Below are 56,497 nucleotides of genomic sequence, written 5' to 3'. Positions count from 1 at the left end.
AGGAGCTGTCGCCGCTGGAGGTCGCGCCGGGGCTCGGCCTCGTCTCGCTCATGTTCTTCCGCTACGAGGTCTGCGACATCGACTTCTACACCGAAGCCGCCGTCGGCATCGCCGTGAAGCCCGCCCGGCACGGCAGGCTCGGCTTCTTCGACCTCGTCACCGCGCTCAAGAACGACCACCTCGACACCTATGTGCTGTCCCTGCTGGTGAGCACGGAGATCGCCCAGGTCCGCGGCCACGACGGCTACGGCTTCCCCAAGTGGGTCACCGGACTCGACGTCGACATCGACGCCCACCGGAGCACGGCACGGGTGGCCGACGACAAGGGAGGCACCGATGTGTCCCTCTCGGCGCCCACCCCGGCCCAGTCGGTCCACCCGAGCGGTGCACGCGTCTCGGCCCTCACCTCGTACACGTCGATCGACGGTGCCTGGCACTCGACCCTGAGCCAGACCCATGTGCTCGCGGCCGGTACCGAGCGCCTCCCGCGCGAGGTCGACCTCCGGCTCGGGGAGGGGCGCGTCTCCGACGACCTGCGCTCGCTCAAGCCGATGAGGAACATCCAGCTCGACGTCATGACCGAGGGCCAGCTCGCCCTGCACATGCCGGTGCCCACCTCGGTCCCGGGCCGCAACTGAGGAATGAGGACTCCTGCCATGGTCACCACCGACCACACCCCCCTGACCACCCTCACCCCCGACCGGGCCCTGCCCGCCTCGCTGACCCCGGCCCGGATCGAGCGCCTGGCCACGGGCGTCACGGCCGCGCCGGGCGCCGCGACCGTCACCACCAGCGCCCCGTACACCGGAGCCCCGTTGGCGGAGCTGCCGGTCTCGACGCCCGAGGACGTCGAGGACGCCTTCGTACGGGCGCGGGCCGCCCAGAAGGCCTGGGCCGCCACGCCCCTGCGCGAGCGCAAGAAGATCATGCTGCGCTTCCACGACCTCGTCGTCGCCCGCCAGGACGAGGCGCTGGACCTGATGCAGGCCGAGAACGGCAAGACCCGCCGGGACGCCTTCCTGGAGGTGATGGACATCGCGATCACCTCCCGGTACTACGCGCGCAGCGCCGCCCGGTACCTGGAACCCAAGCGCCGCCGCGGTGCGATCCCGCTGCTCACCCACACCACCGAGCTGCACCACCCCAAGGGCGCCGTCGCGGTCATCTCACCGTGGAACTACCCCCTGAGCATGGCCGCCGGTGACGCCATCCCGGCGCTCATCGCGGGCAACGCCGTCGTGCAGAAGCCCGACACCCAGACCGCGCTCACCGCGCTGTGGGCGCTCGATCTGATGCAGGAGGCCGGTCTGCCGCGCGGTGTCTGGCAGATGGTGGTCGGCCGCGGCAGCTCCATCGGCGGCGCGCTGATGGACAACGCCGACTTCGTGATGTTCACCGGCTCCACCGCCAGCGGGCGCGGGATCGCCCGCGACGCCGGGGAGCGCCTCATCGGCGCCTCCCTCGAACTCGGCGGCAAGAACCCCATGATCGTCCTCGACGACGCGGACCTCGACCGGGCCGTGGAGGGCGCCGTAGCCGCCTGCTTCCCCTCGGCCGGCCAGCTCTGCGTGTCCGTCGAGCGCCTGTACGTGGCCGAGTCCCTGCACGAGCGCTTCCTCGCCGCCTTCGCCGCCCGTACCAAGGAGCTCAAGCTGGGCGCGGCGTACGACTACAGCGTCGATGTCGGCTCGCTGACCACCCCGTCCCAGCTGGAGACCGTGATCGCGCATGTCGAGGACGCCGTGGCCAAGGGCGCGACCGTCCTCGCGGGCGGGCGCGCGCGACCGGACCTGGGGCCGCTCTTCTACGAGCCGACCGTCCTCACCGATGTCACCCCGGACATGACGCTCTACGAGCACGAGACCTTCGGGCCCGTCGTCTCGGTCTACCCCGTCCGCGACGAGGAGGAGGCGATCGCCCGGGCCAACGCCACCGCGTACGGCCTCAACGCCAGCGTCTGGACCGGCGACGGGGCCCGGGGCCGGGCGGTCGCCGCCCGGGTGCACGCCGGCACCGTCAACGTCAACGAGGCCTTCGCCGCCGCCTGGGGGAGCGTCGACTCACCGATGGGCGGCATGGGCGACTCGGGGCTCGGCCGCCGGCACGGCGCCGACGGCATCCTCAAGTACACCGAGGCCCAGACCGTCGCCCAGCAGCGCGTCCAGGGGTTCACCGCGCCGCCGAGCATCTCGCCCGAGACCTGGGCGACCCTGCTGACCGGCGCGCTGAAGGTCCTGAAGGCGGCGGGCGTCCGCTGAGGGACCGGCTGCCCGGCGGTCGCGGTACCGGAGACGTCCTCGGGTGCCCGCCGCCGGGCCGGTCGGACGTCCCGCAGCCGAGTCGGCCTACGTGCCACCTGCGGGTACGTGACACGTCCGCCCACCCGAGCACATGAGCGAAGGCACCGCGTGGAGCGGTGCCTCTTCCTATGGCGTCTGCGCGGTTTCGTACGACCGGCATCCGCCGGGTTCCTGCCGCGGCGGGCCGGGCGGCCGGGGCCCCGGTGGCGGGGCGCCCGGCGGTGGCCCGGTCAGGCGGTGGCGCGGTCAGGCGGGCCGGTCGGCCGGGGCGGTGTCCCCCGCGGTGGGCAGCCAGGCGCGGTAGCGGCGCAGCGCCTTGCGCCGGCGGAACTGCTCGGTGAGCAGGGCGCGCGCCGGGTGGGTGCCCGGGCGGGGGTTGCTGCCGCGGCCGAGGCGGCGCAGCTGGTGGCGGACCAGGGCCATGCTCGCGGAGGAGGCGAGGGCCTTGTCCGACCAGGTCACCGGCCGCAGCTGCCGGTCGGCCTCCCGGCCCTCCCGCCACCGGGCGGGCAGATCCGGGGTGACGGCGAGGGCGGTGCCCATCCCGATCAGCGCCACTCCGCTGTCGAGCACCTTCCGCGCGGTCTCCCGGCGGGTGATGCCGCCGGTGAGCATCAGCGGCAGCGGGCTGGTCCCGGCCAGGCCCTTCGCCAGGTCCAGGAAGTAGGCCTCGCGTGCCTGCGTGCGGGCGTCGGCGGGGCGGCCGGTCATCGCGGGGCTCTCGTAGCTGCCGCCGGACAGTTCGACGAGGTCGACGCCGAGCGGTTCGAGCAGCGCGATCACCTGGCGCGCGTCGTCGGCGTCGAAGCCGCCGCGCTGGAAGTCGGCGGAGTTGATCTTCACCGCGACCGCGAAGGATGGTGAGACGGCGGCGCGGACGGCGCGGACGATGTCGAGCAGCATCCGGGCCCGGTTCTCCAGGGAGCCGCCCCACCGGTCCGTACGCGTGTTGACCAGCGGGGAGAGGAACTGCGAGAGCAGGTAGCCGTGCGCGGCGTGCACCTCGACGCCGTCGAAGCCCGCCTGTTCGGCCCGGGCCGCCGTGGTGGCGAAGCGGGTCACGGTGGCCTCGATCTGCTCGGGTGTCATCGCGAGGGGCCGCCCGAAGCGGCTGCTGTGCCTGCCCAGTTCGACGCCCTTGGCGGACGGGCCCCAGACGACGCCGGGCATATCGGCCTGGATCTGGCGGCCGGGGTGGTTGAGCTGCATCCACAGCTTCCCGCCGCCGGATTTTCCGGCCCGGGCCCACTCGGCGAAGGGCGCCAGCGGCGAGGCCTCGTCGAGGACGACCCCGGCGGGGCCGGTCAGCGCCTCGGCGTGCACCATGACATTGCCGGTGATCAGCAGTCCGGTGCCGCCGGCGGCCCAGCGCCGGTACAGCGTGAGCAGCTCCTTGCCGGGCAGCTGGCCGCCGCCGGCCAGGTTTTCCTCCATGGCCGCCTTGGCGGTCCGGTTGCCCAGCACCTGCCCGGAGCGCAGGGCGAGCGGGGAGAACAGTTCGTCGGTCATCCTGGTTTCCCTCTGCAGCGTGAATCGCCTACGATGTTTGCGCTGCACACATTAGAGGGGCAATGTAAGCGCCGTAAACATGAGGGAGTGTGACCTATGCCGCAAGCGGCGGCGTACCACCACGGCGATCTGGCGGCGGCCTGCCTCCAGGCCGCGCGGGAGCTCCTCGAGGAGGACGGCAGCGCCGCGCTGTCGCTGCGGGCGGTCGCCCGGCGGGCCGGGGTGTCGGCCACGGCCCCCTACCGGCACTACCCGGACCGCGAGTCGCTGGTCTCCGCGGTCGCCGCGCAGGGCTACCGCGAACTCGCCGAGGACCTCGCCGGTGCGCACCCCTCGCCCACCACTCCCGAGGACCTCATCGCGATCGCCGTCGCCTACGTACGCTTCGCCCTCGACCACCCGGCGCTCTTCCGGGCGATGTTCGCGGAGCCCTGCGATCCGAGCAGCGCGGACCGGGTGAGCGCGACCGCCGCCATCACGGAGTACGTCCGGGGCATCGTCCACGCCGTCTTCCCCGGGGCCGACGCGGTCGCCCTGTCGACCACCGTCTGGGCCCTCGTGCACGGGCTGGCGTTCCTGCACCTCGACGGCAAGCTCGACAGCTCCACCCCCGAGGCGGTCGCCGCCCAGGTCCGGGCCGCCGTCGAGTCCCTCTTCACGGTCGCCTCGGCGCTGCCCGCGGCGACCCGGTCCGCATAGGGCGACCCGTCCCGGAGGCTGATCAGTCGCGGCCGCCGGTGGCGAGGCCCGCGTACCGCGCGGCCAGGTCGAGCAGCCGGGGGACTCCCGCCTCCAGCGAGGGCCCGAAGGCGGTGTCCTCGGGCCGCTCCCCGCGCAGCCACCGGGTGTGGATGGCCTCGCAGAAGATCGCCGCCTTCCAGAGCGCGAGCGCCTGGTACCAGGGGAGCGGGGTGAGGTCGAGGCCCGTCCCCGCGCGGTAGCGCTCGATCAGCCCGGCCCGGGGCAGGTAGCCGGGCTCCCGGGTCACCGGGGTGAGCTCCAGCGGAGTGCGGGGGGTGCCCGGCTCGGCGTAGGTGGCGGTGAGGTAGCCCAGGTCCGCCAGGGGGTCGCCGAGGGTGGCCATCTCCCAGTCCAGGACGGCGAGGACCCGGGCGGGCGCCCGCGGGGCGAACATCAGATTGCCCATGCGGTAGTCGCCGTGCACCACCGCCGCCCGTCCGCCGGTCGGCAGATTCCGGCCGAGCCAGTTTGCGATCCGCTCCACCGCGGGCAGCGAGCGGGTGGTGTTGATCTCCCAGAGCCCGGTGAACCGCTCGACCTGGCGCGTGAGATAGCCCTCGGGGCGGCCGAAGGAGGCCAGTTCACCGCCGCTCACATCGATACGGTGCAGGGCGACGAGTGCGTCGACGACCGCCCGGCTGGTCGCCCCGCGCTGCTCGGCCGAGGAGAGGTGGGCCGGAACCGTGTCGGTGACGACCGTGCCGTCGAGATGGGACATCAGATAGAAGGGCACGCCGAGGACCGACTCGTCCTCGCAGACGCCGAGGATCTCCGGCACCGGCACCCCCCGCTCCCGCAGCAGCCGCTGGATACGGGCCTCGCGGACCATGTCGTGGGTCGACTTCGGCAGCGGCGGGCGGGGACCCCGGCGCAGTACGAAGGAGTCCCCACCGCGCCGGATCAGATAGGTGACGTTGGAGTGGCCCTCGCCGATGCGCTGCCAGGCGAGCGGTCCGCGCCCGAGGCCGTGCGCGTCGAGGAAGGCGGTGACCGCGTCGACGACCAGGAGGGGAGGGGCGCCGAGGCGCTCGGCCCGCTCCCGGTCGGCGACGACCTCCACTCCGTCCGGGACGGTGTGCATCAGGCGTCCCCCTTCCGGACGGCGGCCTCGCCCCGATACGGCTCGCCGGAGTCGACCGCGGCCTTTCTGCGGGCCGAGGCCCGGCGGGCGATGGCCCATTTGTGCGTCTCGTTGGATCCGTCGTAGATCCGGAACGGGCGCACCTCGTTGAGGTACTGGGCCAGCGGCAGCCCGTCCGAGACCCCGTCCCCGCCGCAGAGCTGGAGGGCGCGGTCGACGACCCGGAAGACCGCCTCCGAGCAGTGCACCTTCGCGACCGAGGACATCGCGGATCCCGCCTTGGGGTCCTCGGTGAGGAGCGCCGCGGTCTTGGTGATGATCGCGTCGGAGGTCTCGATGTCGATCACCGACTCGGCGAGGAGGTTCTGCGCCAGGCCGAGCGACTTCAGCGGGGCACCGAACAACTCCCGCCGCTCGGCCCGGTCCAGGGCGATGTCGAGCGAGCGCCGCGCCAGCCCCAGCCACCGCATGCAGTGGGTGAGCCGCGCCGGTCCGAGCCGCACCTGCGCGTGCCGGAAGCCGAGCCCCACCTCCCCGAGGACCGCCTCCTCGGGGACGAAGCAGTCCTCCAGGTGGAGATGCGGGTGCCCACCGTCGATGTACCGGTCCACCGTGTGGATCGCCTCGCCGACCCGGATCCCGGGGTTCGTCATCTCGACCAGGAACATGGTGGCCCCCGCCGGGGCTCCCTCCACCGCCTCGGTCCGCGCCATCACGATGCAGAAACCGGCGCCGACCGCACCGCTGATGAACCGCTTGTGCCCGTTGACGACCCAGCCGCCGCCGGTCCGCGTGGCGGTGGTCCGCAGCGCCGCCGGGTCGGAGCCGGCGCCCGGGTGCGGTTCGGTCATGCCGAAGCAGGAGCGGATCTCCCCGGCGGCCAGCGGGTGCAGATACCGCCGCTTCTGCTCCTCGGTCGCGATGAGGTGGAGCATGTGCATATTGCCCTCGTCGGGTGCCATGCAGTTGAGCGCGCTCGGCCCGATCGGCGAGTAACCGGCCTCCTGGAGGACCGGGGACCAGTGCTCCAGGGGCACCCCCTGTCCGCCGTACTCCTTCGGCACCTGCGGCGCGAAGACCCCGGCCGCCTTCGCCGCCGCCTGCAACCGCGCGCGGGTGGCCGGGTCGAGGCGCTCGCCGGGCGCCGGTTCCGCCTCGATGACCACCTCCCGTACGAACCGGCGCGTACGCCCGATCAACTCCCGTACCTGCGGCGGGAGATGAGGTGAGGTCATGGCCAAGGTCCTTTCGGGGCCGGGCGGTTCGCCGGGTCCGGGGTGCGGGTGGCTCGTCACGCGGCGCCGCCCGCGACCGCGCGGCCGACATCGGCGGTACCTACGGCGAACTCGCCCTGTGTGCAGTGCTGTTGACGCATCGTCAGCCCTCCGCGGCGGAGGAGGCGGGTCCGCCGCCACCGGCCTCGCGGAGTTCGGCGCGGCGGATCTTGCCGGTCTGGGTCTTGGGCAGCTCGGTGCGGAGGTGGACCTCGCGCGGGCACTTGTAGGCCGCGAGGCGTGCGCGCGAGAAGGCGATCAGCTCCTCGGCGGTGGCCCGGTGGCCCGCCTTCAGCGAGACATGGGCGACGACCGTCTCGCCGCGGTAGTCGTCCGGCACTCCCACCACGGCGGCCTCGTGCACCGCCGGGTGCTCGTACAGGGCGTCCTCGACCTCGCGCGGCCAGACCTTGTAACCGGAGACATTGATCTGGTCCTTGAGCCGGTCCACCAGGTAGACCCAGCCCTCCTCGTCGATGATCGCGCCGTCGCCGGTACGCAACCGGCCCTGGGGCATGGCCTCCTGGGTGGCCCCGGGCTGCTGCCAGTAGCCGGGTACCACCTGCGGGCCGCTCAGTTCGAGTTCGCCCTGCTGCCCGCCGGGCACCGGATCGCCGCTGGGGTCCACGACCCGCGCGGTGAGTCCCGGCAGGGGCAGGCCGATGGAGAGGGTGCCGCTCGGCCGGTGCACCGGGGCCCGCCGCCCCGGGGGCACCGTGATCACCGCGGAACTGGTCTCGGTCATCCCGTAGCCGTTGTGCAGGTAGACCCCGAACCGCTCCTGGAACCTCTCCACGGTCGCGGGCGGGATCGGGGCGCCCCCGGAGTAGAGGGCCTTCACCGAGGCGAAGTGCTCCGGCCCCGCGCCCGGCACCTCGTAGAGTGCGTGGTACGCCGTGATGGAGCCGATGGTGGAGGTGACCCCGTGCTCGGCGATGGCGTCGAGGGCGACCTCGGGACGGAACCGGCCCGCGAGGACGAGGGTGGTGTCGGTGAGCAGCGAGAGGCTCGCGTTGACCACCGCGCCGGTGATGTGGAACAGCGGGGCGAGGGCGAGCACCACGTCCCCCTCGGCGAGACCGGTCCAGGCCGCGTAGGTCCGCACCACGTGCAGGATGTTGCCGTGGGTGTTCATGGCACCCTTCGGCGGCCCGGTGGTGCCGGAGGTGTAGGTCAGGAGCGCGACCTCGTCGGCGGTCGGCCGCACCGGCTCCGGACGGGCGCCCGCGAACTCCTCGATCAGCGCCCGTAGATCGCCGTCCGGCGCGGGCGCGGGGCGCTGCCTCGTCGGGAAGACCCGCGGGTCGTCGCGCTCCTGGTGGTCCAGCGCCGAGGTGCTGATCAGCCAGCGGACCGTGCTCCCGGCGAGGGCGTCGCGGGTCTGCTCGGCCTCGGTGTCCGCGCAGACCAGGCCGGTCGCGCCGGAGTCGTCGACGAGGCGGCGCAGCTCCTGCCGCCGGTACATCGGGTTGATCCCCAGGGCGGTCGCGCCCAGCTTCCACAGGGCGAGCAGCACCAGCGCGTACTGGGGGATGTTCTGCAGACAGACGCCGACGCGGTCGCCGCGTCCGGTGCCCCGGGCCTGGAGCGCCGCCGCGAGGGCGTCGGAGGCGGCGTCCGCCTCCCGCGCCGACATGGCGCCGTCGAAGTAGCGCAGCGCGATACCGCCCGGATTCCTCGCCACCCGCGCCCGCCAGGCGTCCACCAGGGAGCCCTGGCCGATCCTCACCTCGGTTCCGTTCGGGAGCGGCGCGCCCCACGGCGGCTCCACGGGCACGGTCATCTCTCGTCCCTCCCACCCACATCCGTCCGCCCGGGTACTGACCGAGCGATCGCTCGGTCAGAGCGTGAAGGGAGGGCTGCCCCCTGTCAAGAGGTCTGCTCGCGGCGCGGACGGTACGACGCTGCATACTGGCGTGCCGAGGCGACGAGGACCCGGGGCAAGAGGAGCGCTGTGACCAAGGCCGACGCTGGGACGACCTGGAGGACGTACGCGGGCAGTGGGCTGCCGCCGATCCTGGAGACCGCCCTGGCCTGCTTCATGGAGCACGGCTACCACGGGACGACCATCCGGACGGTGGCCTCCCGCGCCGGGCTCTCCGTGCCGGGGCTGTACTACCACTACCCCTCGAAGCAGGCCCTGCTGGTCGCCGTCGTCTCCTACGCCATGGACGACCTCCGGCAGCGCAGCGAAGCCGCCTTGGAGGAGGCCGGGTCGGATGTGCAGCGGCGCCTCGACCTGCTCGTGGAGTGCCTCGTGCTCTTCCACGCGTACCGGCGGGACCTCGCCTTCATCGCGTACAGCGAGATCCGCAGCCTCGTCGGGGACGCCCGCGCCACCTACATCGGCGCCCGCGACCGCCAACAGCGCCTGATGGACGGCGTGTTGGCGGACGGGGTCGCGCGGAAGGTCTTCACCACCCCCTACCCGCGCGAGGTCAGCCGGGCGATCGTCACCATGTGCACCGGTGTCGCCCAGTGGTACCGCGCGGAGGGCGCGCTCACGCCGCACGAGCTGGCCGAGCGGTACCGCGCCATGACGCGGATGACGGTCGGCGCGCCGTGAGTGCCCTTCGGTGAGGTGATCCCGGGCCCGGTCGGCCCGGGGCCCGGTCGTCGGACGCCGCTCGATGTTGACACTGCTCACTCCTGCTCTGTAATGTGTGCGGTGTAAACATTGGACTCCGGGTGTAGCGGTCCCCGGCGGTCATCTGCCGCACCTCCCGGTGCCCGTGAGCACCCGTCCCGGACCTGCGCGGGAGTCCCTCAGCCCAGCCCTGAACGGAGCATCATGAAGGCAGTGTCGATCAAGGAACCCGGCGGCCCCGAGGTCCTGGAGTGGACCGAGGTCCCCGACCCCTCGCCCGCCGCCGGTGAAGTGGTGGTCGACGTGGTGGCCGGCGCGCTGAACCGGGCCGATGTCATGCAGCGGATGGGCCTCTACCCGGTGCCCGCGGGCGCTTCGCCGTACCCGGGCCTTGAGGTCTCCGGCCGGATCAGCGCCGTCGGCACCGGAGTGACCGGCTGGAGAATCGGCGACGAGGTCTGCGCGCTGCTCACCGGGGGAGGCTATGCGCAGAAGGTCGCGGTCCCCGCGGGGCAGTTGCTCACCGTGCCCCAGGGCATCGGCCTGGTGGAGGCGGCGGGCCTGCCGGAGGCGGTCGCCACGGTGTGGTCCAACATCGTCATGACCGCGGGCCTGAAGGAGGGCGAGACCTTCCTCGTGCACGGGGGGACCGGTGGCGTCGGCACCGCGGCGATCCAGATCGCCAAGGCGATCGGCGCCCGCGTCGTCACCACCGTCGGCAGCCCCGAAAAGGCCGAGCGCGCCCGCGAGTTGGGCGCCGACCTGGCCGTCGACCACCGCACCCAGGACTTCACCGAGCACGGCCCCTACGACGTGATCCTCGACGTGGTCGGCGGCTCGTACCTGGCAGGCAATGTCCGGTCCCTGGCCGCGGACGGCCGCCTGGTCGTCATCGGCCTCCAGGACGGGCTGGAGGGCCGACTCAACCTCGCCGACCTGGTGTTCAAGCGCCTCTCCGTGCACGGCACCACCCTGCGCACCCGGTCCGCGGCGCAGAAGGCCGCCATCGTGGCCGAGGTGCAGGAGAAGGTCTGGCCGCTGATCGAGAACGGCACCGTGAAGCTGGTCGTCGACCGGACCGTGCCCATGGCCGAGGCCGCCGAGGCCCACCGGCTCATGGACACCGGTCGGCACATCGGCAAGATCCTGCTGGTCAACGACTGATCCTTACGGTGGAACTCCCGGTCGGCCGCGCCGAGTTGAGTCGGGCCGGAGCCAAGTCCGGCCCGAGGCAGGTGCCCTGCGGCGCCCGGGCGCGCACCCGGGTACGGAAGCGCTCCCGACCGCGGCCCGCCCTGGTCGTGGAGCGCCTCCACGAACGGGACGGGCCGCGGTCGGACGTGCCCGTACCGCCACGGGGCGGCGTGGCCCGTGCCTCCTCGTCAGGTGCCCGGGGCCGATTCCGGTCGGCTGAGCAGGGCGAACGCGGCGATGGTGGCCGCGTCGGTGATCTCGCCCGCCCGGATCAGGGCCCACCACTCGTCCGGGTCGACCCAGCGCTGCCGCATGTCGGACTCGGTCGCCTCACGCTCGGGCTCGCCTGCTTCCAGGTCCTCGGCCAGGAACACATGGCAGCCCTGGCTGGCGTATCCGTACGCGACATGGAGCCGCCCGAGGCCGGTCATCCGGCCTGCCCGCAGCCCGGTCTCCTCGCGCAGTTCGGTGCGGGCCAGTTCGCTCGGGTCCGTGGGGGAGCGCCCGCCCGGCCAGGAGCCCTGGGGGAACTCCCAGAACCGGCCGCCGGCCGGGTAGCGGTACTGCTGCACCAGGTGGAGCCGGTCGCCCTGGCGGGGGATGACCAGGGCGTAGTCCGGCTTGTCCACCACTCCGTAGATGCCCTGGTGGCCGTTGCTGTGCCGGACGTCGTCCTCCCGTACGGTCATCCACGCGTTGCGGTAGACCTCGCGGGAGCGCAGCGGTTCGATCACCGGGCCACCGCCGGGAGGTCGTCGGCGCCCTCTTCGCCGCCGGGTCCGCGCGCCCCGCGGGACGCTCCGGAGACGGTGGGCAGCCGGGCGGAGCGGCCTCCGAGGGGCTCCTGGGCGTAGGACTGCGTGTGGATGGTGTCGGCTCCTTCGTGGTCGTGGTCGTGGTCGTGGTCGTGAGTCGGGGGTCGCGGGTCGCGGCCGTGGTGTGCGGGTTCCGGGGTTCCGGGTTTCCGCGAGGGTGATTCTCCGGCATCCGGGCGGGAGGCTGCGGACGGCTAAAGGTTCCTGCCGCCGCGGTCCCCGCTCGTCTTCGGTGTCCGCGCGTCCCCCAGTTCCTGCTGCAGGGTGACCGCGGCCTCCAGTTCCCGGGGTGTGACGTCGTTGACGAAGGTGACGCCGCCGATTCCGACCGGCAGCGGCAGCCGCTGCAGTCCGTCCCGGTGGCGCACGGTGTCCTGGAGGGCGTTCACCAGGACGTCCGGGTCGAGGATGGGGTGCCAGCTCGGCAGCTCCAGTGCGGCCATCACCGCGAAGATCCGGTCGCGTTGGGCCTCGGTGAGCAGGCCGCGGCGCCAGGCGATGACGGTGGTGAGCGCCATGTCCACGCAGACGGCCTCGCCGTGCAGCAGCTCGGGCAGGGCGCGCATCTCCACGGTGGGGCTGAAGGTGTGCCCGTAGTCGACGCAGCGTTCGAGCTCGGCCTCCCAGAGGTTGGGCTGCAGTTCGTCGAGCATTCCGTGGATCGCGGAGTGCAGCACCGACCGCGCGGCCCGGTCGCCCGCCGCCGTACTGCCCTGGAACTTCTCGTCGAGCAGGGTGGGTCCGTGCTCCTCCAGTGCCGCGAACAGGCTGAGGTCCTTGATCAGGGCGATCTTCAGGATCTCGGCGAGGCCGTTGCCGATGTGCCGCCGGTCCAGGGTGGCCAGGAACTGGCGGTCCAGGAGCGTGAGGTCCGCGGGCGTGTAGGTGCCGAGCCGGTTCTTGTGGCCGTTGAAGTTCACGCCGGTCTTGACGCCGACCCCGGCGTCCACCAGGCCGATGAGGGTGGTGGGAACCCGTACGAACGGCGCACCCCGGCGGTACAGGCTGGCGACCAGGCCGACGATGTCCATCAGTACGCCGCCGCCGATCACGATCAGCGGCTCCTTGCGGCGGGCTATGCCGAAGGCGTCGATCTCGTCGACGATGCGGGTCGCCGTCTCCAGGTTCTTGAGCGTCTCGTTCGCCTCGACCACCATGATCGAGCAGTCGACACCGTGGTAGTCGAAATAGGACCGGATGCGATTTCCGTACATTAAGTCGACATTGCTGTCCACCACGACGAAGCGGCGTGATCGCCCGGGGGTTCCCGCCCCCTGCTCCAGAAGGTCGGTGCACTCGGGGCGGAAGATTCCGTCCCGTAGCCGGACCTCGTAGCTGATCTGCTTCTGGGCGCGCAGCAGCCACCCCTGGGAGTGGTCCCTGAAGTAGAGGCCGGAGGAGGTGTCGGTCAGGCTCGTACCGGTCATTCTCTGTTGTCCTTCCGTGGGAAACCGGGTGGTGGTTCAGTCGGCTCGCAGGGACACCCGCAGCCGGCCGGTCGAGGTGTCGATGTCGACCCGGACGTCCCGCAGGTCGGTCACGTGGTCGAGCCCCTCGGCGGCCTCGCAGCGGGACGGGCCGACCACGACGGTTCTGGCGCCGGAGGCCCGGGCCGCGAGGATCCCCGCCTCGGCGTCCTCGAAGACGACGAGCGACTCGGGGGAGCGCCCCAGCCGACGGGCCGCCTGCAGATACCCCTCCGGGTTCGGCTTGCCCTGGGCGACGTCGTCCGCGCTGACGAGTACGGGCGGCAGGGGAAGCCCGGCGGCGCGCATCCTCGCCTCGGCCAGCCGGCGGCCCGCGGAGGTCACCAGGGCCCAGCCGGACTCCGGCAGCGAGGCGAGGAGTTCGGCGGCACCGGGGATGGCGGTGATCCCCCGGGTGTCCTCGACCTCCTCGGCGATCACACGCCGTGCTTCCGCTGCGGCGTCGACGTCCGCGGGGGCGAACCGCGCGACGGTCTCCTCCGTACGGCGGCCGTGCGAGACGGCGAGGATCTCTTCGGCGCGCACGCCGTGTCTGCGGGCGAAGCGGCGCCAGGTCCGCTCGACCACCGCGGTGGAGTCGACCAGCGTGCCGTCCATGTCGAAGAGCAGGGCCGAGGTGACGACGGCGACCGGCAGTGACGGAGTGCTCATTCTTCCTTCCCCGAGGTCGTGGCGAGTGAGGCGGTGCGCTGCCGCGCCCAGCGCAGATCGGCGAGCAGCCGGGCCCGATCGCCGTCGCGGTAGTCGTTCTCCAGGACCGCGGCCCGCACCGGCACCTGGTGTACGTGCAACGCACGGAGGGTGTCGTCGAGCCGTCCGGTGCCGCTGCCCAGGGGCGGGGTCGCGCCGGTGGTCGGCGGGCCGTCCTTGAGGTGGACCTGGTCGGCCAGGACGTCGTGCAGTTCGGCGACCAGCACCTCGGGGGACAGCCCGGCCGCGACCGGGTTGAACGTGTCGAGCACCACGCGGAAGGCGGGGGAGCCGACCCGCCGGACCAGCGCGCGAGCCTGCTCGCCGGTCAGGACGTTCTCGCTCGCCAGGAGGAGACCGCGGGCCCCGGCCTCTCCGGCGGCCCAGGCCAGCACCTCGGCGGTGCGTTCCAGGTCGGCCGGTGCCTCGATCGCGCTGCGGCGGAAGCTGGGCACGAAGGCCAGCGGCACAGCGAGCGCGGCGGCGGTGTCCAGGAGGCGTTCCAGGACCGGGCGCGCGGCCGGTGACATCAGGCCGACATCGTTGAGGTGGTTCCCGGCGACCGCGAGCAGCCGCACTCCGGTCGACTCCGCCTCGGCGCGCACCGCGTCGATCCGGCCGGGCCCGTCGAGCCACTCGCCGCGGCCGGGCCCGCCGAGGTCCAGTTGCAGACCGTCGGCTCCGACCGTCCGGGCCAGCCGCAGCGCCTCGGGCCCCGAGGCGGGCAGCCGCCATTCGGCGAGGGCCAATCGGCAGCTCATGAGCGCACCGACCGGGTCTGGGAGACCGGCGCCGAGCCGTAGGCCGACCACCACTGGCCGTCGCCGCCGACCACGAGGGAGTCGCCGTGGTACTTCTCCCCGGAGGTCACGGCCAACTCCCGGGCCAGCGTGCCGAAGTCGGAGGGCTTCATGTACGAGCTGAAGTCGAAGTCCTCGGGTCGCCGGTTGCGGATGCCCGGGCTGTCCACCATCCCGGCGGGCAGCACCTGCACGATGCGTACGGCCGCGCTGTCCTCCTCCTGGGCCACCGAGTCGAGGAGGGTCTTGGACGCCGCCTTCGTCGCGGCGTAACCGGACCTGCCCGGACCGGCGTTGAAGGCGACCTCGGAGGAGACACCCAGGAAGAGCCCGGGCGCGGCGGTACGCAGCGACGGCAGGCTCGCCGCCAGGGTGTGCCACAGGCCCGTGGTGTTGACGGCCAGTTGGTCCAGCCACTCCTGTTCGGCGACCTCGCTGAAGGGGGCGCGCCCGGCGCCGTAGTGGACGGAGGCGAAGCACACGGCCTTGAGGGGCCCGGAGGCGAGCTCGTACAGCCGCGGGTGTGCCTGCTCGGGCCGGGTGAGGTCCAGTGCCTCCCACCGCAGCGCTTCGGCGCCGGGGCCGGTGGGGCGGCTGCGGCTGCAGACGACCACCTCGGCGCCCGCGGCGGCCCAGGCGTCGGCGATGCCGCGGCCGATGCCCGTGGAGCCGCCGACGACGAGGGCGCGGTGGCCGGCGAGCGGGGTGTCTGTCGTCATGTCTGCTCCCTGTCGTTGACGCGCACGGCGAGCTTGACGAGGCGTCGGCCGTCGAAGAGGCGGTGCCCTGAGCCCGCCAGGCTCCGCATGAGGCGGGCCGCACCGGCGAGGTCCGTCTCGTGGGTGATGAGGTCCCGGTACTGCTCGGGGGCGCGGGCGAGTTCCGCGGCGGCGTCGAGCAGGTGCCGGTTGCCCACGCCCCGGTGCCCGAGCAGGCGCACGCCCGGTGCGGTGGTGGTGACGAGCGCCGGGTCGGGGATGCCCCCGCAGTTGGCCGCGCGGACGGCACCGAGGTCGAGACCGGGCAGCGAGGGGGTGGTCGCGCCCGGGGGCAGCCCGCCCACGATGTCCGCGGCGAGGTCCGGCCCCGCGGCGGCGAGCACGGCCTCCAGGGCGGCGAGGGTCGCGTTCCGGGGCGTGGCCAGCAGGGCCGCGACCGGGGCGTCCCACCGCCGGGCGGCCAACTCCTCGATCCCGAGCAGCAGTTCGGCCCGGTGCGGCCGCGCCTGGCTGAAGGCGCGGCCCTCGGGGGTGTGGTGCACCAGCGCGACCCGTACGTCCTCGCCGAGCCAGCGGGGGGCGGCACGGAGGGCGAGGTGCCCGATCGTGCCGTCTCCGATGACGAGCAGGGTGCGGGGGGCGAAGGCGCGCAGCTCGCTCAGCGCGTAGCGGACCACCGCGAGCGGCTCCAGGAGGGGGGCCAGGCCGACGTCCGTGGTCGCGGGGAGCGGCAGGACCATGCCGCCGGTGAGCGCGGAGGCGGGCAGCAGCGTGCGTTCCTGCAGCAGTCCGTCGACGTTGTGGCCCAGCAGGAAGCCCGGGTCCGTCGGATGCGTCGGGTTGACCGCCACCAGGGTGCCCGGGGCGCACCAGTCGGGCGCGCCCGCACCGGCGGCCACCACCCGGGCGATCCCCTCGTGGCCGATCACCGGCGAGGGGTCGTCGCGCAGGCCGCGCAGCATCTGGATGTCGGTGCCGCACAGGCCCGCGTACAGCGTCGCGATGCTCAACTCCCCGGGCCCGGGCGCCGTGGTGGGCCGCGGGCCGACGGACACGGTGGTGCTCGTGCGGATGATCGCGCGGTGCTCGGTCATGCCGCCTCCCCGGCCAGCGCGGCGAGTCCGGCGCCGACGAGGCCGTCCGCCTCGCCCGGTCCGCAGACGAGGATGCGCTCGCGCACCCAGCCGGGCTCCCGCTCGCTGGTCAGATAGAGACCGGCCCGGTCCAGGTGTCTCAGGAGCGCCTCGCGGTAGTGGTCGCCGAGACCGGTCGCGACCCCGCCGGTGAAGGCGACGAGGTCGATGCCCGGGTCGAGGCACAGCGCGGTGCGTACGACATCGGCCACCGGGCCGGTCGCCGCGTCGAGCAGCCGGTTCGCCACCGGATCGCCTTCGGCGAGCGCTTTCGCGAGCGCCGTCTCGAAGGTCGCTCCGGCCGCGAGCCCGGCGCCGAGCCGGGAGGCCTCCCACCGGTCGGGTGCGCGGTCCCGCACCACCTCGCCGAGCCGCCGGATGCCCGGACCGGAGGAGAACGCCGCCAGATGGCCCGGCTCGCCGCAGTCGCAGCGCAGTTCGACCGGAAGGCCGTCGAGGGCGACCGAGGCGGGCAGATGACCGATCTCGCCTTGCAGACCGCAGCCGTCGACCGGGATCCCACCGGTACGCCGGTCCATGGTGCGGCAGGCGATGCCGGTGCTGATGGTGGCGAGCAGGATCTTGCCCCGGTCGTGCGCGGTCGGCGAGTCCGCCACGTGCAGCAGGGCCGCGGTGACGTCGTTGACGACATGCCACCGCACGTCGGGCCGGGCCGAGCGCAGGGCCCCGAGCAGGTCGAAGGGCCGGGTGTGCGCGCCCCACAGCGGAGCGGAGGCGTACACGGTCCCGGTGCGGTGGTCGAGTGCCGCGCCGAAGGAGACCCCGGCGACACCCCCGGGCGGAACCGGCCCGGCCATGGCCCGCACCAGCGCCGACTGCAGTTCGTCGACAGCGGCGTCCGGCAGGCTGGTCCGGCTCGGCGACGGTCTGCGCCGCACCTCGCGCAGCCCGTGCCCGGGCGACCAGTCGGCCCAGCGCAGATACGTTCCACCGATGTCGAAGACGGTGATGGAAGGTGTGGTGGCGTCCAACGCGGAATCCCCCCGGTGACGATGGTGGCGACTACTGGGCCGTACGGTCTTCTGCCCCGGGCGTCGGCAGCAGGAGGGCCGCGGCGCTCAGTGCCAGGGACACCACGACCAAGGAGCCGATGGCGGTGCGGAGTTGGGTGAAGTCCGCGACCTGGCCGACGACCACGGGGCCGAGCAGGAGTCCCACGTAGCCGATGGCGGCGGTGGAGCCGATGACGGCCCCGCGGCGCTCCGCCGGGGCGTTGCGTCCGGCCACGCTGTACACGGTCGGCGCCGCCGCCGAGATGGCCAGACCGGTGACGGCGAATCCGGCCAGCGCGAGCAGCGGCCGCTGCGACCAGGCGACGACCAGCACACCGAAGGCGGACACCAGCCCCGAGAGCAGCAGTACGACACGGTCGGACCACCGGGTGGACAGCCAGTGTCCGGCGAGCCTGCCCAGCGCCATCGAACCGGCGAACACCCCCGGTGCGAGGCCGGACAGACCGTCCGCGGCGCCGACCCCGTCCGCCAGGAAGACGGCGCTCCACTGCTGGACGCCGCTCTCCACCAGCATGGCGAGCGCGGCGAGCAGGCCGAAGCCGAGCACGACCTTGTCGATCTTGCGGCGCCCGGTCGGCCGGTCCGGCTGGGGGGCGCGGCCCAGGCGCGGCGGCACCCTGGTGCGGAGCGCCCACGCGCCCACGACGGTGCAGGCCGCCAGCACGGCGAGCGGCCAGGTGACGCTCGCCCCGAGGGCGTGGGTGATGCTGGTGCCGACGGCGCCGACGAGCAGTCCCACGCTGAACAGGGCGTGGGCCCGGTTGAGCACCCGTCCGCCCGTCTCGGCCTCGACCGTCGCCGCCAGGCTGTTGATCACCACATCGCAGCAGCCCGAGCCGAATCCGAAGAGCAGAAGCGTCACGACCAGTGTGCTCGTGGACGTGGCGAGGGTCGGCAGGGAGGCGACCGCGGCGAACAGGACCAGTGAGCCGATGGCCACCGGCCTTCCGTAGCGGTCGAGGAGGCGGCCGGTCAGGAACATCGCGGGCGCCGCCGCGAGGGCCACGCAGGCGAGCGCGGTGCCGAGTTCACCGTCCGAGACACCGGTGTTGTCCTTGATCTCCGGCAGCGCCGCGGCGTACAGGCCCCACAGCAGTCCGAAGGCGCCGAAGCCCAGGAAGACGGTGCTGCCGCGCAGCTTGGCCGCCGGGGGCAGAGCGGTGCTTTCCATGCCGCTCCTCTCAGCGGGCCGCGCGGACGAGGGCCGCGCCGCCGTCCACGTTGATGGCCTGACCGGTGAGGTGCGCCGCCGCGGGGGAGCAGAGGAACGACACGGCCTGGGCGACGTCGTCCGCGGTCTGCTCCCGGTCGGTCGGCGTCGTGCCGGTGACCTGCCGGAGCGGCACCCGGTCCCGTACCACCTCCTCGAACTCGGCCCGGTCGACCAGCTGCCACTGGCGGCTCCAGACGAACCCGGGACGGACGAGGTTGGCCCTGATCCCGCGGTCGGCAAGGAGCACGGCGAGCGAGTCGTTCCAGTGCTCCAGGGCGGCCTTGGCGGCCCCGTACGCGGGCGAGACGACCCAGGGCATGGTGGCGGCGATGGAGCTGACCTGGCAGATCGCGCCGCCCGGCAGGAGGCGTCCGGCAAGGAGCCGGGTGACCCGGTAGACGCCGGAGAGGTTGAGGTCGACGATGTCGTCCCACACCTCCGGCGGCGGCCAGGCCACGTCCTCGATGGGCTCCAGCGGCGGCTGCCGCTCCCCGCCGAGGACGTTGACGAGGACGGTGATCTCCTCGGGCACGGCCTCGGCGAGGGCGGCAAGCCCCTCCTCGGTGCGCAGGTCGCAGCGCAGCGCTTCCGCGCCGTCGGGCAGGGAGGCCGGCGGGTCCGCCACGTCGACGGCGATCACCCGGGAGACGACCTTCTCCGCGAGCAGGGTGTGCACCACGGCACGACCGATTCCGCCGCTGGCGGCGGTGACGACGGCGACGCTCATGCGAGGGCCCCCTCTGCCGAGCCGGCGATGGCTCCGTAGTCCGTGACGAGCCGTGTCATCGTGTAGCGCTCCAGGGTGTCGTTGCGGGCCTGCTCGCCGAGTCGGCGGCGCAGAGCGGGGTCGTCGAGAAGCCGGGTGAGCGCGGCCCGCACCCCGGCGAGGTCGGTCGGCTCGACCAGGAGCCCGTTGCGCTCGTGGATCACCTGCTGCCGCAGTCCGCCCACCGAAGAGGCCACCACCGCCCGGCCCTTGACCATCGCCTCGGTCACGGTCAGGCCGAAGCCCTCCTCCAGGCTCTTCTGCAGCACCACGTCCGCGCGGCGCTGCAGCGCGTTCACGAGCAGCGCGTTGCCCAGCGGGTCGCGCATGGACACATTGACCAGATGGACTCGCGCCCGGTCCGCCGGGGCCAGTCCGGCGAGCGTCTGCTGTACGTCGGCGAGGACGGCCAGGCCTTCCGGGTCGTCCGGTATCTCGGTGGGGTCGGTGCCCGCGAGCACCAGGTGCACATCCGGGGCGAGGCCCGCGAGGCAGCGCACCACGCCGGGCATGTCCTTCAGCGGATCCCAGCGGGAGACCTGCAGGACGACACGGGCGTCGGCCGGCAGCGTCGTCTGCTGGACGAGCCTGACGTCCGGGGCCGTGCGGTCCGCGGTGAGTCCGGCCCTGTCCAGCAGCGCGGCGACTTCCCTCGGCTCCAGGTGCCGGTTCTTCGGGGCCGAGGGGTCGATCGCCGGGGCGGCGACGAACCTCCTGGCCAGGGGTACGGAGGGGGGCGCGAACTCCGGCAGGGTGGTGATCACCGCGTCGACCGCGGACAGTTCGGCCGCGAAGGCGCGCCAGACGGCACCCGGTCCCCGGTCCGGGGGGACGTCCGCCCCGACATGGCAGTGCCAGACGACACGGGCGCCGGTGGCGCTCAGCAGCGGTGCGAGTCCGAGGGTCTGCGGATCGTGCAGGACTATCACGCCGTCGCGGGTGAGCCGCTCGGTGAACCAGGAGGCCTGCGCGGCCAGCCGCTCGCGGTAGGTCCGCAGCGACTCGGCTCGCAGCCGGTCCGGATCGGCCGTGCCGTGCAGCAGGTGATGCAGGAGCTTGGTCACCGCGTAGAAGTCCTCGTCGCCGCCGATCACGGCCCAGCCGGCGTTCAGCCCGGCGGCCTGCTGGCAGGGCACCAGGCCGTGCAGCAGCTCCGCGACTCCGCCGCCGCGGGCCGTCGCGTTGACGTGTACGAGCCTCCGGCGCTCGCCGGTGGGTTCGACCTCCCATGCCGGTGTCGGCATGTGCTCTCCTTCGCTCTGCGTCGATTGCCGGCGGCAGGCCATGACGGGCTGCCGACCTCGGTGAGTTGGCTCGGGCGCTTCGGGTGGTCCCGCGCGGGACCGAGGCGCGCAGGGGCGGAGCGGGAGCCGTTGCCCGGCGCGCTTGCGAACACCACCGACCGCCCCGGTAGTTCTCCTCCTCAGGGCGTCTGTCCTCTTGTTCTCGGGCTTCGTCGCCCCGGACCTTTTCGCCGGTCGCATCGCCGACCGCCGCAAAAGACGGTGGCATGGGGAACGGAGGCGCTGCGGGCAGAAGTCGAGATGTTCACCGCACCTCCAAAAGTCCCAGGGAATCCGTCGGATCAAAAGCTGCGCCCCTTGCCGAAACCGGCGGACGGCGCATTTAACGAAACAGCAACTCGGGTGTGACATCGATTGTTTTCGGACATGGGCCGACCGCCCGGCGCGACGGCCGGAACGGCATGCTCCGTATCCCGGAGGATTGGCCGGGACTCATTGCTGGAGGGCGCTCCTGCCCATCTCGGAAAAACTGCGCCAGGCCCGCATCAGATCTCTGCGGAACCATGTGACGGAGATCTGCCCTTCCAGCAGCCTGCACAGTTCCGCGCCGCGCCGGAACAGGTCCACGGAGGCGATCCGTTCGATCAGTTTCACCAGGCCGTTCGCGGTGGGCTCGTATCGGGCGTCGGCGGGAAAGAATCTGGCGGCCTCGACGGGGCGGGAGTCGGGGACGACGGTGGAGAGGCCGCTCAGCGCTGCTTCGAGCGGGGTGATGCCCAGGGTCTCGTACCGCGAGGTGCAGACGAATACCGAGGTCCGCCGGGCCGTCCGGAACACCGCGTAGAGTTCGCCCTTCGTGAGTCTCGGGGTCAGCAGGAATCTGTCGGCGTGGTGTGCCGGGACTTCTCTGACGAGCGATTTGCGCAGCACGTCGTCGCATTCGTCGCCGCCGATCAGCAGGACCTTCACGGGAAGTCCCCGCTCCATCAGTTCCGTGGCCGCGCTGATCAGCAGGTCGAGGTTCTTGAAGTAGTCGAGTCGGGCCACCGCGGTGCACAGGAGAAGCGGCGCCGATTCGATGAAACGCAGGATGCCGGTCGGCGGGTGGACGCTCGGGACCTTCTCCGGGCGGATGGGCGGGCTGACCTCGCGCATGCGCGCCGGATCCATTCCCTGTCCGACCAGGTAGTCGCGCTGCATCCTGGAGTGCTGCATCACGAAGATATGGCGTGCGGCGACGAGTTCGAGAAGTCCCCGTTCCTGCTGGCGCATGAGGTGCAGGGCCTTCTCCGCGCTGCCGAATGCCTGGAAGGTGTCCTGAGTGGAGAACCGGTCCGCGAAGTCGTCGAAGAAGGGGCCGTGATGGGTGACGCAGGCGGGTAAGTCGCGGGGGTGATACCTCAGCAGCGTATCGGTCTGGTAGTAGAGCATGGGCGGGCCCGTGGCGTTGGCCGCCGCCCGGTGGGTCAGCTCTTCGGCCGCTCTGCGGAGAGCGCGGCACAACTCCCCGGTGGGCATGGAGAAGTTGAAGCGCATTTCCACGCAGGGCATGCCGTTCCTGGTGACCGGGTGCAGCGTCGGTGTCCGCTGACCCTCCTGCCTTTTGTACAGGATGACGCCGGAGAAGACCCCGGCTTCCTCGAGGCAGGCGGCCGCCTCGAGCGCGAAGGAGGTGGCGCCCACTCGGGCGGCCGCCCCGCGGGATCTCGGAAAATAATTGCTGTTGACAACCAGGACACCGGGAAGAAGTTCCCCATTCACAGAAACACCGTTCTCTGGTGTGGCGCGGTGGTCGGCTCGAAGCGGCGGTCCGCCGTGCGGAGCACGGATCCGGTGAGCGCGACTCACCACGAGGCCGCGAGGAACTCCTGACCCACGGCCGCCCGCGTGAGCTCCGCCTTGTTCCCCAGCCCGAGCTTTCTGCGGACACGCTTGACGTACGTGTCGACCGTGTGGCGGCTGATCTGGAGGCGGTAGGCGACCTGGTCGTGTGTCAGCCCCTTGGCGATGCCCGTCAGAACCTGGCGCTCACGTGCGGAGAGCGCGGCGGGTTCGCGTTCCGGAAGAAGGGTGTCGGCCGCGGGATCCAGGGGGGTCTGCCCCCGGTGTGTTCCTGCCGCGCGTACGGCCGCGACGATCGAACGGGGATTGGAGCGCTCGCTCAGCCGGCTCATCGGCGCGGGAACGACAGGTTCCGGTGATGCGGTGCCCGGTTCCGCGGGGGTCATCATCAGGACCCGCGGGCGGGGTGGGACGGGGGCGGCCGATCCGGTGGCCGAGGCGCTCGATCCGGTATGCGGATCGAGAATGAGTACATCCAGTCCCGTGGTAACCGTCCGCCCCAGGCTCGACTCGGCGAGAAGGACGTTCATATCAGGTTGCGTGGAAAGTAACTCCCGAAGTGCCCATAACGTCAGTGGGTTTGCGTGGACGATGCCCACGCCTAAGACATATGTATTGCCAGAGCCATCCTGCGAGGTCATATGGCCTCCTCAAGGTGCGCCGGAAGAAAGGCACTTGTTGAAAGCGTGTGCAAGCTAACTGGCTTACTCGCGGACTGTCAACGGTGCTCTTGAGCCACGCCTCTCATCAACTGGCCGGATGGCCGGCCGAATTGCTCACGAGTAGGGCCAGGGTGGAGATTTCCGAATGTTTACAGGACTGACACGAACGCACCCCAAAAATGACGGGAGGTTGAATCGGCCCTGTCAGCCGATGCCCGGACACGTCCGGGCGGGGGCGTCCTCCGGGCGATCCGGCCCGACCGGCTGCACCGAACCGTCCTCCAGGACGACCGAGGCGTCGATCCGCGCACCGGCGGGCACCTCCGCGCCCGGCAGCAGCACGCTGTCGCGGACGGTGGCCCCCTCCCCGATCCGCACTCCGGGGAAGAGCACACAGCGCTCGACGAGCCCGGCGTTGCGTACGTCGGACGGCACGAGGGAGGACCGTACGCCCGCGGCCGAGGACAAGAAGCGCCGCGGGACCTCCGGCCGGATGGTCAGCGGCATCCGGTCGAGCGGCAGCGTGGGCGGGTCGGCGAGCAGCGCCAGATGGGCGCGGAGGTAGCGGTCCACCGTCCCGATGTCCTCCCAGTGCCCGCGCACCAGGTGGCCCCGGATCCGCTCGCCGCCCGCCAGCATGGCGGGGATCACGTCCCGGCTGATGTCGTGCTGCCAGTCCGTACCGTCGAGCCGCTCCAGATACCGCTGCAGGCACGCCGAGTCGAAGACGCAGAAGGCCGCGAAGACGAGATCGCTGCTCGGCTCGGCGGGCTTCTCGACGAAGTTCGTGAGGTTCCCGCCCGCGTCGAACTCCACCATCCCGAAGAGGTGGACGTACCGCCGCTCGATGCGCTGGTAGGCGAGGGTCAGGGCGGCCCCGGAGGCGCGGTGCTCCCGCAGCATGTCCCGGTAGTCGAAGCGGTAGACGTGGTCCGCGTGCAGGATCAGGATCTCCGACGGACGGCCGCCGAACACATGGGCGGCCTTGTGCAGGAAGGCGTCGGCGGTGCCGCGCTCCCGGGGCCCGCCGGGCTCGGGCAGCTTCTCCGGCAGCTCGCCGGCGGGCAGTCGGCGGTACGCCTCGTCGTACGGGCCGAAGTGGACCCGGAAGCCCCGGGAGGAGTTCCACACCTGGTGCAGATCGTCCATGAGCCGCTGTTCCTCGTACTGGGACAGCAACAGCACCTCGGAGAGGCCGGAGCGCCGGGCGTTGGCCAGACTGAAGTCGATCAGCCGGCTGGTCCCGCCGAAGGGGATGAGGGGCTTGAGCCGACCGGTGCCCAGGGGCCCCATGCGCCGCCCCTCGCCACCGGCGAGGAGGACGGCGCGCACCTCGTCCGCGCCCGCCCCCCGGCCCGCCTGCCCGGCCGTCACGCTTGCCTCCATTGCTCTGTGCCTCTCCTCGGCCGGCTCAGTGTCGAGCCGGGACGTCGACCCGAGCGCCGCCCCCGGTGGCGAGGGAGCGCGCAAGGCCGCGGAACCAGGTACGGCAGGCGTCCGGGCCCTCCAGGACCACCTGGGCGCGGCGCAGGCACTCCGGATCCGCTCCGGGGCCCCGGACCGCGACACAGGTGGCCCGGTCGATCGAGCCCTCCTCGACCAGCCGGTCGGCGGCCTCGAACATGGCCAGATCACCGTGGTCGTCACCCGCCACGACAAGCCGCCGGGGCCGCCACCGCCGGACCATCTCCGCGACCGCGTCCCCCTTGTGGGGCGAGCCGGGGGGCCTGATCTCGGTCCAGCCGCGCCCGGCCACCACCTCCATGCCCGAGGCGCGCCCCAGGGAGGCCAGCCGGGACAGCCGGCTCGCCGCCCGCTCGGCGGGCAGCCGCGCGTGGTGCACCGCCAGGACCACCTCCTTGTCCTCGATGTGCATCTCCGGTGGGCAGAGGGCGAGTTCACGGATGAGCCGGGCCACCCGCCGTACCGCGGGCAGGTGCGGCACCGACCGGGGGTGCGGCAGGGCTTCATACGCGTACGGGGCGAGCGATTCCGCGCCGTGCACCCCGGCGACCCACAGGGGCGAGGCGAGGATCTCCCGGGCGTTGAGGGCGCGGCGACCGGTCACGCACACCAGGGCGAGCCGGGGGTGCGCCGGCAGCCGCCCGCAGAGTTCACGGAGATCGGCCGTGTGCCGCGCCATGTCCGGCGTGGGCGGGCTCGGCGGAACGAGGGTGCCGTCGAGGTCGGCGCAGATCAGCGTGTCCACGGCGGGGAACGGGGCGAGTACGGCCCGGTCCGGTGCCCGGCGCCGGTCGGCGGGGCGGTCGGTGCCTTCCGCGGTGTGCCTCATGGCGCCGTCCCCGCCGCGGGCCCGCGCAGCCACAGGGTGGGAACGAGCAGGAGCAGGGCGATGACCGCCAGGACGGTGAAGCCCGCGCTCAGACCCCCGATCGAGGAGGAGAGGCCGACGGCCACCGGCCCGAGGAAGTAGCCGGAGTAGCCGATGGTGGAGACCATGGAGATCGCGCGGCCTCGGACGTTCTCGGGGACGGCCCGGTCCGCCGAGGTGAAGAGGGCGGGCGCCGCCGGGGCCAGCCCGAGTCCGGTGAGGGCGAAGCCTGCGAGGGCGACCAGCGGTGAGGGCGCCCAGGCGGCGATGAGCAGACCGCAGCCGGTGACGAGCGCGCAGGTGCGCAGGGTGGGGACCAGCGCCGTCGCGTCGGCGGTGCGCTGCGCGTAGAGCCGCCCGGCGGACATGCAGAGCGCGAAGACTCCCGGTGCCAGGCTGGCCAGCCCGGGAGCGGCGTCCAGCTCGAACTCCATCCGGTTGCTGCTCCACTGCTGGACCGCGTTCTCCACCAGGAGTGCCAGGGCGACGGTCACGCCGAGGAGCACCAGGACCTGCCGCTGCCCCACCGGCGCCGAACCCTCCTTCGGGCGGGGCGCGGATGCCGCCGCCGCGCCGGTCGTCGCCAGGGAGACGGCGGCAGCCACCAGGAACAGCGTGGCGGTGCCCAGCAACGCCCAGGGCGGCGCCCCGAGTTCACGTCCCGCCGCGACGACCACGCTCGCCACGACCCCGGCGACCGGGAACATGGCCTGGGCGGACTGCACGAAGTTGCGCCCCGAGCGCGCATTCGCGGCCACCGTGGCGGAGTTGAGGGCGACATCCACCACCCCCGAGGCCGCCCCGAGCATCGCGAGGCAGGCGGCCAGGAACAGCACGTCGCCCGCACCGCCCAGTACGGGGGCGAGGCCGCCCATCGCGATCAGCCCGCCGGAGAGGACCGCCCCGCCCCGGCGGTCGTAGGCGCGCCCCGAGAGGATCATGGCGGGCAGCGCGCACAGGGGCACGGCGAGCAGGAGGAAGCCCAGGGACTCGTCGTCCACACCGGTGGTCCGCTTGACCTCCGGGATCAACGCGCTCCAGCTTCCCCAGAACCATCCGAACGCCAGCCACGCGGCGCGCAGGGCCCCGCGCCGCCTCCCCTCACGCGTCATGCGCACGCCCCGCCGCGGGTACGGCGGCCCTAGCGGACTCCGGCATGTCGATCCCGAGCAGGCCGAGTTGCCGCTCGGTCCAGTGCGGCAGGGCGAAGCGCGCCGCCGCCTCGTGGAGGACCCGGCTCGCCGCGGTCCTTCGGGACGGTGTCATGGTGAGCGCCTCGACGAGCGCGTCCGCCTGGTCGACCAGGTCGTGCGGATGCACCCGCAGGGCGCCGTCACCGAGGACCTCCCCCGCGCCGCAGGTATGGGACACCACGAGAACGGGCTCGCGCGCTCCCATGGCGATCGCCTCGAAGGCGGTCAGATTCTGCCCGTCCGCGGTCGAGTTGAGCACCACCGCGTCGGCCCTCGCCAGGGCCCCGAAGGTCAGACCCCGGTCGTTGCCCGTCAGCAGGCGGACCCGCTCCTCGCCGAAGTGCCGGTTGGCCTCGGCGACCGCCTCCTCGGTCATCCGCAGATACGCGGCATTGGCGCCGATGTGCAGCCGGTGCGGATTGATCCGCAGCAGCAGCCGGGCATCGGCCGCGGCCGGGTGCTCTGCGGCGATCCGGAAGGCGGCCACCGCCCGGTGCGCGTTCTTGATCGGATCCGTCCGTCCCGAGTGCACCACGAGGGGCCGCTCGCCCACCCAGGTGTCCAGCTCCTTCGGCCAGGAGCGCGGGAGGCCCTTCAGCGCGTCCGGGCTGTAGCTCAGCGGTTCGGCGGCGACCCGGACCTCCCGGCCGCCGAGGCGCACCGTCCCCGCGTCGTGGTCGACCCGCGCCCCGGGCACCAGGTCCTCGACGCAGCGCAGGAAGTTCCTGCACCACCGCCGGGCGAAGAAGCAGACCACGTCCGCACCGAGCATCCCCCGCAGGAGGTCGTCGGCGAACTGCCGCGGCAGCAGCGCCAGACCCTCGGGGCCGGGCCAGGCGATGTGGTGGAAGAAGAGCACACGGGCCGTGGGGTCGGCCCGGCGCAGCCGGGCGGGCACCATGCCGAGCTGGTAGTCGTGGATCAGGTAGCCGGAGCCCGCTCCCGGGGACTGCGCGAGCAGCGCCTCGGTGATGTCCTGGTTGAGGGCGTGCAGCGACTCCCAGGCGCGCCGGGAGGCCCGGTCGAAGGAGGGCGCGCTCCACCGGTCCCAGAGGTTGTGCATGGTGTGCCACAGCACCTCGGTGGTCAGGCCGTAGCGCTCGGTGGAAAGGGTCTCGGGCGCGTGCCGGACCAGGCGGACCCGGATCTCCTGACCGCCCGCCGCCCGTACCGTCACGCCGTCCGGGGAGCGCTCCGCGAGCGCGCGGTCCTCCTCCGATGCCGCACTGGCGACCACCGTGGTGCGCAGCCTGCTGGCCATGTCCCCGACCACGCTTCCCGTACTCACCGAGAGGCGGGGAACCACGCGCTCGTCGACCCGCTCGTGGACGACCGGTGCCGGTTTCGTCGCGACCAGGACTGCTGGACTCTGACGTGCCATACGCCCTCTCCATCGGCGGCGTGCTTCCCCTCGGTCACCGGCCGGGGCCCACCCGCGCATACTCTCGGGACGACAGTGGTGGGTGACCGGCCCTCCGGCCGGGGCGGTGTTCCGCGGACCGCCGGGGGCCCGGATGTCCCCGTCCATGGTGGGTCGCCGGGCGGTGGGTGCGGAACCGGGCCTCGGTCACCTGTTCAGGGGACATGACGCCCCTCCACGAGGCCTGTTCAATGCCCACTGCGGCCTCGTCGCCCCCAACTCCTGCGCGCCGACCGGGCAGTTGTGCCGATGGCGCCGCCGTCCCCGACGCCGTGCGACGCGGGCCGCCACCGCGCACGCCCGAGGCAGAAGGGGCTTCCATGAGTGACCCGGGACGCGTCCTGGCCGTCGACGTCGGCGGTACGTGGACCAAGGCCGCCGTCGTCGAGGGCGGCCCCGACCACCCGGCCGTACGGGCGCGGACGCGCGTCAGGACCCCCCGGTGCGCGGACGGCACCGAGAACGCCGAGGCGGTGGTGGCCCTCGTCGCCGAACTGGCCGCCCACTTCGCCGAGCGGGAGCAGGGCCCGGTGGAGGCGGTCGGCGTGGTGGTGCCCGGCATCGTCCAGGACGGCGTCGGGGTCCACTCGGTCAATCTGGGCTGGCGGGACTACCCCTTCCGCGAGGCGCTGGCCAAGGCGGTCGGCTCGCCGGTCGCCTTCGGGCACGATGTCGCGGCCGCCGGGCTCGCCGAATGGCGCCTGGGCGCGGCGCGTGGCTTGACGGACGTGGTGGTGATGCCGATCGGCACCGGCATCGCCTCCGCACTGATCCTCGGCGGGCGGCCCCTGACCGGCGGATACGCGGGCGAGATCGGGCACGTCGACATCGGCCACGGCGAAGAGTGCCCCTGCGGTCAGCGCGGCTGCCTGGACCACGTGGCGTCCGCCGCCTCCGTGGCCCGGCGGTTCGGCGAACGTGCGGGCCGCACCGTACGGGGATCCGCCGAGGTGCTGCGCGCGGCCCAGGACGGTGACCGGGTCGCCGCGGAGGTCTGGGACGAGGCGGTCACCGCGCTCACCCGGGGCGTGCTGCTCCTCGCCACGCTGCTCGGCCCGCAGAGCGTGGTCCTGGGAGGCGGGCTGGCCCTGGCCGGTGAAGCGCTGACCGGACCCCTGGACCAGCGGCTGACCGAGCAGATCACCTTCCAGCGCCGCCCCGAGCTGCGGTGCGCCGCCTTCGGCGCCGAATCCGGCTGCATCGGCGCGGCCCTGCTGGCATGGGAGTCGATCGCCCAGTGACACCGCGGCGGCAGGTCATCGGCGGCGGCCGGGTGGTGACCCCCGAGAAGGTCCTCGACCCCGGCTGGGTCGTCGTGCACGACGGCGTGATCGAGACCGTCACCGCCGTGCCCCCGCAGGCGGGCCCCGAGCCGGTGACGGACCTCTCCGGCGGCTGGCTGGTGCCGGGCTACGTGGACCTGCACTGCCACGGCGGGGGCGGCGCCTCGTACACCGACAGGGATACGGAGCAGCTGGCGACCGCGGTCGCCGCGCACCGCCGCCACGGCACCACCACGACGCTGGCCAGCCTGGTCTCCGGCCCGGTCCCCGAACTGCTCGCGCAGCTCAGCCGGCTCGCCGACCTCGTGGACGACGGCCTGCTCGCGGGCATCCATCTGGAGGGCCCCTTCCTCTCCGCGGACCGTTGCGGCGCCCATGACGCGAGGGCGCTGCGCCCGCCGGACCGCGCCACGGTGGACCGGCTCCTCGCCGCCGGACGCGGCGGTGTCCGCATGGTCACCCTCGCGCCGGAACTGGAGGGCGGGACGGACGCGATCCGGCAGCTCACCGACGCGGGGGTGATCGCCGCGATCGGCCACACCGACGCGGACGAGACGCAGATCCGCGCCTCGGTCGACGCCGGAGCGACGGTGGCGACGCACCTGTTCAACCAGATGCGCCCCCTGCACCACCGGGAACCCGGGCCGATCGGCGTGCTGTTGGACGACGAACGGGTCGCCGTCGAGCTCATCTGCGACCTGGTACTGGTGCACCCGACCATGGTCCGCATCGCCGCCGGGTACGCCGGACCGGAACGCACCGTGCTCGTCACCGACGCGATGGCGGCCGCCGCTTTCGGCGACGGCAGCTACCTGCTCGGCTCGCTCCCCGTCACCGTCCACCAGGGACGGGCCACCGTGGACGGCAGCGGAGCGCTGGCCGCCAGCACCCTGACCATGGACGCGGCGGTGCGCAATTTCGTCCGCGACTGCCGGATGACCGTCCCGGCGGCGGTCGCCGCGGCCTCGGAGCGCCCCGCGCGGCTGCTCGGACAGCCGGGCGGCATCGGCGCCATCCGTCCCGGCGCCGTCTCCGACCTGGTCGTCCTCGACGAGGACCTGCGCCCCCGGCGCGTCATGCGGCAAGGCGCGTGGATCTGAACAGGCCCTCGGGGCCGGTACGTTCGCGTCGTACGGGGTGGACGGGCCCCGGGGCGGACGGTCCGAGGACTCGCGGCGAGCGGTCACCGCGACCCGCCGCCTCCCGCCCCTGGGTGCCGTTGCACTCGGAGGCGGATTCCTCGCTTCCGATCACCCTCGGTTACTCTGCTCACTTCGTGCCGGAGGCCGGAGGCGAGGCGATTCCCCTCCTCGGTGCTCTCCGGATCGGCCGTGGGGCGCAGGGCTGAAGAGGGGCTGATCCGAGACATGCTGCGAGAGGTCACCGCGACCCGCTGGATCGAGCCGCTGCACACCGGCGGCTCCGTGCCCGGTCTCGTCGAGGCCGATGATCTCGGCACGTACGTCGTGAAGTTCACCGGTTCCGCGCAGGGCCGCAAGGCGCTGGTCGCCGAGATCGTGGTGGGGGAGCTGGCCCGGCGGCTCGGGCTGCGGGTGCCGGAGCTGGTGCTCGCCCACTTCGATCCGGCCGTGGCCGCCGGGGAGCCGCATCAGGAGGTGCGGGAGATGGTGGGGGCCAGCGCGGGGCTCAACCTCGGGATGGACCATCTGCCGGGGGCCGCGGACTTCCGGCCGGAGGCGATCGAGGTCGATCCGATCGAGGCCGGGCGGGTGGTCTGGCTGGACGCGCTGACCGCCAATGTCGACCGGACCGTCCACAGCTCCAATCTGATGATCTGGCCCCGACGCGGCGTCGCCCCGCCCCGGTTGTGGCTGATCGACCACGGGGCCGCCCTCGTCTTCCACCACCGCTGGGAGTCCGCGGCCGCCAGCGTGGGCAAGGCCTACGACTTCCGTGATCACGCCCTCGGCCGGTACCGCCCCGACACCGCGGCCGCCGACGCCGCCCTCGCGCCCCGGATCACCGAGGAACTGCTGCGGGAGATCACCGCCCTGGTCCCCGACGCGTGGCTGCTGCCGGAGGAAGGCTTCGAGACCGCCGAGCAGGTGCGCGCGGCCTACGCGGGCTGGCTCGCGGCCCGGGCCCGCGCCTCGGAGGCCTGGCTGCCCACCTCCTTCCGCAGCGCGGAGCAACTGGCCGCCGAGGACGAACGCCGCAGCGCCGCCACCCGCGCGGGCCGCCCCGCCTGGCTCAAGGAGGTACCGGACCTGCACGGGAAGCCCGCCGTGGAGCACCGGCGCCAGGCCCCGCCGCGCTGAACGGGCGCGGCGGGGGCGGGAGTTCAGCCGGTGAGTTCCTCGTAGGCGGGCAGGGTGAGGAAGTCCGTGTAGTCGCGGTCGAGGGCGACGCGCAGGAAGAGGTCGTGGGCCTGCTGCCACCTGCCGTTGACGTAGGTCTCCTCGCCGAGTTCGAGCCGCAGCGCCTCCAACTCCGCGGCGGCGAGGCGGCGTACGAGTTCGGGGGTCGCGCTCTCGCCGTTCTCGAAGAGGACGTCGGCGTTGATCCACTGCCAGATCTGGGAGCGGGAGATCTCCGCGGTCGCCGCGTCCTCCATCAGATGGAAGATCGCCACCGCGCCGAGGCCGCGCAGCCAGGCCTCGATGTAGCGGATGCCCACCTGCACGGCGTTGACCAGACCCGCGTACGTGGGCCGCGCGTCCAGCGACTCCACCGCGAGCAGGTCGTCGGCGCCCACCGCCACGTCCTCGCGCAGGCGGTCCTTCTGGTGCGGGCGGTCGCCGAGGACGCCCGCGAAGGCCGCCTCGCAGACCGGGACCAGGTCCGGATGGGCCACCCAGGAGCCGTCGAAACCGTCCCCCGCCTCCCGGTCCTTATCCGCCCGCACCTTCTCGAAGGCCGCCTTGTTGACGCTCTCGTCCCGCCGGGAGGGGATGAACGCGGCCATCCCGCCGATCGCGTGGGCGCCGCGCTTGTGGCAGGTGCGGACGAGGAGTTCGGTGTAGGCGCGCATGAAGGGGGCGTTCATGGTCACCGCGTTGCGGTCCGGGAGCACGAACCGGGGCCCGCCGTCACGGAAGTTCTTGATGAGCGAGAAGAGGTAGTCCCAGCGCCCCGCGTTGAGCCCGGAGGCGTGCTCGCGCAGCTCGTAGAGGATCTCCTCCATCTCGTACGCGGCGGTGATCGTCTCGATCAGCACGGTCGCCCGGACGGTGCCCTGCGCGACGCCCAGGCAGTCCTGGGCGAAGACGAAGACGTCGTTCCACAGCCGGGCCTCCAGATGGGACTCCAGCTTCGGCAGGTAGAAGTACGGGCCCTGGCCGCGCTCCAGGAGGCGGTGCGCGTTGTGGAAGAAGTACAGGCCGAAGTCGACCAGGGCGCCGGGCACCGGCCGCCCGTCCACCAGGAGGTGCCGCTCGTCCAGGTGCCAGCCGCGCGGGCGCACCACGACCGCGGGCAGTTCGGCGTCGGCGCGCAGGGCGTAGGACTTGCCGCTCGCCTCGTCGGTGAAGTCGATCCGGCGCTTGTAGGCGTCGAGGAGATTCAGCTGGCCGAGGACGACGTTGTGCCAGGTGGGGGAGGAGGCGTCCTCGAAGTCGGCGAGCCAGACGCGGGCCCCCGAGTTGAGGGCGTTGACGGTCATCTTGCGGTCCGTCGGGCCGGTGATCTCCACCCGGCGGTCCTCCAGCGGCCCCGGGGCGGGGGCCACGCGCCAGGAGTCGTCGGCGCGGACGTGCGCCGTCTCCTCCAGGAAGTCGAGGCGTCCGGTACGGGCGATCTCCGCGCGCCGCCGGGTCCTGCGGGCGAGGAGTTCGTCCCGCCGCGCGGTGAACAGCCGGTGCAGGTCGGCGACGAAGACGAGGGCGGCCTGCGTGAGCACCTCGTCCTGCCTGGGCAGCGCCGGGGCCTCGATGACGGCCGGGGAGGGCACGGGTACCGGCATCAGCGGCTCACTTCCTTCTGCTCCATGGTGCGCTCTGCTCCGTGTTCGTAGCGGTGGCCGGGCTCGCGCACCGCGCCCACGGTGCGCGCCCGCCCGGGGCCGCACGGCCCCTGAGGTGCACGGTACGGCCGTGGCCCGGTGCCTGGCGAGAGGCCTCCCCGCCACGTCGGGGTACCGGAGTGGCCGGTGTGGCGCATACCGGACGGCGGGCACCGCGGCCGACCGGGCGGGCGGGGCCCCTCACGGTGGTCCTTCGAGGCGCGCGAGGTCCGCCGGGGTGTCGATGTCGTGGTCCTCGGCCACGTCCCCGCAGTCCACCCGCCGCAGTTGCGACGCACGGGCGCGCAGCAGGTCCCGGGCGCCGCGGTCGCCCACCGCCCCGGCCGCCGCCTCGGCCCAGTGGTCGCGCCCGAGCAGCACCGGGTGCCCGGCGCGTCCCCCGTACGCGGCCGTGGCCAGCGAAGCGGGTCCCGTGTACGCCGCCCGCACCCGCCGTACGGCCTCGGCGCCGATCCCGGGCTGGTCGACGAGGAGGACGAGGGCAGCCCCGGCGGGGGAGGGCCCGAGGGAGGCGAGACCGGCCCGCAGCGAGGAGCCCATGCCCTCCTGCCAGCGGGGGTTCTCGACCAGGACGCAGCCGCCGAGCCGCGCCGAGCGCCGCACCTCACGGCTCCCCGCGCCGAGCACCACGTGCACGGGCGCGCAGCCCCCGGCGCGCAGGGCGTCGGCGGCCTTCTCGACGAGGAGGCGGTCCCCGTCGGTGAGCAGCGCCTTGGGGCGCCCGCCGAGCCGGCGCCCGCCGCCGGCCGCGAGCAGCAGCCCGGCGATCACGGGCGGGCGGGTGGTGCCGGGTCCCTGGGAGGTCATTGCTCCTGCATACCGCAGGGCGGGCCGGTCCGGGGGCATCCGGCGGCGGGACACGTGCCCGGCCCCGGGCGGTGCCGCGGCGGCGGGCGGAGGTATCGATTCCCTTCAGCCACAGGGGAGTTGAATTTCCGTCTGCACTGTGGCGCGGGGGCCGTCCGGTGGCGTTTACTGGCCCGACCCCGAACGGTGCCCTACAACCCGCCGGGGCGACGGGGGACGCGCAAGAGCAGGACAGGGGCACAACAGGCGCACATGGACGTGCGAGGGGGCTTGAGACTGTGTTGCGGAGCATGGGGCAGACGCCCGTGGTCAGAACCAGCGAGGACTCGAGGGTGACGGCACTGCGCGAGGCCGTTTCCCGCCTGCGGCGGGAACTCGCGGTGTATCCCTCGGAATTCCCCGAGCGGGCGATAGCGGAGGACGAACTCGCGGCGCTGCAGGTGATGGCGAACTCAGGAACACCCGAACTCAGACGACTCAGACGGTCCTTATTGCTGATCGCCGGTTCGGCGGGCTCGGTGAGCGCCCTCAGCGGCGGCCTCGCCCAGGTCAGGCGGGCGGTGGAACTCTTCGGTCAGCTGCCGGTGGATTGAGCCCGGGGATCGAGCCCGGGAAGGAGCCGGTGGACTGCACCCGGGGGTGGAGTGCGCGGGTGCAGTCCGTCGAGCGATTCCGGGAAACGTATGCCGGGCGAACCGGGCACGGGTTCCGGACGACGGGCGAGGGGTGCCGGGTCCGTGAGGGATTACGCGCCCGTGGACAGCGCGTTTCGGAACGGGGCGTGGTTGACGGGCCCCGGACCGGAGTGAAGACTCCTTCAACAGAACGTTGAATTCTTCGCGCCGGCCCCGCGCACGGCGCCGGAGAGAAGGGGTCCCCGGTGCCCGAGCCCGGAGTTGTCCTGCGGTCCGCGCGGGTGCTGACGCCCGAAGGGCCGCGCCCCGCCGCCGTCCACGTGGTCGGCGAGCGCATCGAGGCGGTGCGCGGCCACGACGCGGCGGTGCCGCCCGGTGCCCGCCTCGTCGAGCTGGGGGAGCAGGCGCTGCTGCCCGGCCTCGTCGACACCCACGTGCATGTCAACGATCCCGGGCGCAGCGAGTGGGAGGGCTTCGCCTCCGCCACCAGGGCCGCGGCGGCGGGCGGGGTGACCACCCTCGTCGACATGCCGCTGAACTCGCTGCCGCCCACCACCACGGCCGCCCATCTGCGCACCAAGCAGGACTCCGCGCGCGGCCGCGTGCAGATCGACGTCGGCTTCTGGGGCGGCGCCGTCCCGGGCAACACCCCCGAACTGCGCCCGCTGCACCGAGCCGGGGTCTTCGGCTTCAAGTGCTTCCTCTCGCCCTCGGGCGTCGAGGAGTTCCCGCCGCTGGCGCCCGCGGAGCTGGACGCCGCCCTCGCCGAGACCGCCGCCTTCGACGGGCTGATGATCGTCCACGCCGAGGACCCCGGGCAGCTGGCCGGGGCGCCCGAGCCCAGCGGCGGACGGTACGCCGACTTCCTCGCCTCCCGGCCGCGGGACGCCGAGCACCGGGCCGTCTCCCGGCTGATCGCGGCGGCCGAGCGGGCCGGTGCCCGGGTGCACGTACTGCATCTCTCCTCCGGCGAGGTGCTGCCCGAGATCGCCGCGGCCCGGCGCCGCGGGACCCGCCTCACCGTGGAGACCTGCCCGCACTTCCTCACCCTCACCGCCGAGGAAGTGCCGGACGGCGCCACCGAGTTCAAGTGCTGCCCGCCGATCCGCGAGGCCGCCAACCAGGACGCGCTCTGGCAGGGCCTCGCCGAGGGCTGGATCGACTGCGTGGTCTCCGACCACTCGCCCTCCACCGCCGCGCTCAAGACCGGCGACTTCGGCACCGCCTGGGGCGGCATCTCCTCCCTCCAACTGGGCCTGCCCGCCGTCTGGACGGCCGCCCGCGCCCGCGGCTTCGGCCTCGCGGACGTCGCCCGCTGGATGTCGACGGCGCCCGCCGCGCTCGCCGGACTGCACCGCAAGGGCGCCGTCGAGGCGGGCCGGGACGCCGACTTCGCGGTCCTCGCCCCCGAGCGCCGCTTCACCGTCGACCCGCACCGGCTGCACCACCGCAACCCGGTCACCGCCTACGCGGGCAAGGAGCTGTACGGCGTGGTCACCCAGACCTGGCTGCGGGGCCGCCGCATCCTGGCGGACGGTGACTTCGCCGAGCCCACCGGACGGCTCCTGGAGAGGACGCACTGAACCCGTGACCCGCACCGAACCCCCGCGCTTCACCGGCGCCGCCCAGCCCTACGGCGGCGGCGACCCCTACGCCGACTACCGCACCGCCGACTTCCCCTTCGCCCACCGCACCCATCTCACCGACCGCAGGCTCGGCGCCTCCGTCCTCGCCGCCAACGACGAGTTCTTCGCCGAACGCGAGAACCTGCTCCTGCCGCACCCGGCGGTCTTCGAGCCCGAGCGCTTCGGGCACAAGGGCAAGATCATGGACGGCTGGGAGACCCGGCGCCGGCGCGGCGAGGGCGCCGACCGGCCCTGGCCCGAGGCGGACGCGCACGACTGGGCCCTGGTCAGGCTCGGGGTGCCGGGGGTCGTGCACGGACTCGTGGTGGACACCGCCCACTTCCGCGGCAACCATCCGCACGCCGTCGCCGTGGAGGCAACCAGCGCCGAGGGCACCCCGGGCCCCGCGGAACTGCTCGCCCCCGAGACGGCCTGGACCGCCCTGGTCCCGCCTACCGAGGTCGGCGGCCACGCGGCCAACGGCTTCCCCGTGGAGGTGCCCCGCCGCTTCACCCATCTGCGGCTGCGGCAGTTCCCCGACGGCGGCGTGGCCCGGCTGCGGGCCTACGGCGAGGCGGTGCCCGACCCCGGCTGGCTGCTCGCCCTCGGCACCTTCGACGTGCTCGCCCTGGAGAACGGCGGCCGGGTCGAGGACGCCTCGGACCGCTTCTACTCGCCGCCCGCGCACACCCTGATGCCCGGCCGCTCCCAGCGGATGGACGAGGGCTGGGAGACCCGGCGCCGCCGCGACCGGGGCCACGACTGGATCCGCTACCGCCTCGCCGCCGAGTCCCTGGTGCGCGGGGTGGAGATCGACACCGCGTATCTGAAGGGCAACTCCGCGGGCTGGGCGGCGCTCTCGCTGCGCTCCGGCGAGGGCGGCGACTGGCACGAGGTGCTGCCGCGCACCCGCCTCCAGCCCGACACCTGCCACCGCTTCCTCCTCGACGCCCCCGCCCCGGCAGGCCACGCCCGGCTGGACATCTTCCCCGACGGAGGCATCTCCCGGCTGCGCCTCCTCGGCACACCCACCCCGGAGGGCGCCCGCCGACTCCGCGCGCGCTACGAGGAGTCGACCGGCTGACGCGAGCCGCCAGCCGGGGGCCCGCCCCTTCGCGAGAGGAGGTTCGGATCCCTTGCGGCCCCCTCGTAGCCCCCTCGCGAGGAGAGCCACCCCCCCGGCTTCCGGGACCCGGACACCCCCGGCCCCTCCCCGGGAGAGCCGCAGCCCGCACCCGCCCCACGCCGCATGCCCCCGTCCACCGTGATCTCGGCACCGGTGAGACAGGCGCCGCCCGGGCCGGGCACCCGCAGCGCCATGCCGCCTTCCGGCGCGGCGCAGATCCCCCGCCCCGCCACCGATGATTCCGTGGCCGGAGCGCAGTCGTACTGGGGGAAGGGCCACCACCGAGGGCGCCCCGTCACGAGAGGGAACCGTCATGAAGATCAGCCTCACCGCCTTCGTCAGCCTCGACGGCGTGCACCAGGCGCCGGGCGGCCCCGAGGAGGACACCAGCGGCGGATTCACCCAGGGCGGCTGGTCCGTGCCGTACGGGGACGAGGACTTCGGCCGTTTCATGACCGAGGTCTTCGACCGCGCCGAGGCCTTCCTCCTGGGCCGCAGGACCTACGAGATCTTCGCCGCCCACTGGCCCCGGGTCACCGACCCCGCCGATCCGGTGGCCGGCAAGCTGAACAAGCTGCCCAAGTACGTCGCCTCCACCACCCTGGCCTCGGCGGACTGGGCCCACACCACGGTGCTCGGCGAGGACGTCCCGGAGCGGGTGGGGCAGCTCAAGTCCCGGCCCGGCGGGGAACTCCAGGTGCACGGCAGCGCCCGGCTCGCCCAGACCCTGCTCGCCCACGGGCTGGTGGACACCCTGCACCTGCTGGTCTTCCCGGTCGTCCTCGGCTCCGGCCGCACCCTGTTCGGCGCTGGCGCCCTGCCCACCGCCTTCACACTCGACGGGGTCCGCACCACGAGTACGGGCGTGGTGATCCACACCTACGAGGCCGCCGGACGCCCCGAGTACGGCACCTACGCACTGGACCCCGAGACGAGCTGACCCGCGCCCGCGCCACCCCGCGTGGGGCCCCTGCGCCGGCTGGGGCGGAGGTGAACCCGCCCTGGCCCACCTGGGGGAAGCGTCGTCACCGAGTCGTGAACGTACGGAAAACACCGGCGACTTGGCGTTGACACCGGCCTCTCTACGCGCGTCATGCTAGGAGGCATGCGAACCCCCACACGCGTATTCAGCGCCTCCGTCCTCGCCGCCGGGCTCCTCCTCGGCGGTTCCGTCACCGCCGCGAGCGCCGCCGCGCCCGCCCCGTCCGCCACCCTGTCGATCGCCGCCGTCGGCGACATCTGCCTCTCGGACCTGCCCGCCGAGGCCCACGAGACCCTGGACCTGATCGACCAGGGCGGGCCCTACCCCTACCCGCAGGACGGCACCGTCTTCCAGAACCGCGAGGGCATCCTCCCCGCCCAGGACAGCGGCTACTACCACGAGTACACCGTCGAGACGCCGGGCTCCGACGACCGCGGTGCCCGCCGCATCGTCACCGGCGAGGCCACCGACGAGGACTACTACACCGCCGACCACTACGAGTCCTTCGACCTGGTCGACCACGACTGCTGATCCCACCGCCGCGCCCCGGTACCCCCCACGGTGCCGGGGCGCCCGCATGCCCGGGCGGACCTCCTAGTCGCCCCAGCCGTCCCCGTCCTCGCCGTCCTCGCTGTCCCCGTCCTTCTCCTCGCCCGTGCCGCCCTTGCCGCCCTTGGCCCCCTTGCCACTCGGCGCGCCGTCGCCGCCCTCCTCGGCGGGCAGGCTCTCGGCCGCCGCGAACAGGGCGATCGCCAGCGCGACCAGGGCGCTGCTCACATAGACCTCGTAGCCGTCGAAGAACCCGATCCGCTGGACCAGGCCCCAGCCGTCGAACCATCCGGACCACTCGTGCACCAGGCCGCCGGTGCCCTGGACGAAGGCGAGGAATCCACACACCTCAAGAAGCTTCTTCACGCCGCCCATCGTGGCCGCCGCGCCCGCCCGGATCATCGGCCGCCGGACGGTCCGGGCCGCGACTTCCGGCCGCCCGGTACGGGTCCGTCCGCGACCAAAGTCGATGCCGCCGCCACTTTGGTAGCCGCCGGGGCGCACCGGGCCGCCGGGCGGGGCGGCCCTGCGTACATTTGTCGACCATGGACAAGGAGCGGAGCACCGGGGCGTGGGCGGTGCCGGAGTACCGGTGGCTGCTGCCGTCGGCGGTGACCCGGGAACTCGACCCCGACCGGGGGGAGCGCTCGCCGCGCCGGACGCTGCGCGACTGGCTGGTCGACTTCACCTTCTTCTTCGTCGCGGTGGGCATCGGCCTGTCCGTCGCCGACACGATGCCCCAGGAGGAGAACCTCCCGCACGCGCTCGGCGTGGCCGACCAGCTGCTCGGCGCCCTGTCCTGCGGGGCGGTCTGGCTGCGCAGGCGCTGGCCGGTGGGGCTCGCGGTGGCGATGCTCCTCGTCGGCCTGGTCTCCAACACCTCGGGCGGCGCCGTGATCGTCGCCTACTTCAGCCTGGCCGTGCACCGGCCCTTCAAGTACGTCGCCGCCATCTGCGGCACCTACCTCGCCACCCTGCCGGTGTTCTTCCTGGTCCGCCCGGACCCCGAACTGCCCTACCTCGCCGCCATCGTCCTCACCGTGGCCCTGGTCTCCGCGGTCGTCGGCTGGGGCATGTTCGTACGCTCCCGGCGGCAGCTGATGATGAGCCTGCGGGACCGCGCCCGGCGCGCCGAGACCGAGGCGGAGCTGCGCGCGGAGCAGGCGCAGCGGCTCGCCCGCGAGGCCATCGCCCGGGAGATGCACGATGTGCTCGCCCACCGGCTCACCCTGCTCAGCGTGCACGCGGGCGCCATGGAGTTCCGGCCCGACGCCCCCGCGGCGGAGATCGGCCGCGCCGCCGGGGTCATCCGGGAGAGCGCCCACGAGGCGCTGCAGGACCTGCGCGAGATCATCGGGGTGCTGCGGGCCGGGGAGGGCGAGGACTCCGGGCGCCCGCAGCCCACCCTCGCCGCGCTCGGCGCCCTGGTCGCCGAGTCCCGGGAGGCCGGTACGGAGGTGGCGCTCGACTACCGCGTCGACGAGACCGGGGGCGTGCCCGCCTCGCTCGGCCGCACCGCCTACCGGATCGTGCAGGAGGGCCTCACCAACGCCCGCAAGCACGCGCCGGGCGCCCCGGTCGGGGTACGGGTGGCGGGCGCCCCGGGCGAGGGCCTCACCGTGGAGGTCCGCAACCCCGCCCCGCCCGGCGAGGTGCCCGCGGTCCCCGGCTCCGGGCAGGGTCTGATCGGCATCGCCGAGCGCGCCCACCTGGCCGGCGGCACCATCACCCACGGCAAGGATCCGCGCGGCGGCTTCACGGTCAGCGCCCGGCTGCCCTGGGCGGGCGGGAATGCCTGAGGACCCTCCCGCCGGGCGGCCCGGCCCCCGCCGCCCGGCAGCGCGACCGACCGCACCGACCGCCCCCGGACCCTGGATAGCGTGCACCCATGACTGAGATCCGGCTGCTGCTCGTCGACGACGACCCCCTGGTCCGCGCGGGCCTGTCCTTCATGATCGGCGGGGCCGAGGACATCGAGATCGTGGGCGAGGCGGCCGACGGCAGCGAGGTGGCGGCGCTGGTGGAGCGCACCCAGCCCGATGTGGTCCTGATGGACATCCGGATGCCGACGGTGGACGGACTGACCGCCACCGAGCGGCTGCGCACCCGCGGGCAGGCCCCCGAGGTGGTCGTCCTGACCACTTTCCACGCCGACGAGCAGGTGCTGCGCGCCCTGCGCGCGGGCGCGGCCGGCTTCGTCCTCAAGGACACCCCGCCCGCCGAGATCATCGAGGCGGTACGCCGGGTCGCGGCCGGGGACCCGGTCCTCTCGCCCGCGGTCACCCGGCAGTTGGTCTCCCAGGCGGTGCGCGGCCAGGACACCCGCAAGGCCCGGGCGGTGGAGCGGCTCGGCCTGCTCAACGCCCGGGAGCGCGAGGTCGCGGTGGCGGTCGGCCGGGGGAGCACCAACGCGGAGATCGCCGCCGCGCTCTACATGAGCGTGGCGACGGTCAAGACGCATGTCTCGCGCGTCCTGACCAAGCTGGACCTCAACAACCGGGTCCAGATCGCCCTCCTGGTCCACGACGCGGGCGTCCTCGACCGGCTCGACTGAACCGCCGCCGCCGAACAGGCCTCCCCTGTACGGCGGTTGGCCGGATTTCTGCCTCTGTCGGGTCTTTGTTCCGGCGACCGGCCGTGCCAGTCTGAGGTGTCACCGAGTCTCCGGGGCCCCGGTCGGCTCTTCGGCCTTCCCGGACTCTCCGGACTCTCCGGCTTTCCGGACGAGGTGCTCACCCCGGCCCAGGGCCGCTGTCCGGGCGGCCGCGAAAGGACACCGTGCCCTTTGCAGTCGACGCCGATCTCCTCGCCCTGGGGGAGGACTTCCTCCGCGACCCCTTCCCGGTCTACGCCGCCCTGCGCGCCCGGGGCCCCGTCCACCGCATCCGGATGCCCGAGGGTGCCGAGGCCTGGCTGGTCGTCGGGCACGAGGAGGGCCGGGCCGCCCTCGCCGACCCGCGCCTGTCCAAGGAGTGGGCGAGCGCCGGCGCGCACCTGCCGGTGAAGGCGATCGCCTCCGGGCGCTCCCTGCTGAGCAGCGACCCGCCGGACCACACCCGGCTACGGGCCCTGCTGACAAGGGAGTTCACCCCGCGCCGGGTCGCCGCGCTCGCCCCGCGCATCCAGGAGATGACCGACGCCCTGCTCGACACCATGCTCGCCGCGCCCGACCGCCGGGCCGACCTGGTGGACGCGCTCTCCTTCCCGCTGCCGCTCGGCGTGATCTGCGAACTCCTCGGCGTACCGGGCCTGGACCGGGAGCCCTTCCGCCGCTGGTCGAACGCCGCCGTCTCCGGGCTCACCGCCGAGGAGCGCGAACCGGCCACCGCGAGCATGCGGGCGTATCTGACACAACTCATCGCGGACAAGCGCGCGTCGGGCGGCGACGACCTGCTGAGCGCGCTGATCCGGACCAGCGACGAGGACGGAGACCGGCTCAGCGGCCACGAACTCCTCGGCATGGCCTGGATCCTGCTGGTCGCGGGCCACGAGACCACCGTCAACCTGATCTCCAACGGCGTCCTCGCCCTGCTCACCCACCCCGAGCAACTGGCCGCCCTGCGCGCCGACTTCGACGGACTCCTGGACCGGACGGTGGAGGAGGTGCTGCGCTACGAGGGCCCCGTGGAGACCCCGACCTACCGCTTCACCACCGAGCCCTTCGACATCGGCGGCACCACCCTCCCCGGCGGCGGCGAACTCGTCCTGATCGCCCTCGCCGACGCCAACCGCGACCCGCGCAGATTCGAGGACCCGGCCCGCTTCGACATCCACCGCGACCCCCGCGGCCACCTCGCCTTCGGCCACGGCATCCACTACTGCCTCGGCGCCCCGCTCGCCCGCCTGGAGGCGCGGATCGTCCTCCGCTCCCTCCTGGAGCGCTGCCCCGCCCTCACCCTGGACACCGCCCTCAACCGGCTCGACTGGCGTACGGGCATGCTGATCCGGGGTCCCGAGAGGCTTCCGGTGCGCTGGTGAGAGCGCGGCCGGGGACGGTGCCGGTCGGGCCGCCGAGTGCGGGGCCGCGGTCCGGTCCGCCTCAGGACTCGGGGATCTCCGCCAGCGGCACCGGCCGCCGCTCCGCGCGGGAGCGCTCGCAGGCCTCCGCGATGCGCAGGGCGTGCAGCGCCTCGCGGCCGTCGCAGGGGTTGGCCCGCCCCTCGCGCACCACCTCGACGAAGGCGGTGAGTTCGGCCTCGTAGGCCGGGGCGAACCGCTCCAGGAATCCCGGCCAGGGCTTGTCGGCGGGCGGCGGTCCGGCCGGTTCGGTGGAGGCGATCGGGGTGCGGTCGTCGAGGCCCACCGCGATCTGGTCGGCCTCCCCGGCCAGTTCCATCCGTACGTCGTAGCCCGCGCCGTTGCAGCGGGTCGCGGTCGCGGTGGCCAGGGTGCCGTCGTCGAGGGTGAGCAGGGCGGCGGCGGTGTCCACGTCACCGGCCTCGCGGAAGAGGGCGCCGCCCGCGTCGGAGCCGTAGGCGAAGACCTCGGTGACCTCGCGGTCCGTCACCCAGCGCAGGATGTCGAAGTCGTGGACCAGGCAGTCCCGGAACAGGCCGCCGGAGAGCGGGAGATAGGCCGCGGGCGGCGGCGCCGGGTCCGAGGTGATCGCCCGGACGGTGTGCAGCCGGCCGAGCCTGCCCTCGCCGACCGCCTCGCGCGCCGCCGTGTACCCGGCGTCGAAGCGCCGCTGGAAGCCCATCTGCAGCACGGTCCCGGCCTCGTCCACCTCGCGCAGCGCGGCCAGGGTGCCCGGCAGGTCCAGGGCGATCGGCTTCTCGCAGAAGACCGGAAGCCCGGCCCGGGCCGCGCGGCCGATCAGCTCGGCGTGCGCCGCGGTCGCCGCGGTCACCACCACCGCGTCCACGCCCCAGGAGAAGATCTCGTCGGTGCCGGGCGCCGCCGTACCGCCCACCCGGTCGGCGAGCGCGCGGGCCCTCGCCGGTTCCGCGTCGGTGACCAGCAGGGAGCCCACCTGGTGGTTGCGGCTCAGAGAGGCGGCGTGGAAAGTGCCGATACGGCCCGCTCCGATGAGTCCGATGCGCATGGCTCCCAACCTGGACCGAACCCCCTGCCCTGTCAACACTTTGTCCTGACAATCGAACTTCCGTACTTCCGATGGCCCCCGGCCGGGACTACGCTCACCGCGTGCCCAGTCCAGAAGGGGATCCGACCGCGAGCCTCCGGCTCGGCGTGGACCGCAACAGCCCGGTCCCGCTGTACTTCCAGCTGTCCCGGCAGCTCGAATCCGCCATCGCCCAGGGCTCGTTGACGCCGGGCAGCCTGCTCGGCAACGAGATCGACCTCGCCGCCCGGCTCGGCCTCTCCCGGCCCACCGTCCGCCAGGCCATCCAGGCCCTGGTCGACAAGGGGCTCCTGGTGCGCCGCCGCGGCGTCGGCACCCAGGTCGTGCAGAGCCAGGTCCGCCGCCCGCTCGAACTCAGCAGCCTCTACGAGGACCTGCACACCGCCGGACGCGGCCCCGAGACCCGGGTGCTCTCCAACGCCCTGGTGCCCGCCTCGCCGGAGGCCGCCGCCGCGCTCGGTGTCGCGGCGGGCGAGGAGGTCCGCCGGGTCGAGCGGCTGCGCCTCGCGGACGGCGAACCCCTCGCGTACCTGTGCAACCACCTGCCCGCCCGGCTGCCCGGACTCGACGACGCCGGGCTGCGCGAGGGCAGCCTCTACGCCCTGCTGCGCGGCGCGGGCGTCACCCTGCACAGCGCCCGGCAGCGCATCGGCGCCCGTACCGCCACCCGCACCGAGGGCGCCCTGCTCGGCGAGTCCGCCCGCGCCCCGCTCCTGACCATGGAGCGCACCGCCTTCGACGACACCGGGCGGCCCGTCGAGTTCGGCGCCCACCTCTTCCGCGCCTCCCGCTACTCCTTCGACTTCCAGCTCCTCGTACGGCCCTGATTCCGGCCCCTCGTACCGCCCTGGGGGATTCGCGCCCGGAGCGCGCCGCCGGGTTCCGACAAAGTCATTGACTGGCGGTACGGGCCCCGCTACAACTCCTCCAGCCACCGAGCAGCCGGGCCACCGTCCGGGACCTGCGCGGCGGCCCCGGCCGGCGGTCGGTGATACTGGGGCGTTCGCGGTGGCAGCGCCGCGGCAGGACAGCGGTACTGCGAGGAGGACACGGCGTCGTGGCAAGGGTTCGGACAGGGGTACGTGCGGTCGGTGCCGTGCTGGTGATGGCGCTCGGGGTCTCGCTCGCGGGATGCAGCAGCACCGGCGGCAAGAAGGCCGAGGACGCCCGCAAGGCCGCGGCCGCGGGCGGCAAATCGGCGGTGAACACGCCCCGCTGGACCATCGCCATGGTCACCCACTCCGGCGACGGCGACACCTTCTGGGACATCGTGCAGAAGGGCGCCGAGCAGGCCGCCGTCAAGGACAACATCAAGTTCCTCTACTCGCACAACGACGAGGCCCAGCAGCAGGCCCAGCTCGTCGACGCCGCGGTGGACAAGAAGGTCGACGGCCTGATCGTCTCGCTGGCCAAGCCGGACGCCATGAAGGCCGCCGTCGCCCGCGCGGTCAAGGCCGGCATCCCGGTGATCACCGTGAACTCCGGCTCCGCCGAGTCGAAGAAGTTCGGCGCCCTCAGCCACATCGGCCAGGACGAGACCGTCGCCGGGCGCGCGGTGGGCGAGGAGCTGAACAAGCGCGGCCGCAAGAAGGCCCTGTGCATCCTGCACGAGCAGGGCAACGTCGGCCACGAGCAGCGCTGCGACGGCGCCAAGGAGAGCTTCGACGGCAAGATGCAGAACCTCTACGTCGACGGCACCAACATGCCCGACGTCCAGGCCGCCATCGAGGCCAAGCTCCAGTCCGACGACTCCCTGGACGCGGTGGTCACCCTCGGCGCGCCCTTCGCCGACACCGCGGTCAAGGCCAAGGACAGCGCGGGCAGCAAGGCCGAGATCGACACCTTCGACCTCAACGAGGCGGTGGCCACCGGACTCAAGAGCGGCAAGCTCGGCTTCGCCGTCGACCAGCAGCCCTACCTCCAGGGCTACCAGGCCGTCGACCTGCTGTGGCTCTACCGCTACAACGCCGACGTCCTCGGCGGCGGCCAGCCGGTGCTGACCGGCCCCCAGGTCGTCACCGAGAAGGACGCCGACGAACTGCTCGACTACGCGGAGCGGGGCACTCGATGACCGCGACCGTCCAGAAGACGGCGGACGAACGGCTCGTCGAGACCTCCGCCCTGCGCAAGCTGCTCGGCAGGCCGGAACTCGGCTCCGTGGTCGGCGCGGTGGCGGTCTTCGCCTTCTTCGTCGTCTTCGCCGACAGCTTCCTGCGCGCCTCCAGCCTCGCCACCGTGCTCTACGCGGCCTCCACCCTCGGCATCATGGCGGTGCCGGTGGCACTGCTCATGATCGGCGGCGAGTTCGACCTCTCCGCGGGCGTCCTGGTGACCAGCTCGGCGCTGATCTCCTCGATGTTCAGCTACCAGATGACCGCGAACGTCTGGGTCGGCGTCGGCGTCTCGCTGCTCGCCACGCTCGCCATCGGCGTCTTCAACGGCGTGATGCTGACCCGTACCCAGCTGCCCAGCTTCATCATCACGCTCGGCACCTTCCTCATGCTCACCGGCATGAACCTCGGCTTCACCAAGCTGATCAGCGGCACCGTCTCCACCAAGAAGATCTCCGACATGGAGGGCTTCGCCAGCGCCCACGACCTCTTCGCCTCGACGCTCACCCTCGGCGACGTCGACTTCAAGGTCACCATCCTGTGGTGGTTCGGCCTGGTCGCGGTCGCCACCTGGATCCTGCTGCGCACCCGCGCCGGCAACTGGATCTTCGCCTGCGGCGGCAACAAGGAGGCCGCCCGCGCGGTCGGCGTGCCCGTCACGGCCACCAAGATCGGCCTCTACATGGGCGTCGGCCTCGGCGCCTGGATCGCGGGCCAGCACCTGCTCTTCTCCTTCGACACCGTCCAGTCCGGCGAGGGCGTCGGCAACGAGCTGATCTACATCATCGCGGCCGTCATCGGCGGCTGCCTGATCACCGGCGGCTACGGCTCCGCGGTCGGCTCGGCCGTCGGCGCCCTGATCTTCGGCATGACCAGCAAGGGCATCGTCTACGCCGAGTGGGACCCGGACTGGTTCAAGTTCTTCCTCGGGGCGATGCTGCTCCTGGCGACCCTGCTCAACCACTGGGTCCGCAAGCGTGCGGAGGCGAGCAAGTGAGTACCGCGAAGACCCCCGCCCCGGCCTCCGGCGAGCCGCAGCCGCTCGTGGAGCTGGACGACGTCAGCAAGTTCTACGGCAACATCCGCGCCCTCGAAGGGGTCTCCCTGGAGGTGCACGCGGGCGAGATCTCCTGCGTGCTCGGCGACAACGGCGCGGGCAAGTCCACCCTCATCAAGATCATCTCGGGGCTGCACCGGCACGACGCCGGAACCCTGCGCATCGAGGGCGAGGACACCTCGCTCTCCTCCCCGCGCGAGGCCCTGGACCGCGGCATCGCCACGGTCTACCAGGACCTCGCCGTGGTCCCGCTGATGCCGGTCTGGCGCAACTTCTTCCTCGGCTCGGAGCCCACCCGCGGCAAGGGCCCGCTGAAGCGGCTCGACGTGGCGCGGATGCGCGAGACCACCCGTACCGAGCTGCTGCGCATGGGCATCGACCTGCGCGATGTCGACCAGCCCATCGGCACCCTCTCCGGCGGCGAGCGCCAGTGCGTGGCCATCGCCCGCGCGGTCTACTTCGGCGCCAAGGTCCTGGTCCTCGACGAGCCCACCGCCGCCCTCGGCGTCAAGCAGTCCGGGGTCGTCCTGAAGTACGTGGCCGCCGCCCGGGACGCCGGACTCGGTGTCGTCCTGATCACCCACAACCCGCACCACGCCTACCTGGTCGGGGACCGCTTCGTGCTGCTCAAGCGGGGCGCGATGACCGGCAGCCACCTGCGCGCCGACATCACCCTGGACGAGCTGACCCGGCAGATGGCGGGCGGCAACGAGCTGGAGGACCTGCGCCACGAACTGGAGCGGGCGCCGGTCCCCACCCACCTGGGCGGGCACCCGGCGAAGGCCGCCGAGGACACCGGGAAGACCGAGGGCAACGGGGAGTAGGGCACCGGGCGGGGAGTGGGCGGGGGATGGGGCGGCGGCCGGGCGGGACCCGGCCGACCGCCCGGTCCTCCGTCCCGCCCCGCCCGGTCCCCGGTCCCCGGTCCTGCCCGCCCCACCGCCAGGTCCGCCGCCCGGGGCCGGAGGGAGCCGCCATGCGCGGGCCCCGGCCGGTGAGGCAGAATCGGCGCGATGAGCACCTACCGCGACTTCACCCACCGCGGCTCCGCACGGGCCACCGTCCTGCGGACCGTGGGGACCCGCGAGCGCCGGTCGCATCTGACCGCGCCCCGCGTGCCCACGGTCGGCATCGACATCGGCGGCACGAAAGTGATGGCCGGTGTCGTCGACGCCGACGGCATCATCCTGGAGAAGCTCCGGACCGAGACCCCGGACAAGTCCAAGAGCCCGAAGGTCGTCGAGGACACCATCGTCGAGCTGGTCCTCGACCTCTCCGACCGGCACGACGTGCACGCCGTGGGCATCGGCGCCGCGGGCTGGGTCGACGCCGACCGCAACCGCGTCCTGTTCGCCCCGCACCTGTCCTGGCGCAACGAGCCCCTGCGCGACCGCCTCGCGGAACGCCTCGCCGTCCCCGTGCTCGTCGACAACGACGCCAACACCGCCGCCTGGGCGGAGTGGCGCTTCGGCGCGGGCCGCGGCGAGGACCACCTCGTGATGATCACGCTCGGCACCGGCATCGGCGGCGCGATCCTGGAGGGCGGCCAGGTCAAGCGCGGCAAGTACGGGGTGGCCGGGGAGTTCGGCCATATGCAGGTGGTGCCCTCCGGACACCGCTGCCCCTGCGGCAACCGCGGCTGCTGGGAGCAGTACAGCTCCGGCAACGCCCTGGTCCGCGAGGCACGGGAACTGGCGGCCGCCGAGTCGCCGGTCGCGTACAACATCATCGACCGGGTGGCGGGGAACATCCCCGAGATCACCGGTCCGCTCATCACCGAGCTGGCCCGCGAGGGCGACGCGATGTGCGTCGAACTCCTCCAGGACATCGGCCAGTGGCTCGGCGTCGGCATCGCCAACCTGGCCGCCGCCCTCGACCCCTCCTGCTTCGTCATCGGCGGCGGCGTCAGCGCCGCCGACGACCTGCTGATCGTCCCGGCCAGGGACGCCTTCAAACGCCATCTCACCGGCCGCGGCTACCGCCCCGAGGCGCGTATCGCCCGCGCCCAGCTCGGACCCGAGGCGGGTATGGTCGGCGCGGCCGACCTGGCCCGGCTCATCGCCCGCCGCTTCCGGCGCGCGAACCGCCGCCGCGTGGAGCGCTACGAACGCTACGAGCGCTTCGCCGAAGCCCGCCGCACCCGCACCACCCAGCAGGGGACCCCTTGATGCCCGCAGCCGACCGGCCCGTCGTTCCCCGCCAGCCCGAGCCCCCCGGCGAGGAGAGCCCCGAGGCCCGCGGCCACCGCTTCCGCCGCCGCGCCCTGACCCTCCTGATCATCGTGCTGCTGATCGGTGTCCCCGCCGGATACCTGATCATCTCCGCGAACCAGAGCCGGGACAGCGGCAAGGACAAGGAGGCCAAGTACGCCGCCCGCGGACTGCGCTACGAATGGCCCTCCCGGGTGCAGCGCCGCATCTACGAGATCCCGATCCCCTCGTACTCCAGGGACGTCGCCTACTACGAGACGAACAACTGGAAGACCAGCCGCCTGTACGTGCAGTTCCTCACCAGCAACGAGGGGCTCGACCGGTTCCTGCGCACGGTCGGCACCAGCTCCGCGCGGCTCAAGGACGACAAGTTCACCATCACCGCCCGCGACCGCCGGATCGTCCGCTGGGACTTCACCGGCAAGGGACCCTGGAGCAGCCTCACCCGCGTCCGGCAGGACCCGCGGCCCACCCTGGACATCGTGGTGAACCGCAGCGACCCGCGGCACCCGCGCGTCTTCGTGGTCTCCGCCGCCACCCCCTGAACCCGCCGCCGGGCGGGCCCCGAGGCGCTGTCGGGGCCGTTGTCAGACCCCGCCCGTATTCTCGGCAGCGAGCTGAGCGGACTGCCGGACGGTGAGGGGAGGCGGAGCGGATGACCCACGGCACGACCCGGGGCCGGACCGAGGCCGGAGAGGCCGGAGAGGCCAGAGTCGCGGACAGACCTGGGGACACGACCCTGGACAGGGACAGGGACGAAGTCGCGGTCGGGACCGGGGACGCGACCCGGGACGGATCCGGCGACCGAGCCGAGGACATCCCCCGTGGCCCCGCCGCGCCCGAGGCGCTGACCAGGCTGCCCGCCCTCTTCCTGCCCGGTGAGGTACCCCGCGCGGGGCGCCTCGCCTTCTGGGATCCGGACGGCGGGCCGCTGCCGCCCGGCGAGCACACCGAGCTGACGGTGGTCCGGCCCCGGGGCACCACCGTCCGTACCGCCACCGTCCCCGCGCTGCTCCTCGGCCTCGGCGGGGCGCTCCCGCTGCTCGTACGCTCCCGTACCGCCCGCGGCACCCACCCCGCCACCGCCTGCTGGGGCGGCGCCGCCCTGCACGCCCTGCGCCTGGTCGCCCGCGGGCGGCTGCTCCCGGGCCTGACCGCCGAGGGCGCGGACGCCTGGCGCGCCGGGCCCCTGGACCCCGAGGACCTCGCCCACCTGCGGTCCCTCGCCGCCGCCCTGCCGCCCGAGGGGCACGCCGCCCCGCTGCCCGGCCGGGGGCCCCTGCGCCTCCCGGCCCCCGAGGCGCTGGTCCGGGCCTTCGTCGACGCGGTCGCCGACACCCTGCCGCGCACCCCGGCCGCCGCCCCGGCCCACGGCGCCCCCTTCGCGGCGCGGGCCCCGCGGCGGCTGCCCGGTGCCCGCGCCTGGGCTGCCGAGGTCGCCGCCGGGAACGACGCGGGCACCGCCCTGTCCCTGCGCCTCGACCTGGCGCCGCTCGCCGCCTTCGAGGGGGAGGGGCGCGGCGCCGCCGCCGTCCTCCAGGTGCACAGCCGCGCCGACCCCGCCCTGGTCCTCGACGCCGCCGCGCTCTGGGCCGGCGAGGGCGAGCACACCTTCGGGCCCCGCGCCCGCGTCGACGCCGCGCTGGCCCTGCGCCGGGCGGCCCGCGTCTGGCCCCCGCTGGAACGCCTCGGCGAGCGCGAGGTCCCCGACGTGCTCTCCCTCGACGACCAGGAGCTCTCCGATCTGCTCGGCGCCGCGGGCAGCCGGCTCGCCGCCGCCGGGGTGGCCGTGCACTGGCCCCGCGAGCTCACCAGGGAGCTGACCGCCGCGGCCGTGGTCCGCCCGGCGCCCGGCTCCGCCACCGACGGCACCGGCTTCCTGGACAGCGAGCAACTCCTCCAGTTCCGCTGGCAGTTGGCGCTGGGCGGCGAGGAGCTGACGGAGTCCGAGATGGACGCGCTCGCCGAGGCGCACCGGCCCGTGGTCCGGCTGCGCGACCAGTGGGTGCCCGTCGACCCCGCCCTGGTACGCCGCGCCCGCAAGCGGCACCTCGGCCTCCTCGACCCGGTGGACGCCCTCTCCGCGGCGCTCAGCGGCAGCGCCGAGGTGGACGGCGAGCGCGTCGACATCGTCCCCACCGGCGCGCTCGCCGCGCTGCGCGAGCAGCTCACCTCCGGGGTGCCGCCCGTCGAGGCGCCGCCCGCCCTGCACGCCCGGCTGCGCGACTACCAGCTCCAGGGCCTGGCCTGGCTGGACATGATGACCCGCCTCGGCCTCGGCGGCTGCCTCGCCGACGACATGGGCCTCGGCAAGACGGTCACCCTGATCGCCCTGCACCTGCGCCGGGCCCGCCCCGAGCCGACCCTCGTGGTCTGCCCCGCCTCCCTGCTCGGCAACTGGCAGCGCGAGATCGCCCGCTTCGCCCCCGGCGAGCCGGTACGCCGCTTCCACGGCCCCGGCCGGGGCCTCGACGACCTCAGCGGCGGCTTCGTCCTCACCACCTACGGCACCCTGCGCTCCGCCGCCGAGACGCTGGCCGCCCAGCCCTGGGGCCTGCTCGTCGCGGACGAGGCCCAGCATGTGAAGAACCCCCGCTCGGCGACCGCCCGCGCACTGCGCACCCTGCCCGCCCCGGCCCGGGTCGCCCTCACCGGCACCCCCGTGGAGAACAACCTCTCCGAGCTGTGGGCGCTGCTCGACTGGACCACCCCCGGGCTCCTCGGCCCGCTCACCGCCTTCCGCGCCCGGCACGCCAGGGCCGTGGAGACCGGCGAGGACCCCGAGGCCGCCCAGCGCCTGGCCCGGCTCATCGGCCCCTTCCTGCTGCGGCGCAAGAAGTCCGACCCGGGGATCGTCCCCGAGCTGCCGCCCAAGACCGAGACCGACCACCCGGTCCCGCTCACCCGCGAACAGGCCTCCCTCTACGAGGCGGTGGTCCGCGAGTCGCTGGTTGCCATCGAGCAGGCGAAGGGCATCGGCCGCCGCGGCCTGGTCCTGAAGCTCCTCACCTCCCTCAAGCAGATCTGCAACCACCCCGCCCAGTACCTGAAGGAGGCGCCGCCCGCGAGCGGTCCGCCGCGCACCGCGGGCCGCTCCGGCAAGCTCGCCCTGCTCGACGAACTCCTCGACGTGGTCCTCGCCGAGGACGGCTCCGCCCTGGTCTTCACCCAGTACGTGGGCATGGCCCGGCTGATCACCGCCCACCTCACGGCCCGCGCGGTCCCCGCCGCACTCCTCGACGGCAGCACCCCGGTGGCCCGGCGGGAGGACCTGGTCGACCGCTTCCAGGACGGCGCCATCCCGGTGCTCGTCCTCTCCCTCAAGGCCGCGGGCACCGGACTGAACCTCACCCGCGCCGGACACGTGGTGCACTTCGACCGCTGGTGGAATCCGGCGGTCGAGGACCAGGCCACCGACCGCGCCTACCGCATCGGCCAGACCCAGCCCGTACAGGTGCACCGCCTCCTCACCGAGGGCACCGTCGAGGACCGCATCGCCGAGATGCTGGCCGCCAAGCGCGCCCTGGCCGACGCGGTACTCGGCTCCGGCGAGGCCGCCCTGACCGAGCTCACCGACCGCGAGCTCACCGACCTCGTCTCCCTGCGGAGGCCCCGATGAGCCGCGCGGGCGGCGAGCCCGGGGCCGCCGACGAGGCGCGCCGGGCCCTGCGCGCCGCTCGCGACCGGGCGGCCCCGGCGAGCCCTGCGGCACCCGTGCGGCCCGCGCGCCGCCGCCCGGTCGTCCCCGCCGCCGTACCCCCGGAGCTGCACCGCACCTTCGCCCCCGACCCTCCCGCGGGTTCCCCGCCCCGGGCCCTGCCGCGCGAACTCCGGGCCGCCGGGCGGCAGTCCGGGGCGCCGGGCCGGTCCCGCCGCGCCGCGGACCCGGCGGCACCGCACTCCTGGTGGGGCCGGGCCTGGCTCACCGCGCTGGAGGAGAGGGCGCTCGACCCGGCGCGGCTGCGGCGCGGCAAGGAGTACGCGGCGGCGGGCCGGGTCGACACGGTCAGCGTCGCCCCGGGCCGCCTCCTCGCCTATGTGCACGGCAGCAGACCCCGCCCCTACCGCGCCCTGATCCGCCTGCGCACCCTGGACACCGCCGAGTGGGACGACTTCCTGGACGCCGCCGCGGCCGCCCCCGCCCACCTCGCCGCCCTCCTGGACGGCGAGCTCCCGGCCGCCCTCGCGCAGGAGGGCCCGCTCCTGCCGGGCCCCGGCGAGCTGCGCGCGGAGTGCAACTGCCCCGACGACGGACTGCCCTGCAAGCACGCGGCGGCGCTGTGCTACCGCGCCGCCGCCATCCTGGACGCCGACTCCTTCGCGCTCCTGCTCCTGCGCGGCCGCGGCGAGCGCGACCTCCTGGACGAACTGACCCGCCGCGGCACCGCCCTGCGCACCGAGCAGGACCCCGGCGAGGACGCCTTCCCCGGGGTCCCGGCCCGCGAGGTCCTCTCCGGACCCGCGCCGGGGCCGCTGCCCGCCCCGCTGCCGCCGCCCGCGAGCCCGGGCCACCCTCCGGCGTACCCGGCGGTCGAGGGCGGCCCCGACCCCTTCGCCCTCGACCAGCTGGCGAGCGAGGCCGCCGCCCGCGCCCACGCCTGGCTGCGCACCGGCGAGGACCCGCTCGCCGGACTCGGGCTCTGGCAGGACGCCGTCCGCCTGGCGGCCGCCCGCCCCGGCTCCGGACTCACCGGCGCGGGCCGGGCCCTGTACGTCTCCCTCGCCGAGGCGGCCGGACGCACCCCGGGGGACCTCGCCCGCGCCGTCGCCGCCTGGCGCCAGGGCGGCCCCGGAGGCCTCGCCGTCCTGGAGGAGGAGCCCTGGGATCCCCCGGCAGGCCGCTTCGACCGCGCCCGCCCGGTCCTGCGCGCCGCCGGTCACCCCGTCTTCCGCCCCTGGCACAACCGCCTCAGCCACCCCTCGGGCACCCTCCAGCTGCGCCTCGGCCGCGAGGGCCTCTGGTACGCGTACGAGTCCGAGGCGGGGGAGGAGGACTGGTGGCCGCGGGGCACCGCGGACGCGGACCCGGTCACGGCGCTGACGGTGGTGTGAGCGGACCCGGTGCGGGTGCCGCCGAGTGCCGGTGCGGGTGCCGCCGAGTGGTGCGCGGGCGCCCGAGCGACCAGGCTGGGCACGTCAGCGGTGGCCCGCCGTCTCCCACGCGGAGGACCGGCACCCCGTCGGCACCCCCGGGACGGACAGCGGAAGGCGGGACCATGGAGCGCAAGCTGCTCGGCATCTACCTCAACGACCACCTCGCCGGGGCCAGCTTCGGAGCCGGTCTCGCCGACCGTATCGCCCACCGCCACCAGGACTCGGTGGCCGGACCCGAGCTGGCGCGCCTGGCACGGGAGATCACCGAGGACCGCCGCGCGCTCCTCGACGTGATGACCGCACTCGGCGTCCCCGCCCGCCGCTACAAGGTCTACGGCGGACGGGTCGCCGAACGCCTCGGCCTCCTCAAACTCAACGGCTCACTGTACCGGCGCTCCGGACTCAGCACCGTCATCGAACTGGAGACGCTGCGGCTCGGCGTGGAGGGCAAGTCCCTGGTCTGGCGCACCCTCCTCGACGTCGAGGAGGCGCAGGAGGACCTGGACCGGCCCCGGGTGCGGACGCTCCTCGACAGGGCACGCGCCCAGATCGACCTCCTCGCGGGCCTGCGGACCACCGCCGCCGTCCGCGTCTTCCAGAGCCTGCCCGGAGCCTGACCGGTTCTGCCGAGTTCGGATCAGTAGGGCCTCTTCCGAACACTCCTGGACACCTCTGGGCGCCCCTGGGAGCCCTGTCCCGGTCGCGGTCCACCGGGCCGCCTCGACGCGTGTTCCGCCGCGCCGGGCACCCCCTCCATTGTTCGCTCTCGGCTACGCACACTCTTCGTCAAGCCGCTTCCCCGCGCGGTACGGCACCGGGCACACTCCGGAGGTCGAACGGGGAGGGGCCCCGTCGCCCGGGGTGACCCCTGCCACGTACCGCATGCCTCCGCTCGGGGACGGGCAGCGGAAGCCCCAGGGACAGGCAGAACGAGAGGCAGCCATGGACGTCAGCGCGCATATCGAGGCCGTCTACGCGGAGGTTCGCCGGCGCGACCCCGGTGAGCCGGAGTTCCACCAGGCCGCCGCCGAGGTGCTGACCTCGCTCACGCCCGCGCTCGAACGGCACCCCGAGTACGCCGAGACCGGGATCCTGGACAGGCTCTGCGAGCCCGAGCGGCAGCTGATGTTCCGGGTCCCCTGGGTCGACGACCAGGGCTCGGTGCGGGTCAACCGGGGCTTCCGGGTGGAGTTCAACAGCGCCCTCGGCCCGTACAAGGGCGGCCTGCGCTTCCACCCGAGCGTGAACCTCGGCATCGTGAAGTTCCTCGGCTTCGAGCAGATCTTCAAGAACGCGCTGACCGGCATGGCGATCGGCGGCGGCAAGGGCGGCTCGGACTTCGACCCCAAAGGCCGCTCGGACGGCGAGATCATGCGCTTCTGCCAGTCCTTCATGACCGAGCTCCACCGCCACCTGGGCGAGCACACCGATGTGCCCGCCGGGGACATCGGCGTCGGCGCACGGGAGATCGGCTACCTCTTCGGCCAGTACAAGCGGATCACCAACCGCTACGAGTCCGGGGTCCTCACCGGCAAGCCGGTGGCCTGGGGCGGCTCCCAGGCCAGGACCGAGGCCACCGGCTACGGCGCGGTCTACTTCGCCCAGGAGATGCTCGCCACCCGCGGCGAGGGATTCGAGGGGCGCCGGGTGGTGGTCTCCGGCTCCGGCAACGTGGCCGTGTACGCGGTGGAGAAGGTGCACGACCTCGGCGGGCGCGTGGTGGCCTGCAGCGACTCCTCCGGGTACCTCGTCGACGAGGACGGCATCGACCTGGAGCTGCTCAAGGAGATCAAGGAGGTGCGCCGCTCCCGGATCTCCGCCTACGCGGACGCGAAGCCGGGCGCGCGCTTCTCGGCCCGGGGCACGGTCTACGACGTACCGTGCGAGATCGCCCTGCCCTGCGCCACCCAGAACGAG

At 73.6% G+C, this 56,497-nt stretch carries 50 protein-coding genes (2 of these 50 only partly in view); 26 read left to right on the top strand and 24 right to left on the bottom strand.

Annotated elements, in window-relative coordinates; genetic code table 11:
• Nucleotides 1-638: the 3' portion of an acetoacetate decarboxylase family protein gene (locus MID12_RS02090; protein ID WP_263164508.1), read on the top strand. The gene continues 280 nt to the left of window position 1, outside the view; only the last 638 of its 918 coding nucleotides appear in the window; the start codon falls outside the window, past its left edge; the stop codon is at nucleotides 636-638.
• 18 nt (nucleotides 639-656) lie between these two features.
• Complete coding sequence (locus tag MID12_RS02085; RefSeq protein WP_263164506.1) at nucleotides 657-2,258, top strand: succinic semialdehyde dehydrogenase; 1,602 nt, start codon at nucleotides 657-659, stop codon at nucleotides 2,256-2,258.
• 288 nt (nucleotides 2,259-2,546) lie between these two features.
• On the opposite strand, the gene MID12_RS02080 is transcribed toward MID12_RS02085, so the two are convergent.
• Nucleotides 2,547-3,809, bottom strand: a complete 1,263-nt coding sequence (locus MID12_RS02080) for an NADH:flavin oxidoreductase/NADH oxidase family protein (RefSeq protein WP_263164504.1) — start codon at nucleotides 3,807-3,809, stop codon at nucleotides 2,547-2,549.
• Nucleotides 3,810-3,905: 96 nt separating this feature from the next.
• On the opposite strand from MID12_RS02080, the gene MID12_RS02075 reads away from it, so the two are divergent.
• Nucleotides 3,906-4,508 (top strand): TetR/AcrR family transcriptional regulator, encoded by a 603-nt coding sequence (locus tag MID12_RS02075; protein ID WP_263164503.1) that lies wholly within the window; start codon nucleotides 3,906-3,908, stop codon nucleotides 4,506-4,508.
• A 22-nt stretch (nucleotides 4,509-4,530) separates the two neighbouring features.
• Here MID12_RS02075 and MID12_RS02070 read toward each other — a convergent pair whose 3' ends face one another.
• From MID12_RS02070 to MID12_RS02060, 3 genes are all read right to left on the bottom strand, one after another.
• Nucleotides 4,531-5,631 carry a phosphotransferase family protein gene (locus MID12_RS02070; protein WP_263164501.1) on the bottom strand — a complete coding sequence of 367 codons (1,101 nt, stop codon included), beginning with the start codon at nucleotides 5,629-5,631 and terminating at the stop codon, nucleotides 4,531-4,533.
• On the bottom strand, nucleotides 5,631-6,866 hold the full coding sequence (locus MID12_RS02065) for an acyl-CoA dehydrogenase family protein (protein WP_263164499.1): 1,236 nt from the start codon (nucleotides 6,864-6,866) through the stop codon (nucleotides 5,631-5,633). The genes MID12_RS02070 and MID12_RS02065 overlap by 1 nt, the downstream gene beginning before the upstream one ends.
• Nucleotides 6,867-7,008: 142 nt before the next feature.
• Complete coding sequence (locus tag MID12_RS02060) at nucleotides 7,009-8,688, bottom strand: class I adenylate-forming enzyme family protein (protein ID WP_263164497.1); 1,680 nt, start codon at nucleotides 8,686-8,688, stop codon at nucleotides 7,009-7,011.
• 171 nt (nucleotides 8,689-8,859) lie between these two features.
• Between MID12_RS02060 and MID12_RS02055 the strand changes: the two genes are divergently transcribed.
• Both MID12_RS02055 and MID12_RS02050 read left to right on the top strand, forming a co-directional pair.
• On the top strand, nucleotides 8,860-9,471 hold the full coding sequence (locus MID12_RS02055; RefSeq protein WP_263164496.1) for a TetR/AcrR family transcriptional regulator: 612 nt from the start codon (nucleotides 8,860-8,862) through the stop codon (nucleotides 9,469-9,471).
• A 225-nt stretch (nucleotides 9,472-9,696) separates the two neighbouring features.
• Nucleotides 9,697-10,656, top strand: coding sequence for an NAD(P)H-quinone oxidoreductase (locus MID12_RS02050; RefSeq protein ID WP_263164494.1), 960 nt, complete (start codon nucleotides 9,697-9,699; stop codon nucleotides 10,654-10,656).
• 218 nt (nucleotides 10,657-10,874) lie between these two features.
• Here the strand turns inward: MID12_RS02050 and MID12_RS02045 are convergent, their stop codons facing one another.
• The 16 genes from MID12_RS02045 to MID12_RS01970 form a co-directional block, all read right to left on the bottom strand.
• Nucleotides 10,875-11,420: an NUDIX domain-containing protein gene (locus MID12_RS02045; RefSeq protein ID WP_237282640.1), complete on the bottom strand. Its 546-nt coding sequence runs from the start codon at nucleotides 11,418-11,420 to the stop codon at nucleotides 10,875-10,877.
• Nucleotides 11,421-11,695: 275 nt separating this feature from the next.
• On the bottom strand, nucleotides 11,696-12,928 hold the full coding sequence (locus MID12_RS02040; RefSeq protein WP_052482047.1) for a sedoheptulose 7-phosphate cyclase: 1,233 nt from the start codon (nucleotides 12,926-12,928) through the stop codon (nucleotides 11,696-11,698).
• A gap of 36 nt (nucleotides 12,929-12,964) precedes the next feature.
• Nucleotides 12,965-13,639 (bottom strand): HAD family hydrolase, encoded by a 675-nt coding sequence (locus MID12_RS02035; protein WP_263164490.1) that lies wholly within the window; start codon nucleotides 13,637-13,639, stop codon nucleotides 12,965-12,967.
• A complete protein-coding gene (locus tag MID12_RS02030) occupies nucleotides 13,636-14,439 on the bottom strand; it encodes a sugar phosphate isomerase/epimerase family protein (protein WP_263164488.1) in 804 nt (267 codons plus the stop codon). The genes MID12_RS02035 and MID12_RS02030 overlap by 4 nt, the downstream gene beginning before the upstream one ends.
• Nucleotides 14,436-15,197, bottom strand: a complete 762-nt coding sequence (locus MID12_RS02025; RefSeq protein WP_263164486.1) for an SDR family NAD(P)-dependent oxidoreductase — start codon at nucleotides 15,195-15,197, stop codon at nucleotides 14,436-14,438. The genes MID12_RS02030 and MID12_RS02025 overlap by 4 nt, the downstream gene beginning before the upstream one ends.
• Complete coding sequence (locus MID12_RS02020; protein WP_263164485.1) at nucleotides 15,194-16,291, bottom strand: alcohol dehydrogenase catalytic domain-containing protein; 1,098 nt, start codon at nucleotides 16,289-16,291, stop codon at nucleotides 15,194-15,196. The genes MID12_RS02025 and MID12_RS02020 overlap by 4 nt, the downstream gene beginning before the upstream one ends.
• The gene (locus MID12_RS02015) at nucleotides 16,288-17,322 is read right to left on the bottom strand and encodes an ROK family protein (protein ID WP_263164483.1); all 1,035 of its coding nucleotides are present in this window, start codon (nucleotides 17,320-17,322) and stop codon (nucleotides 16,288-16,290) included. The genes MID12_RS02020 and MID12_RS02015 overlap by 4 nt, the downstream gene beginning before the upstream one ends.
• A gap of 31 nt (nucleotides 17,323-17,353) precedes the next feature.
• Nucleotides 17,354-18,535: an MFS transporter gene (locus MID12_RS02010; protein ID WP_263164482.1), complete on the bottom strand. Its 1,182-nt coding sequence runs from the start codon at nucleotides 18,533-18,535 to the stop codon at nucleotides 17,354-17,356.
• A gap of 10 nt (nucleotides 18,536-18,545) precedes the next feature.
• Nucleotides 18,546-19,304 (bottom strand): SDR family NAD(P)-dependent oxidoreductase, encoded by a 759-nt coding sequence (locus tag MID12_RS02005; protein WP_052482043.1) that lies wholly within the window; start codon nucleotides 19,302-19,304, stop codon nucleotides 18,546-18,548.
• Complete coding sequence (locus tag MID12_RS02000) at nucleotides 19,301-20,587, bottom strand: glycosyltransferase (protein ID WP_263164479.1); 1,287 nt, start codon at nucleotides 20,585-20,587, stop codon at nucleotides 19,301-19,303. Before MID12_RS02000 ends, MID12_RS02005 begins: the two co-directional genes overlap by 4 nt.
• Nucleotides 20,588-21,079: 492 nt before the next feature.
• Nucleotides 21,080-22,270 (bottom strand): glycosyltransferase family 4 protein, encoded by a 1,191-nt coding sequence (locus MID12_RS01995; protein WP_263164478.1) that lies wholly within the window; start codon nucleotides 22,268-22,270, stop codon nucleotides 21,080-21,082.
• Nucleotides 22,271-22,431: 161 nt separating this feature from the next.
• Complete coding sequence (locus tag MID12_RS01990; protein ID WP_263164476.1) at nucleotides 22,432-23,070, bottom strand: helix-turn-helix transcriptional regulator; 639 nt, start codon at nucleotides 23,068-23,070, stop codon at nucleotides 22,432-22,434.
• Between the two features lie 225 nt (nucleotides 23,071-23,295).
• Nucleotides 23,296-24,477, bottom strand: a complete 1,182-nt coding sequence (locus MID12_RS01985; protein WP_263164474.1) for a glucose-1-phosphate adenylyltransferase family protein — start codon at nucleotides 24,475-24,477, stop codon at nucleotides 23,296-23,298.
• Between the two features lie 25 nt (nucleotides 24,478-24,502).
• Nucleotides 24,503-25,384 (bottom strand): trehalose-phosphatase, encoded by an 882-nt coding sequence (gene otsB / locus MID12_RS01980; protein WP_263164472.1) that lies wholly within the window; start codon nucleotides 25,382-25,384, stop codon nucleotides 24,503-24,505.
• Nucleotides 25,381-26,535: an MFS transporter gene (locus MID12_RS01975; RefSeq protein ID WP_263164470.1), complete on the bottom strand. Its 1,155-nt coding sequence runs from the start codon at nucleotides 26,533-26,535 to the stop codon at nucleotides 25,381-25,383. Before MID12_RS01975 ends, otsB begins: the two co-directional genes overlap by 4 nt.
• The gene (locus tag MID12_RS01970) at nucleotides 26,525-27,997 is read right to left on the bottom strand and encodes a trehalose-6-phosphate synthase (protein WP_263164468.1); all 1,473 of its coding nucleotides are present in this window, start codon (nucleotides 27,995-27,997) and stop codon (nucleotides 26,525-26,527) included. The genes MID12_RS01975 and MID12_RS01970 overlap by 11 nt, the downstream gene beginning before the upstream one ends.
• A 359-nt stretch (nucleotides 27,998-28,356) precedes the next feature.
• On the opposite strand from MID12_RS01970, the gene MID12_RS01965 reads away from it, so the two are divergent.
• From MID12_RS01965 to MID12_RS01955, 3 genes are all read left to right on the top strand, one after another.
• On the top strand, nucleotides 28,357-29,277 hold the full coding sequence (locus MID12_RS01965; RefSeq protein WP_263164467.1) for an ROK family protein: 921 nt from the start codon (nucleotides 28,357-28,359) through the stop codon (nucleotides 29,275-29,277).
• Nucleotides 29,274-30,419 carry an N-acetylglucosamine-6-phosphate deacetylase gene (gene nagA, locus MID12_RS01960; protein WP_263164465.1) on the top strand — a complete coding sequence of 382 codons (1,146 nt, stop codon included), beginning with the start codon at nucleotides 29,274-29,276 and terminating at the stop codon, nucleotides 30,417-30,419. The genes MID12_RS01965 and nagA overlap by 4 nt, the downstream gene beginning before the upstream one ends.
• 267 nt (nucleotides 30,420-30,686) lie before the next feature.
• Complete coding sequence (locus tag MID12_RS01955; protein WP_263164463.1) at nucleotides 30,687-31,598, top strand: HipA family kinase; 912 nt, start codon at nucleotides 30,687-30,689, stop codon at nucleotides 31,596-31,598.
• 23 nt (nucleotides 31,599-31,621) lie between these two features.
• Here the strand turns inward: MID12_RS01955 and aceB are convergent, their stop codons facing one another.
• Complete coding sequence (gene aceB / locus MID12_RS01950) at nucleotides 31,622-33,241, bottom strand: malate synthase A (RefSeq protein WP_040246327.1); 1,620 nt, start codon at nucleotides 33,239-33,241, stop codon at nucleotides 31,622-31,624.
• Between the two features lie 240 nt (nucleotides 33,242-33,481).
• Nucleotides 33,482-34,108, bottom strand: a complete 627-nt coding sequence (locus MID12_RS01945; RefSeq protein ID WP_263164461.1) for an NTP transferase domain-containing protein — start codon at nucleotides 34,106-34,108, stop codon at nucleotides 33,482-33,484.
• Nucleotides 34,109-34,386: 278 nt separating this feature from the next.
• Between MID12_RS01945 and MID12_RS01940 the strand changes: the two genes are divergently transcribed.
• The 5 genes from MID12_RS01940 to MID12_RS01920 all read left to right on the top strand — a co-directional run bounded on the left by MID12_RS01940 (nucleotide 34,387) and on the right by MID12_RS01920 (nucleotide 39,007).
• Nucleotides 34,387-34,701, top strand: a complete 315-nt coding sequence (locus tag MID12_RS01940) for a DUF5955 family protein (protein WP_040246326.1) — start codon at nucleotides 34,387-34,389, stop codon at nucleotides 34,699-34,701.
• 287 nt (nucleotides 34,702-34,988) lie between these two features.
• A complete protein-coding gene (gene allB, locus MID12_RS01935; protein WP_040246323.1) occupies nucleotides 34,989-36,326 on the top strand; it encodes an allantoinase AllB in 1,338 nt (445 codons plus the stop codon).
• Between the two features lie 4 nt (nucleotides 36,327-36,330).
• A complete protein-coding gene (alc, locus tag MID12_RS01930) occupies nucleotides 36,331-37,452 on the top strand; it encodes an allantoicase (protein ID WP_040246322.1) in 1,122 nt (373 codons plus the stop codon).
• 355 nt (nucleotides 37,453-37,807) lie between these two features.
• Nucleotides 37,808-38,434: a dihydrofolate reductase family protein gene (locus MID12_RS01925; protein WP_040246319.1), complete on the top strand. Its 627-nt coding sequence runs from the start codon at nucleotides 37,808-37,810 to the stop codon at nucleotides 38,432-38,434.
• 165 nt (nucleotides 38,435-38,599) lie between these two features.
• On the top strand, nucleotides 38,600-39,007 hold the full coding sequence (locus tag MID12_RS01920) for a ribonuclease domain-containing protein (protein WP_040246318.1): 408 nt from the start codon (nucleotides 38,600-38,602) through the stop codon (nucleotides 39,005-39,007).
• 63 nt (nucleotides 39,008-39,070) lie between these two features.
• On the opposite strand, the gene MID12_RS32235 is transcribed toward MID12_RS01920, so the two are convergent.
• Nucleotides 39,071-39,391, bottom strand: coding sequence for a hypothetical protein (locus tag MID12_RS32235; RefSeq protein WP_317633358.1), 321 nt, complete (start codon nucleotides 39,389-39,391; stop codon nucleotides 39,071-39,073).
• A 179-nt stretch (nucleotides 39,392-39,570) separates the two neighbouring features.
• Between MID12_RS32235 and MID12_RS01910 the strand changes: the two genes are divergently transcribed.
• From MID12_RS01910 to MID12_RS01900, 3 genes are all read left to right on the top strand, one after another.
• Entirely contained in the window at nucleotides 39,571-40,824 is a 1,254-nt protein-coding gene (locus tag MID12_RS01910) for a sensor histidine kinase (protein ID WP_040246316.1), read from the top strand.
• 89 nt (nucleotides 40,825-40,913) lie between these two features.
• Entirely contained in the window at nucleotides 40,914-41,579 is a 666-nt protein-coding gene (locus MID12_RS01905) for a response regulator (protein ID WP_263164456.1), read from the top strand.
• A gap of 224 nt (nucleotides 41,580-41,803) precedes the next feature.
• Nucleotides 41,804-43,003: a cytochrome P450 family protein gene (locus MID12_RS01900; RefSeq protein ID WP_263164455.1), complete on the top strand. Its 1,200-nt coding sequence runs from the start codon at nucleotides 41,804-41,806 to the stop codon at nucleotides 43,001-43,003.
• 61 nt (nucleotides 43,004-43,064) lie between these two features.
• Here the strand turns inward: MID12_RS01900 and MID12_RS01895 are convergent, their stop codons facing one another.
• Nucleotides 43,065-44,069, bottom strand: coding sequence for a Gfo/Idh/MocA family oxidoreductase (locus MID12_RS01895; protein ID WP_263164453.1), 1,005 nt, complete (start codon nucleotides 44,067-44,069; stop codon nucleotides 43,065-43,067).
• Nucleotides 44,070-44,140: 71 nt separating this feature from the next.
• On the opposite strand from MID12_RS01895, the gene MID12_RS01890 reads away from it, so the two are divergent.
• The 10 genes from MID12_RS01890 to gdhA form a co-directional block, all read left to right on the top strand.
• On the top strand, nucleotides 44,141-44,935 hold the full coding sequence (locus MID12_RS01890) for a GntR family transcriptional regulator (protein WP_078844684.1): 795 nt from the start codon (nucleotides 44,141-44,143) through the stop codon (nucleotides 44,933-44,935).
• A 230-nt stretch (nucleotides 44,936-45,165) separates the two neighbouring features.
• A complete protein-coding gene (locus tag MID12_RS01885) occupies nucleotides 45,166-46,179 on the top strand; it encodes a sugar ABC transporter substrate-binding protein (RefSeq protein ID WP_411576893.1) in 1,014 nt (337 codons plus the stop codon).
• Nucleotides 46,176-47,216 (top strand): ABC transporter permease, encoded by a 1,041-nt coding sequence (locus tag MID12_RS01880; protein WP_040246306.1) that lies wholly within the window; start codon nucleotides 46,176-46,178, stop codon nucleotides 47,214-47,216. The genes MID12_RS01885 and MID12_RS01880 overlap by 4 nt, the downstream gene beginning before the upstream one ends.
• Entirely contained in the window at nucleotides 47,213-48,100 is an 888-nt protein-coding gene (locus tag MID12_RS01875) for an ATP-binding cassette domain-containing protein (protein WP_040246305.1), read from the top strand. The genes MID12_RS01880 and MID12_RS01875 overlap by 4 nt, the downstream gene beginning before the upstream one ends.
• A gap of 189 nt (nucleotides 48,101-48,289) precedes the next feature.
• Entirely contained in the window at nucleotides 48,290-49,444 is a 1,155-nt protein-coding gene (locus MID12_RS01870) for an ROK family glucokinase (protein WP_040246304.1), read from the top strand.
• The gene (locus MID12_RS01865) at nucleotides 49,444-50,031 is read left to right on the top strand and encodes a hypothetical protein (protein WP_040246303.1); all 588 of its coding nucleotides are present in this window, start codon (nucleotides 49,444-49,446) and stop codon (nucleotides 50,029-50,031) included. The genes MID12_RS01870 and MID12_RS01865 overlap by 1 nt, the downstream gene beginning before the upstream one ends.
• Nucleotides 50,032-50,141: 110 nt before the next feature.
• Nucleotides 50,142-53,105, top strand: a complete 2,964-nt coding sequence (locus tag MID12_RS01860; RefSeq protein ID WP_263164447.1) for a DEAD/DEAH box helicase — start codon at nucleotides 50,142-50,144, stop codon at nucleotides 53,103-53,105.
• A complete protein-coding gene (locus tag MID12_RS01855) occupies nucleotides 53,102-54,538 on the top strand; it encodes an SWIM zinc finger family protein (RefSeq protein WP_411576892.1) in 1,437 nt (478 codons plus the stop codon). Before MID12_RS01860 ends, MID12_RS01855 begins: the two co-directional genes overlap by 4 nt.
• Nucleotides 54,539-54,702: 164 nt before the next feature.
• Nucleotides 54,703-55,197: a hypothetical protein gene (locus MID12_RS01850; protein WP_263164445.1), complete on the top strand. Its 495-nt coding sequence runs from the start codon at nucleotides 54,703-54,705 to the stop codon at nucleotides 55,195-55,197.
• A 325-nt stretch (nucleotides 55,198-55,522) separates the two neighbouring features.
• Nucleotides 55,523-56,497: the 5' portion of an NADP-specific glutamate dehydrogenase gene (gene gdhA / locus MID12_RS01845; protein ID WP_263164443.1), read on the top strand. It continues 372 nt past the right edge of the window; 975 of the gene's 1,347 nt are visible here — the first part of the coding sequence; it begins with the start codon at nucleotides 55,523-55,525; its stop codon lies off the right edge, out of view.

This window comes from Streptomyces sp. SCSIO ZS0520, from assembly GCF_025643355.1.
In the GTDB taxonomy this organism is placed as follows: domain Bacteria; phylum Actinomycetota; class Actinomycetes; order Streptomycetales; family Streptomycetaceae; genus Streptomyces; species Streptomyces physcomitrii.
The sequence above is the reverse complement of the archived record's forward strand: the minus strand, read 5'-3'. Positions and strand labels throughout refer to the sequence as shown.

Excerpts from the sequence above, each read along its gene's own strand:
- MID12_RS02025 (WP_263164486.1), bottom strand. The coding sequence starts at position 15,197 with ATGACGACAGACACCCCGCTCGCCGGCCACCGCGCCCTCGTCGTCGGC.
- MID12_RS02085 (WP_263164506.1), top strand. The coding sequence starts at position 657 with ATGGTCACCACCGACCACACCCCCCTGACCACCCTCACCCCCGACCGG.
- MID12_RS01955 (WP_263164463.1), top strand. The coding sequence starts at position 30,687 with ATGCTGCGAGAGGTCACCGCGACCCGCTGGATCGAGCCGCTGCACACC.
- MID12_RS01945 (WP_263164461.1), bottom strand. The coding sequence starts at position 34,108 with ATGACCTCCCAGGGACCCGGCACCACCCGCCCGCCCGTGATCGCCGGG.
- MID12_RS02050 (WP_263164494.1), top strand. The coding sequence starts at position 9,697 with ATGAAGGCAGTGTCGATCAAGGAACCCGGCGGCCCCGAGGTCCTGGAG.
- MID12_RS01910 (WP_040246316.1), top strand. The coding sequence starts at position 39,571 with ATGGACAAGGAGCGGAGCACCGGGGCGTGGGCGGTGCCGGAGTACCGG.
- MID12_RS01870 (WP_040246304.1), top strand. The coding sequence starts at position 48,290 with ATGAGCACCTACCGCGACTTCACCCACCGCGGCTCCGCACGGGCCACC.
- MID12_RS01850 (WP_263164445.1), top strand. The coding sequence starts at position 54,703 with ATGGAGCGCAAGCTGCTCGGCATCTACCTCAACGACCACCTCGCCGGG.
- MID12_RS01920 (WP_040246318.1), top strand. The coding sequence starts at position 38,600 with ATGCGAACCCCCACACGCGTATTCAGCGCCTCCGTCCTCGCCGCCGGG.
- MID12_RS01895 (WP_263164453.1), bottom strand. The coding sequence starts at position 44,069 with ATGCGCATCGGACTCATCGGAGCGGGCCGTATCGGCACTTTCCACGCC.
- MID12_RS02000 (WP_263164479.1), bottom strand. The coding sequence starts at position 20,587 with ATGCCGACACCGGCATGGGAGGTCGAACCCACCGGCGAGCGCCGGAGG.
- MID12_RS01905 (WP_263164456.1), top strand. The coding sequence starts at position 40,914 with ATGACTGAGATCCGGCTGCTGCTCGTCGACGACGACCCCCTGGTCCGC.
- MID12_RS02040 (WP_052482047.1), bottom strand. The coding sequence starts at position 12,928 with ATGACCGGTACGAGCCTGACCGACACCTCCTCCGGCCTCTACTTCAGG.
- otsB (WP_263164472.1), bottom strand. The coding sequence starts at position 25,384 with ATGAGGCACACCGCGGAAGGCACCGACCGCCCCGCCGACCGGCGCCGG.
- MID12_RS02005 (WP_052482043.1), bottom strand. The coding sequence starts at position 19,304 with ATGAGCGTCGCCGTCGTCACCGCCGCCAGCGGCGGAATCGGTCGTGCC.
- MID12_RS02010 (WP_263164482.1), bottom strand. The coding sequence starts at position 18,535 with ATGGAAAGCACCGCTCTGCCCCCGGCGGCCAAGCTGCGCGGCAGCACC.
- MID12_RS02030 (WP_263164488.1), bottom strand. The coding sequence starts at position 14,439 with ATGAGCTGCCGATTGGCCCTCGCCGAATGGCGGCTGCCCGCCTCGGGG.
- MID12_RS01965 (WP_263164467.1), top strand. The coding sequence starts at position 28,357 with ATGAGTGACCCGGGACGCGTCCTGGCCGTCGACGTCGGCGGTACGTGG.
- aceB (WP_040246327.1), bottom strand. The coding sequence starts at position 33,241 with ATGCCGGTACCCGTGCCCTCCCCGGCCGTCATCGAGGCCCCGGCGCTG.
- MID12_RS02070 (WP_263164501.1), bottom strand. The coding sequence starts at position 5,631 with ATGCACACCGTCCCGGACGGAGTGGAGGTCGTCGCCGACCGGGAGCGG.
- MID12_RS02080 (WP_263164504.1), bottom strand. The coding sequence starts at position 3,809 with ATGACCGACGAACTGTTCTCCCCGCTCGCCCTGCGCTCCGGGCAGGTG.
- MID12_RS01925 (WP_040246319.1), top strand. The coding sequence starts at position 37,808 with ATGAAGATCAGCCTCACCGCCTTCGTCAGCCTCGACGGCGTGCACCAG.
- MID12_RS01970 (WP_263164468.1), bottom strand. The coding sequence starts at position 27,997 with ATGGCACGTCAGAGTCCAGCAGTCCTGGTCGCGACGAAACCGGCACCG.
- MID12_RS01865 (WP_040246303.1), top strand. The coding sequence starts at position 49,444 with ATGCCCGCAGCCGACCGGCCCGTCGTTCCCCGCCAGCCCGAGCCCCCC.
- MID12_RS02060 (WP_263164497.1), bottom strand. The coding sequence starts at position 8,688 with ATGACCGTGCCCGTGGAGCCGCCGTGGGGCGCGCCGCTCCCGAACGGA.
- MID12_RS02065 (WP_263164499.1), bottom strand. The coding sequence starts at position 6,866 with ATGACCTCACCTCATCTCCCGCCGCAGGTACGGGAGTTGATCGGGCGT.
- MID12_RS02020 (WP_263164485.1), bottom strand. The coding sequence starts at position 16,291 with ATGACCGAGCACCGCGCGATCATCCGCACGAGCACCACCGTGTCCGTC.
- MID12_RS01880 (WP_040246306.1), top strand. The coding sequence starts at position 46,176 with ATGACCGCGACCGTCCAGAAGACGGCGGACGAACGGCTCGTCGAGACC.
- MID12_RS02075 (WP_263164503.1), top strand. The coding sequence starts at position 3,906 with ATGCCGCAAGCGGCGGCGTACCACCACGGCGATCTGGCGGCGGCCTGC.
- MID12_RS01890 (WP_078844684.1), top strand. The coding sequence starts at position 44,141 with ATGGCCCCCGGCCGGGACTACGCTCACCGCGTGCCCAGTCCAGAAGGG.
- MID12_RS01855 (WP_411576892.1), top strand. The coding sequence starts at position 53,102 with ATGAGCCGCGCGGGCGGCGAGCCCGGGGCCGCCGACGAGGCGCGCCGG.
- MID12_RS01975 (WP_263164470.1), bottom strand. The coding sequence starts at position 26,535 with ATGACGCGTGAGGGGAGGCGGCGCGGGGCCCTGCGCGCCGCGTGGCTG.
- MID12_RS01990 (WP_263164476.1), bottom strand. The coding sequence starts at position 23,070 with ATGACCTCGCAGGATGGCTCTGGCAATACATATGTCTTAGGCGTGGGC.
- MID12_RS01860 (WP_263164447.1), top strand. The coding sequence starts at position 50,142 with ATGACCCACGGCACGACCCGGGGCCGGACCGAGGCCGGAGAGGCCGGA.
- MID12_RS01985 (WP_263164474.1), bottom strand. The coding sequence starts at position 24,477 with ATGGAGGCAAGCGTGACGGCCGGGCAGGCGGGCCGGGGGGCGGGCGCG.
- MID12_RS02035 (WP_263164490.1), bottom strand. The coding sequence starts at position 13,639 with ATGAGCACTCCGTCACTGCCGGTCGCCGTCGTCACCTCGGCCCTGCTC.